General features: G+C 42.6%; 48 protein-coding genes, 9 tRNA genes and 2 rRNA genes (2 of these 59 only partly in view). 50 read left to right on the top strand and 9 right to left on the bottom strand.

All coding sequences use genetic code 11. The features are described 5' to 3' along the window. The 26 genes from RN80_RS00945 to pepC form a co-directional block, all read left to right on the top strand. Positions 1 to 1,631: ribosomal RNA gene (locus tag RN80_RS00945) — 23S ribosomal RNA — on the top strand (it extends 1,271 nt beyond the left edge of the window). A 76-nt stretch (positions 1,632 to 1,707) separates the two neighbouring features. After that, a 5S ribosomal RNA gene (gene rrf, locus RN80_RS00940) occupies positions 1,708 to 1,823 on the top strand. Between the two features lie 4 nt (positions 1,824 to 1,827). Further along, positions 1,828 to 1,900: transfer RNA gene (locus tag RN80_RS00935), tRNA-Val, on the top strand. A gap of 2 nt (positions 1,901 to 1,902) precedes the next feature. Continuing rightward, positions 1,903 to 1,975, top strand: a tRNA-Asp gene (locus tag RN80_RS00930). A 24-nt stretch (positions 1,976 to 1,999) separates the two neighbouring features. Beyond that, positions 2,000 to 2,072: transfer RNA gene (locus RN80_RS00925), tRNA-Lys, on the top strand. A gap of 5 nt (positions 2,073 to 2,077) precedes the next feature. Then, positions 2,078 to 2,159 (top strand) — tRNA-Leu (locus tag RN80_RS00920). An 18-nt stretch (positions 2,160 to 2,177) separates the two neighbouring features. Further along, a tRNA-Thr gene (locus tag RN80_RS00915) sits at positions 2,178 to 2,250 on the top strand. A 22-nt stretch (positions 2,251 to 2,272) separates the two neighbouring features. Next, a tRNA-Gly gene (locus tag RN80_RS00910) sits at positions 2,273 to 2,344 on the top strand. A gap of 7 nt (positions 2,345 to 2,351) precedes the next feature. After that, positions 2,352 to 2,437 (top strand) — tRNA-Leu (locus tag RN80_RS00905). A gap of 11 nt (positions 2,438 to 2,448) precedes the next feature. Continuing rightward, positions 2,449 to 2,522: transfer RNA gene (locus tag RN80_RS00900), tRNA-Arg, on the top strand. Between the two features lie 15 nt (positions 2,523 to 2,537). Beyond that, positions 2,538 to 2,611: transfer RNA gene (locus RN80_RS00895), tRNA-Pro, on the top strand. A 545-nt stretch (positions 2,612 to 3,156) separates the two neighbouring features. Then, positions 3,157 to 3,348 (top strand): hypothetical protein, encoded by a 192-nt coding sequence (locus tag RN80_RS00890; protein ID WP_049543646.1) that lies wholly within the window; start codon positions 3,157 to 3,159, stop codon positions 3,346 to 3,348. After that, entirely contained in the window at positions 3,345 to 3,539 is a 195-nt protein-coding gene (locus tag RN80_RS00885) for a hypothetical protein (RefSeq protein WP_049543649.1), read from the top strand. The genes RN80_RS00890 and RN80_RS00885 overlap by 4 nt, the downstream gene beginning before the upstream one ends. After that, the gene (locus RN80_RS00880) at positions 3,526 to 4,410 is read left to right on the top strand and encodes an ABC transporter ATP-binding protein (protein WP_060627197.1); all 885 of its coding nucleotides are present in this window, start codon (positions 3,526 to 3,528) and stop codon (positions 4,408 to 4,410) included. The genes RN80_RS00885 and RN80_RS00880 overlap by 14 nt, the downstream gene beginning before the upstream one ends. A gap of 1 nt (position 4,411) precedes the next feature. After that, the gene (locus RN80_RS00875) at positions 4,412 to 5,149 is read left to right on the top strand and encodes an ABC transporter permease (RefSeq protein WP_060627196.1); all 738 of its coding nucleotides are present in this window, start codon (positions 4,412 to 4,414) and stop codon (positions 5,147 to 5,149) included. After that, positions 5,149 to 6,246, top strand: a complete 1,098-nt coding sequence (locus RN80_RS00870) for a sensor histidine kinase (RefSeq protein WP_060627195.1) — start codon at positions 5,149 to 5,151, stop codon at positions 6,244 to 6,246. Before RN80_RS00875 ends, RN80_RS00870 begins: the two co-directional genes overlap by 1 nt. 1 nt (position 6,247) lies before the next feature. Beyond that, positions 6,248 to 6,847, top strand: coding sequence for a response regulator transcription factor (locus RN80_RS00865; protein ID WP_060627194.1), 600 nt, complete (start codon positions 6,248 to 6,250; stop codon positions 6,845 to 6,847). Between the two features lie 314 nt (positions 6,848 to 7,161). After that, complete coding sequence (gene rpsL, locus RN80_RS00860; protein ID WP_001142332.1) at positions 7,162 to 7,575, top strand: 30S ribosomal protein S12; 414 nt, start codon at positions 7,162 to 7,164, stop codon at positions 7,573 to 7,575. Between the two features lie 19 nt (positions 7,576 to 7,594). Continuing rightward, positions 7,595 to 8,065, top strand: coding sequence for a 30S ribosomal protein S7 (gene rpsG, locus RN80_RS00855; RefSeq protein ID WP_000087873.1), 471 nt, complete (start codon positions 7,595 to 7,597; stop codon positions 8,063 to 8,065). A 249-nt stretch (positions 8,066 to 8,314) separates the two neighbouring features. After that, positions 8,315 to 10,396, top strand: coding sequence for an elongation factor G (gene fusA, locus RN80_RS00850; RefSeq protein ID WP_000090345.1), 2,082 nt, complete (start codon positions 8,315 to 8,317; stop codon positions 10,394 to 10,396). A 103-nt stretch (positions 10,397 to 10,499) separates the two neighbouring features. Continuing rightward, complete coding sequence (locus RN80_RS00845; RefSeq protein WP_060627193.1) at positions 10,500 to 14,891, top strand: PolC-type DNA polymerase III; 4,392 nt, start codon at positions 10,500 to 10,502, stop codon at positions 14,889 to 14,891. A 23-nt stretch (positions 14,892 to 14,914) separates the two neighbouring features. Further along, the gene (locus RN80_RS00840; protein WP_060627192.1) at positions 14,915 to 15,067 is read left to right on the top strand and encodes a hypothetical protein; all 153 of its coding nucleotides are present in this window, start codon (positions 14,915 to 14,917) and stop codon (positions 15,065 to 15,067) included. Between the two features lie 23 nt (positions 15,068 to 15,090). Next, on the top strand, positions 15,091 to 16,332 hold the full coding sequence (locus RN80_RS00835) for an aminopeptidase (protein WP_060627191.1): 1,242 nt from the start codon (positions 15,091 to 15,093) through the stop codon (positions 16,330 to 16,332). 9 nt (positions 16,333 to 16,341) lie between these two features. Next, positions 16,342 to 16,572: a GlsB/YeaQ/YmgE family stress response membrane protein gene (locus tag RN80_RS00830; RefSeq protein ID WP_000901574.1), complete on the top strand. Its 231-nt coding sequence runs from the start codon at positions 16,342 to 16,344 to the stop codon at positions 16,570 to 16,572. Positions 16,573 to 16,840: 268 nt separating this feature from the next. Then, positions 16,841 to 17,563, top strand: coding sequence for a pseudouridine synthase (locus RN80_RS00825; RefSeq protein ID WP_049547113.1), 723 nt, complete (start codon positions 16,841 to 16,843; stop codon positions 17,561 to 17,563). A 111-nt stretch (positions 17,564 to 17,674) separates the two neighbouring features. After that, positions 17,675 to 19,009, top strand: coding sequence for an aminopeptidase C (pepC, locus tag RN80_RS00815; RefSeq protein ID WP_060627190.1), 1,335 nt, complete (start codon positions 17,675 to 17,677; stop codon positions 19,007 to 19,009). Positions 19,010 to 19,064: 55 nt separating this feature from the next. On the opposite strand, the gene RN80_RS00810 is transcribed toward pepC, so the two are convergent. The 5 genes from RN80_RS00810 to RN80_RS00790 form a co-directional block, all read right to left on the bottom strand. Continuing rightward, complete coding sequence (locus RN80_RS00810) at positions 19,065 to 19,976, bottom strand: PTS system mannose/fructose/sorbose family transporter subunit IID (protein WP_033676082.1); 912 nt, start codon at positions 19,974 to 19,976, stop codon at positions 19,065 to 19,067. Between the two features lie 23 nt (positions 19,977 to 19,999). Further along, on the bottom strand, positions 20,000 to 20,803 hold the full coding sequence (locus RN80_RS00805) for a PTS mannose/fructose/sorbose transporter subunit IIC (protein ID WP_049543673.1): 804 nt from the start codon (positions 20,801 to 20,803) through the stop codon (positions 20,000 to 20,002). A 25-nt stretch (positions 20,804 to 20,828) separates the two neighbouring features. Then, positions 20,829 to 21,818, bottom strand: a complete 990-nt coding sequence (locus RN80_RS00800) for a PTS sugar transporter subunit IIB (RefSeq protein WP_000021970.1) — start codon at positions 21,816 to 21,818, stop codon at positions 20,829 to 20,831. Between the two features lie 236 nt (positions 21,819 to 22,054). Beyond that, on the bottom strand, positions 22,055 to 23,074 hold the full coding sequence (adhP, locus tag RN80_RS00795) for an alcohol dehydrogenase AdhP (RefSeq protein WP_000649185.1): 1,020 nt from the start codon (positions 23,072 to 23,074) through the stop codon (positions 22,055 to 22,057). Between the two features lie 224 nt (positions 23,075 to 23,298). Further along, positions 23,299 to 24,111 (bottom strand): Cof-type HAD-IIB family hydrolase, encoded by an 813-nt coding sequence (locus RN80_RS00790; protein WP_060627189.1) that lies wholly within the window; start codon positions 24,109 to 24,111, stop codon positions 23,299 to 23,301. Positions 24,112 to 24,300: 189 nt separating this feature from the next. On the opposite strand from RN80_RS00790, the gene RN80_RS00785 reads away from it, so the two are divergent. From RN80_RS00785 to folK, 6 genes are all read left to right on the top strand, one after another. Then, positions 24,301 to 25,719 carry an NCS2 family permease gene (locus RN80_RS00785; RefSeq protein ID WP_060627188.1) on the top strand — a complete coding sequence of 473 codons (1,419 nt, stop codon included), beginning with the start codon at positions 24,301 to 24,303 and terminating at the stop codon, positions 25,717 to 25,719. A 104-nt stretch (positions 25,720 to 25,823) separates the two neighbouring features. Further along, positions 25,824 to 26,531, top strand: coding sequence for a CPBP family intramembrane glutamic endopeptidase (locus tag RN80_RS00780; RefSeq protein WP_060627187.1), 708 nt, complete (start codon positions 25,824 to 25,826; stop codon positions 26,529 to 26,531). A 93-nt stretch (positions 26,532 to 26,624) separates the two neighbouring features. After that, positions 26,625 to 27,599, top strand: coding sequence for a dihydropteroate synthase (gene folP / locus RN80_RS00775; protein WP_060627186.1), 975 nt, complete (start codon positions 26,625 to 26,627; stop codon positions 27,597 to 27,599). Between the two features lies 1 nt (position 27,600). Then, on the top strand, positions 27,601 to 28,923 hold the full coding sequence (locus RN80_RS00770) for a bifunctional folylpolyglutamate synthase/dihydrofolate synthase (RefSeq protein WP_060627185.1): 1,323 nt from the start codon (positions 27,601 to 27,603) through the stop codon (positions 28,921 to 28,923). After that, a complete protein-coding gene (folE, locus tag RN80_RS00765) occupies positions 28,904 to 29,458 on the top strand; it encodes a GTP cyclohydrolase I FolE (RefSeq protein WP_000380916.1) in 555 nt (184 codons plus the stop codon). The genes RN80_RS00770 and folE overlap by 20 nt, the downstream gene beginning before the upstream one ends. Positions 29,459 to 29,616: 158 nt before the next feature. Beyond that, positions 29,617 to 30,429, top strand: coding sequence for a 2-amino-4-hydroxy-6-hydroxymethyldihydropteridine diphosphokinase (folK, locus tag RN80_RS00760; RefSeq protein WP_049492759.1), 813 nt, complete (start codon positions 29,617 to 29,619; stop codon positions 30,427 to 30,429). Between the two features lie 45 nt (positions 30,430 to 30,474). Here the strand turns inward: folK and RN80_RS00755 are convergent, their stop codons facing one another. Beyond that, on the bottom strand, positions 30,475 to 30,792 hold the full coding sequence (locus tag RN80_RS00755) for a DUF960 domain-containing protein (protein ID WP_000886035.1): 318 nt from the start codon (positions 30,790 to 30,792) through the stop codon (positions 30,475 to 30,477). Positions 30,793 to 31,030: 238 nt separating this feature from the next. Between RN80_RS00755 and ccpA the strand changes: the two genes are divergently transcribed. After that, the gene (gene ccpA / locus RN80_RS00750) at positions 31,031 to 32,041 is read left to right on the top strand and encodes a catabolite control protein A (protein ID WP_001090628.1); all 1,011 of its coding nucleotides are present in this window, start codon (positions 31,031 to 31,033) and stop codon (positions 32,039 to 32,041) included. 236 nt (positions 32,042 to 32,277) lie between these two features. Here ccpA and RN80_RS00740 read toward each other — a convergent pair whose 3' ends face one another. After that, positions 32,278 to 33,240, bottom strand: coding sequence for an asparaginase (locus tag RN80_RS00740; RefSeq protein ID WP_060627184.1), 963 nt, complete (start codon positions 33,238 to 33,240; stop codon positions 32,278 to 32,280). Positions 33,241 to 33,305: 65 nt separating this feature from the next. Here RN80_RS00740 and RN80_RS00735 point away from each other — a divergent pair, with 65 nt between their 5' ends. Further along, positions 33,306 to 34,697, top strand: coding sequence for a Cof-type HAD-IIB family hydrolase (locus tag RN80_RS00735; protein ID WP_060627183.1), 1,392 nt, complete (start codon positions 33,306 to 33,308; stop codon positions 34,695 to 34,697). Positions 34,698 to 34,833: 136 nt separating this feature from the next. Here RN80_RS00735 and RN80_RS00725 read toward each other — a convergent pair whose 3' ends face one another. Continuing rightward, positions 34,834 to 35,286: a universal stress protein gene (locus RN80_RS00725; protein WP_000079148.1), complete on the bottom strand. Its 453-nt coding sequence runs from the start codon at positions 35,284 to 35,286 to the stop codon at positions 34,834 to 34,836. A gap of 161 nt (positions 35,287 to 35,447) precedes the next feature. On the opposite strand from RN80_RS00725, the gene RN80_RS00720 reads away from it, so the two are divergent. From RN80_RS00720 to RN80_RS00705, 4 genes are all read left to right on the top strand, one after another. Next, a complete protein-coding gene (locus RN80_RS00720) occupies positions 35,448 to 35,750 on the top strand; it encodes a hypothetical protein (RefSeq protein WP_060627182.1) in 303 nt (100 codons plus the stop codon). A gap of 156 nt (positions 35,751 to 35,906) precedes the next feature. Continuing rightward, entirely contained in the window at positions 35,907 to 37,121 is a 1,215-nt protein-coding gene (locus tag RN80_RS00715; protein WP_060627181.1) for a pyridoxal phosphate-dependent aminotransferase, read from the top strand. A gap of 144 nt (positions 37,122 to 37,265) precedes the next feature. Then, positions 37,266 to 37,400, top strand: a complete 135-nt coding sequence (gene rpmH / locus RN80_RS00710; protein ID WP_000831905.1) for a 50S ribosomal protein L34 — start codon at positions 37,266 to 37,268, stop codon at positions 37,398 to 37,400. Positions 37,401 to 37,536: 136 nt separating this feature from the next. Then, entirely contained in the window at positions 37,537 to 39,501 is a 1,965-nt protein-coding gene (locus RN80_RS00705) for a peptide ABC transporter substrate-binding protein (RefSeq protein ID WP_060627180.1), read from the top strand. A gap of 331 nt (positions 39,502 to 39,832) precedes the next feature. On the opposite strand, the gene RN80_RS00695 is transcribed toward RN80_RS00705, so the two are convergent. Then, positions 39,833 to 41,677 carry an APC family permease gene (locus RN80_RS00695; protein ID WP_060627178.1) on the bottom strand — a complete coding sequence of 615 codons (1,845 nt, stop codon included), beginning with the start codon at positions 41,675 to 41,677 and terminating at the stop codon, positions 39,833 to 39,835. Positions 41,678 to 41,834: 157 nt separating this feature from the next. On the opposite strand from RN80_RS00695, the gene RN80_RS00690 reads away from it, so the two are divergent. The 12 genes from RN80_RS00690 to RN80_RS00635 form a co-directional block, all read left to right on the top strand. Further along, positions 41,835 to 42,608 carry a TatD family hydrolase gene (locus RN80_RS00690; protein WP_060627177.1) on the top strand — a complete coding sequence of 258 codons (774 nt, stop codon included), beginning with the start codon at positions 41,835 to 41,837 and terminating at the stop codon, positions 42,606 to 42,608. Further along, positions 42,608 to 43,168: a ribonuclease M5 gene (gene rnmV, locus RN80_RS00685; RefSeq protein ID WP_060627176.1), complete on the top strand. Its 561-nt coding sequence runs from the start codon at positions 42,608 to 42,610 to the stop codon at positions 43,166 to 43,168. Before RN80_RS00690 ends, rnmV begins: the two co-directional genes overlap by 1 nt. 71 nt (positions 43,169 to 43,239) lie before the next feature. Continuing rightward, entirely contained in the window at positions 43,240 to 44,151 is a 912-nt protein-coding gene (locus RN80_RS00680) for a helix-turn-helix domain-containing protein (protein ID WP_060627175.1), read from the top strand. A 446-nt stretch (positions 44,152 to 44,597) separates the two neighbouring features. Further along, positions 44,598 to 44,894, top strand: a complete 297-nt coding sequence (locus tag RN80_RS00675; protein ID WP_000815396.1) for a lactococcin 972 family bacteriocin — start codon at positions 44,598 to 44,600, stop codon at positions 44,892 to 44,894. Between the two features lie 76 nt (positions 44,895 to 44,970). Further along, entirely contained in the window at positions 44,971 to 47,001 is a 2,031-nt protein-coding gene (locus RN80_RS00670) for a bacteriocin-associated integral membrane family protein (protein WP_000825283.1), read from the top strand. 1 nt (position 47,002) lies between these two features. After that, positions 47,003 to 47,644 carry an ABC transporter ATP-binding protein gene (locus tag RN80_RS00665; protein ID WP_000565528.1) on the top strand — a complete coding sequence of 214 codons (642 nt, stop codon included), beginning with the start codon at positions 47,003 to 47,005 and terminating at the stop codon, positions 47,642 to 47,644. Next, a complete protein-coding gene (locus RN80_RS00660) occupies positions 47,637 to 47,945 on the top strand; it encodes a hypothetical protein (RefSeq protein WP_000333261.1) in 309 nt (102 codons plus the stop codon). The genes RN80_RS00665 and RN80_RS00660 overlap by 8 nt, the downstream gene beginning before the upstream one ends. Positions 47,946 to 48,075: 130 nt before the next feature. Beyond that, positions 48,076 to 48,948 (top strand): 16S rRNA (adenine(1518)-N(6)/adenine(1519)-N(6))-dimethyltransferase RsmA, encoded by an 873-nt coding sequence (rsmA, locus tag RN80_RS00655; protein ID WP_060627174.1) that lies wholly within the window; start codon positions 48,076 to 48,078, stop codon positions 48,946 to 48,948. A 1-nt stretch (position 48,949) separates the two neighbouring features. After that, positions 48,950 to 49,828 (top strand): ribosome small subunit-dependent GTPase A, encoded by an 879-nt coding sequence (rsgA, locus tag RN80_RS00650; protein WP_060627173.1) that lies wholly within the window; start codon positions 48,950 to 48,952, stop codon positions 49,826 to 49,828. A gap of 10 nt (positions 49,829 to 49,838) precedes the next feature. Beyond that, positions 49,839 to 50,486, top strand: a complete 648-nt coding sequence (gene rpe, locus RN80_RS00645; RefSeq protein WP_060627172.1) for a ribulose-phosphate 3-epimerase — start codon at positions 49,839 to 49,841, stop codon at positions 50,484 to 50,486. After that, positions 50,458 to 51,120, top strand: a complete 663-nt coding sequence (locus RN80_RS00640; RefSeq protein WP_060627171.1) for a thiamine diphosphokinase — start codon at positions 50,458 to 50,460, stop codon at positions 51,118 to 51,120. Before rpe ends, RN80_RS00640 begins: the two co-directional genes overlap by 29 nt. A 1-nt stretch (position 51,121) precedes the next feature. Next, positions 51,122 to 52,158 carry the 5' portion of a DNA recombination protein RmuC gene (locus RN80_RS00635; protein WP_060627170.1) on the top strand. It continues 220 nt past the right edge of the window, so the window shows 1,037 of its 1,257 coding nt (coding positions 1–1,037); the start codon lies at positions 51,122 to 51,124; its stop codon lies beyond the right edge, outside the window.

Here is a 52,158-nt window from a genome sequence, read left to right as displayed (position 1 = left end):
AGAAGTGAGAATGCCGGTATGAGTAGCGAAAGACAGGTGAGAATCCTGTCCACCGTAAGACTAAGGTTTCCAGGGGAAGGCTCGTCCGCCCTGGGTTAGTCGGGACCTAAGGAGAGACCGAAAGGTGTATCCGATGGACAACAGGTTGATATTCCTGTACTAGAGTATGTAGTGATGGAGGGACGCAGTAGGCTAACTAAAGCAGACGATTGGAAGAGTCTGTCTAAGCAGTGAGGTGTGATATGAGTCAAATGCTTATATCTGTAACATTGAGCTGTGATGGGGAGCGAAGTTTAGTAGCGAAGTTAGTGACGTCACACTGCCAAGAAAAGCTTCTAGCGTTTAAACATACTCTACCCGTACCGCAAACCGACACAGGTAGTCGAGGCGAGTAGCCTCAGGTGAGCGAGAGAACTCTCGTTAAGGAACTCGGCAAAATGACCCCGTAACTTCGGGAGAAGGGGTGCTGACTTTAAGTCAGCCGCAGTGAATAGGCCCAAGCAACTGTTTATCAAAAACACAGCTCTCTGCTAAATCGTAAGATGATGTATAGGGGGTGACGCCTGCCCGGTGCTGGAAGGTTAAGAGGAGTGCTTAGCGCAAGCGAAGGTATGAATTGAAGCCCCAGTAAACGGCGGCCGTAACTATAACGGTCCTAAGGTAGCGAAATTCCTTGTCGGGTAAGTTCCGACCCGCACGAAAGGCGTAATGATTTGGGCACTGTCTCAACGAGAGACTCGGTGAAATTTTAGTACCTGTGAAGATGCAGGTTACCCGCGACAGGACGGAAAGACCCCATGGAGCTTTACTGCAGTTTGATATTGAGTGTCTGTACCACATGTACAGGATAGGTAGGAGTCTATGAGATCGGGACGCCAGTTTCGAAGGAGACGATGTTGGGATACTACCCTTGTGTTATGGCCACTCTAACCCAGATAGGTGATCCCTATCGGAGACAGTGTCTGACGGGCAGTTTGACTGGGGCGGTCGCCTCCTAAAAGGTAACGGAGGCGCCCAAAGGTTCCCTCAGAATGGTTGGAAATCATTCGCAGAGTGTAAAGGTATAAGGGAGCTTGACTGCGAGAGCTACAACTCGAGCAGGGACGAAAGTCGGGCTTAGTGATCCGGTGGTTCCGTATGGAAGGGCCATCGCTCAACGGATAAAAGCTACCCTGGGGATAACAGGCTTATCTCCCCCAAGAGTTCACATCGACGGGGAGGTTTGGCACCTCGATGTCGGCTCGTCGCATCCTGGGGCTGTAGTCGGTCCCAAGGGTTGGGCTGTTCGCCCATTAAAGCGGCACGCGAGCTGGGTTCAGAACGTCGTGAGACAGTTCGGTCCCTATCCGTCGCGGGCGTAGGAAATTTGAGAGGATCTGCTCCTAGTACGAGAGGACCAGAGTGGACTTACCGCTGGTGTACCAGTTGTCTTGCCAAAGGCATCGCTGGGTAGCTATGTAGGGAAGGGATAAACGCTGAAAGCATCTAAGTGTGAAACCCACCTCAAGATGAGATTTCCCATGATTTTATATCAGTAAGAGCCCTGAGAGATGATCAGGTAGATAGGTTAGAAGTGGAAGTGTGGCGACACATGTAGCGGACTAATACTAATAGCTCGAGGACTTATCCAAAGTAACTGAGAATATGAAAGCGAATGGTTTTCTTGATTTGAATAGATATTCAATTTTGAGTAGGTATTACTCAGAGTTAAGTGACGATAGCCTAGGAGATACACCTGTACCCATGCCGAACACAGAAGTTAAGCCCTAGAACGCCGGAAGTAGTTGGGGGTTGCCCCCTGTGAGATATGGAAGTCGCTTAGCTCTAGGGAGTTTAGCTCAGCTGGGAGAGCATCTGCCTTACAAGCAGAGGGTCAGCGGTTCGATCCCGTTAACTCCCATAGGTCCCGTAGTGTAGCGGTTATCACGTCGCCCTGTCACGGCGAAGATCGCGGGTTCGATTCCCGTCGGGACCGTTTAAGATAACGGAAGTTATTTTAGACTCGTTAGCTCAGTTGGTAGAGCAATTGACTTTTAATCAATGGGTCACTGGTTCGAGCCCAGTACGGGTCATATATGCGGGTTTGGCGGAATTGGCAGACGCACCAGATTTAGGATCTGGCGCTTAACGGCGTGGGGGTTCAAGTCCCTTAACCCGCATTAAGATATAATAAATGAGCCGGCTTAGCTCAGTTGGTAGAGCATCTGATTTGTAATCAGAGGGTCGCGTGTTCAAGTCATGTAGCCGGCATTTTTAGATAGAAGAAAACAGTGCGAACGTAGTTCAGTGGTAGAACACCACCTTGCCAAGGTGGGGGTCGCGGGTTCGAATCCCGTCGTTCGCTTAGAGAGGCCGGGGTGGCGGAACTGGCAGACGCACAGGACTTAAAATCCTGCGATTGGTAACGATCGTACCGGTTCGATTCCGGTCCTCGGCATAATATAATGAGCACCCTTAGCTCAACTGGATAGAGTACCTGACTACGAATCAGGCGGTTAGAGGTTCGACTCCTCTAGGGTGCATTTTTCTATTTAACTCGGGAAGTAGCTCAGCTTGGTAGAGTACTTGGTTTGGGACCAAGGTGTCGCAGGTTCGAATCCTGTCTTCCCGATACATTACAGAGATACGTAAATGTATCTTTTTTATTTAGCTCTTTGCCAACTGTAGTGGGTTGAAGAAAAGCTAAGCTCGAGAAAGTACAAAATTAAGAGAGAATCAGTTTGCTTCTCTCTTTTTTTGAATTCCAGTAATTCATTTTGATCGCGTATATTTTTTTGTTTCCTGATTTGTTCAATGAATACTGTAGTTTAGGTACATAAATTAAAATTTAACAGATTGTATAATTCTTACAAACTTTTAAGAAAGTAATTGAAGAGTTTTTTGCTCTGCCTATAATATATATGTTTTTGAGATGGAAATTTCCGATCTTTTGATTTTAAATAAGTATTAGTGTTCAATATAGTGTGAATTGGGTTTGATATTTCTTTTGAGGAAGCTGCCTTAGATTTTTTCTACTTGTGTTTTATTGTATAGTGTATCTTGCTTGTTTTGAACAGAATCTTTTATGACATTTGTCATATCTCCTCATGACAGAAGCTTCTAGTGGCAGTAGATTCAAAGAATTATACTAGATGTATCAAATGGAGGAAGAAAAAAATGAAACATAAAGTAATTGTCGCAGTGAGTCTAGTAGCAGCAGGAGTCGTGACTTATCTCATGTTCTCAGGATTGGATGAAGATTTCTATCATTTTCCTTGGGAGCTATTTGCAGGATTTGGAATGATGTCCTGGCTTATCCGAGAAGGTTTGAAATTAGTCTCAGATGTGAAAAAGGAGTTTGAAAAATGAAAAAAGCGTTTCTCTATCTTTTTATTGGACTATCACTAGTGGTATGGTTTGTAGAAATGTTTACAGGTTGGTTTGATCAAGCCTTCCTTCACCAATTCATCCGTGGTGCCTGGGGACTAGGATTTATGATTTTTATCGCCTTTCCTATGGGAAAGGAGTGGCTGAAAGGAGAATATCATGAATATGATTAAGGTAGAAAGCCTAAATAAAAACATCAAGGGCAAGGCTATTTTGAAGGATATTTCCTTTGAGGTAGCTGAAGGTGAATGTGTTGCCATGATTGGGCCAAACGGAGCAGGAAAGACGACACTCTTGGACTGTTTGCTTGGAGATAAACTGGTCACCAGTGGGCAAGTATCTATCCAAGATTTGCCGGTAACGAGCTCTAAGTTAGACTACACAAGATCCTATCTCCCTCAAGAAAATGTAATTGTTCAAAAATTAAAGGTTAAAGAGTTGATTGTTTTCTTTCAACGTATCTATCCAAATCCCTTGAGCGAGCAGGAAATTGATCAACTATTGCAGTTTGACCAGCAACAAAAAGAGCAATTCGCAGAAAAATTATCAGGTGGACAAAAGCGTCTTTTCTCTTTTGTCTTGGCCTTAATTGGGCGACCAAAGCTTGTCTTTTTAGATGAGCCTACATCGGCTATGGATACCTCAACTCGTCAACGTTTTTGGGAAATTGTCGATCAGTTAAAGAAAAATGGTGTGACCATTGTCTATTCTTCTCACTATATCGAAGAGGTAGAGCATACAGCTGACCGGATTTTGGTTTTAAATAAGGGAGAGTTGATTCGTGATACGACGCCTCTAGCTATGCGTAGTGAGGAGATTGAAAAGCATTTTATCCTTCCTCTAGCTTACAAGGAAGTCGTTGAGAAGTCAAACTTGGTTGAAAACTGGTCACAAAAACAGGATGCTCTACAAGTAGTCACACGCGAAGCAGATGCTTTCTGGGAACTATTAGTCCGAGCAGGATGTAGGATTCAAGAAATTGAAGTCAATAATCGTAGCTTACTGGATACAATCTTTGAAGAAACACAAAAGGGAGATGACTAAGATGAAACAATGGATAGCATTAAATAAGATAGAATTTCTATTGACCAAACGACAATTAGTCTACTATCTATTATCCGTAGGGATGCCGACAGCCTTCTATTTATTCTTTTCAGGCATGTACCAGGACACACCAGGTGGACCAGCTAATTTTATGCGTGACTACCTCATCTCCATGACAGCCTTTTCCATGATGTCGACAGCCATGTTTTCATTTCCAGCTGTCTTACATACCGATAAAATCAACAACTGGCAGAAAACATTGCGCCATACCCCTGTAAATATGGTAGAATATTATCTATCAAAGATAACAAGTATGATGGTTGATTATTTGGTCTCAATCCTGGTTGTTTTCTCAGTTGGGCACTTGGTCAGAGGTGTGGATATGCCTCTAGGAAGCTGGATTGGGGCTGCGTTCTTGCTGATAGTAGGAAGTGTTGCCTTTGTAGCGCTTGGATTGACCTTGACACTCTTGCCTTCTAGTCAGCTGATGTCTGTCGTGGGCAATCTTCTCTATCTAGGCTTGGCTGTTTTAGGTGGACTCTGGATGCCCATCTCTTTATTTCCAGACTGGATGCAAGCAATCGGGAAGTGCCTACCAACTTATCAGTTGATGGAGTTGCTCAAGACCTTCTTAAACGAGGGTAGCATCAATCTATCAGCCACAGTTTATCTACTTGTTTTTTCAGCAGTTTTGTTTGGTTTGACTATTTACCTTCAAGGTCATAAGGAGAATGCTTAATGCTTGAAAGAATGAAAAGCATACACTATATGTTTTGGGCCAGTTTAATTTTTATGATTTTCCCCATCCTACCTGTAGTGACTGGGTGGCTTTCTGTCTGGCATTTATTGATTGATATTCTATTTGTAGTGGCATATTTGGGTGTTTTAACAACTAAGAGCCAGCGCCTATCTTGGCTATATTGGGGTCTCATGCTGACTTATGTAGTTGGGAATACTGCCTTTGTTGCTGTTAATTATATCTGGTTCTTCTTTTTCCTTTCTAACCTCTTAAGTTATCATTTTGGCGTACGTAGTTTAAAGTCTTTACATGTCTGGACTTTTCTTCTTGCTCAAGTCCTTGTTGTGGGCCAACTGTTGATTTTTCAGAGAATCGAAGTTGAGTTTCTATTCTATCTACTTGTAATTCTTACTTTTGTCGATTTAATGACTTTTGGCTTGGTTCGGATTCGGATTGTGGAGGATTTGAAAGAAGCACAGGCTAAGCAAAATGCCCAGATAAATCTATTGCTAGCTGAAAATGAACGCAGTCGTATTGGTCAAGATTTGCATGATAGTCTGGGGCATACCTTTGCTATGCTTAGTGTTAAAACTGATCTAGCCTTGCAGTTATTTCAAATACAGGCTTATCCACAGGTGGAAAAGGAATTAAGAGAAATACAGCAAATTAGCAAAGAATCAATGCGTGAAGTGCGAACCATTGTGGAAAATCTTAAGTCTAGAACTTTGACATCCGAACTAGAGACTGTGAAAAAGATGTTAGAAATTGCTGGAATTGAGGTGGAAATAGCTAATCAACTAGATACAGCTAGCTTAACTCAGGAATTGGAGTCAACGGCTTCCATGATTTTGCTTGAATTGGTGACTAATATCATCAAACATGCCAAAGCTTCTAAAGTCTACTTAAAATTAGAACGGACAGAGAAAGAACTCATTCTAACAGTGGGAGATGATGGCTGTGGCTTTGCTTCTATAAAGGGGGATGACCTCCATACAGTTCGAGATCGTGTTCTTCCATTTTCGGGAGAAGTAAAGGTAATTAGTTGGAAACAACCGACAGAAGTTCAGGTTCGACTACCTTATAAGGAGAGAAACTAAGATGAAACTACTTGTTGCAGAAGATCAAAGTATGTTGCGAGATGCCATGTGCCAGTTGCTCACGCTTCAACCGGATGTAGAGTCTGTCTTTCAAGCCAAGAATGGGCAAGAAGCAATCCAACTATTAGAAAAGGAGTCTGTAGATATCGCCATCCTTGACGTAGAAATGCCTGTTAAGACGGGCCTCGAAGTCTTGGAGTGGATACGAGCAGAAAATCTAGAAACAAAGGTGGTTGTAGTGACGACCTTCAAGCGTCCTGGGTATTTTGAACGTGCAGTCAAGGCTGGAGTAGATGCTTATGTATTAAAAGAAAGAAATATTGCAGACCTCATGCAAACCTTGCACACTGTCCTTGAAGGGCGCAAGGAGTATTCGCCTGAATTGATGGAAGTGGTGATGACGCATCCCAATCCATTAACAGAGCAAGAAATCGCAGTTTTAAAGGGAATCGCTCAGGGTTTCTCTAACCAAGAAATTGCAGACAAACTTTATCTATCCAACGGAACCGTCCGAAACTATGTTACCAATATTCTTTCGAAACTAGATGCTGGTAATCGAACAGAAGCTGCTAATATTGCGAAAGAATCTGGTTGGTTGTGATACTATCATATCTCGAAAACCATTATGTGCTAAAATTGATGGGATTGAATGGAACAATACTAACTTTAGGAGGGTGGGATTCCTCCTTTTTCTTTTTTGGGGGAGCACTACAAAAGAGCTAAAATTAACAATAAAAAAGAAAAATATCTTGACAACCAATGGAAAATTTTGTTACAATAATAGACGGTACTTTTTACTTTTGGTCTCTCAAGAGTGTACAGGGACGTGCTGACAAATGTTGCAAAAGTACACACAGATGATAGCTGTCACCAAGTGTATCATCACCAAAAATAAAAAAACACAGGAGAATGTAGATGCCTACAATTAACCAATTGGTTCGCAAACCGCGTAAATCAAAAGTAGAAAAATCTAAATCACCAGCTTTGAACGTTGGTTACAACAGTCATAAAAAAGTTCAAACAAACGTTTCTTCACCACAAAAACGTGGTGTTGCAACTCGTGTTGGAACAATGACACCTAAAAAACCTAACTCAGCCCTTCGTAAATTTGCTCGTGTACGTTTGAGCAACCTTATCGAAGTTACTGCCTACATCCCAGGTATCGGACACAACTTGCAAGAGCACAGTGTGGTGCTTCTTCGTGGTGGACGTGTAAAAGACCTTCCAGGGGTACGTTACCATATCGTCCGTGGTGCACTTGATACTGCAGGTGTTAACGATCGTAAACAAGGCCGTTCTAAATACGGTACTAAACGTCCAAAAGCATAAGGAAAGGGGATAAAGAGAAATGAGTCGTAAAAATAGAGCTCCAAAACGTGACGTATTGCCAGATCCGCTTTACAATTCACAACTAGTTACTCGTCTTATCAACCGCGTTATGCTTGATGGTAAACGTGGTACAGCTGCTTCAATCGTTTACGGTGCCTTTGAGCAAATCAAAGAGGCTACTGGAAACGATGCACTTGAAGTATTTGAAACAGCTATGGAAAACATCATGCCTGTACTTGAAGTACGTGCACGTCGTGTTGGTGGTTCTAACTACCAAGTCCCAGTTGAAGTTCGTCCAGAACGTCGTACAACACTTGGACTTCGTTGGTTGGTAACAATCGCTCGTCTTCGTGGTGAACACACAATGCAAGACCGTCTTGCAAAAGAAATCTTGGATGCTGCTAACAACACTGGTGCAGCTGTTAAGAAACGTGAAGACACTCACCGTATGGCTGAAGCTAACCGTGCATTCGCACACTTCCGTTGGTAAGATTAAGATACTAAGGACGTTAAAAAAGCGACTGAAAATTAGGAAGCTTGATGAAGAATCGAAGATTCTAGGAGAGCTTATCTATTTTTCCGAGCTTTTAGCCCGAGTTCAATTCAACTTGTAAATCTACAAGTTGAAACCAACAATAGCATGAAAACATTGAGAACGGGTAGGTCCTGCCTATCCGTTTTTATTAAAATCGTGTTATAATAGAATAGAAATCAAAAATAAATAGGAGAAACAAACCTCATGGCACGCGAATTTTCACTTGAAAAAACTCGTAATATCGGTATCATGGCTCACGTCGATGCTGGTAAAACAACAACTACTGAGCGTATTCTTTACTACACTGGTAAAATCCACAAAATCGGTGAAACTCACGAAGGTGCGTCACAAATGGACTGGATGGAGCAAGAGCAAGAACGTGGTATCACTATTACATCTGCTGCGACAACAGCTCAATGGAACAACCACCGCGTAAACATCATCGACACACCAGGACACGTGGACTTCACAATCGAAGTACAACGTTCTCTTCGTGTATTGGATGGTGCGGTTACCGTTCTTGACTCACAATCAGGTGTTGAGCCTCAAACTGAAACAGTTTGGCGTCAAGCAACTGAGTATGGAGTTCCACGTATCGTATTTGCCAACAAAATGGACAAAATCGGTGCTGACTTCCTTTACTCTGTAAGCACACTTCACGATCGTCTTCAAGCAAATGCACACCCAATCCAATTGCCAATCGGTTCTGAAGATGACTTCCGTGGTATCATCGACTTGATCAAGATGAAAGCTGAAATCTATACTAACGACCTTGGTACAGATATCCTTGAAGAAGATATTCCAGCTGAATACCTTGACCAAGCTCAAGAATACCGTGAAAAATTGATCGAAGCAGTTGCTGAAACTGACGAAGAATTGATGATGAAATACCTCGAAGGTGAAGAAATCACTAACGAAGAATTGAAAGCTGGTATCCGTAAAGCGACTATCAACGTTGAATTCTTCCCAGTATTGTGTGGTTCTGCCTTCAAGAACAAAGGTGTTCAATTGATGCTTGATGCGGTTATTGACTACCTTCCAAGCCCACTTGATATCCCAGCAATCAAAGGTATTAACCCAGATACAGACGCTGAAGAAACTCGTCCAGCCTCTGACGAAGAGCCATTTGCAGCTCTTGCCTTCAAGATCATGACTGACCCATTCGTAGGTCGTTTGACATTCTTCCGTGTTTACTCAGGTGTTCTTCAATCAGGTTCATACGTATTGAATACTTCTAAAGGTAAACGTGAACGTATCGGACGTATCCTTCAAATGCACGCTAACAGCCGTCAAGAAATTGACACTGTTTACTCAGGTGATATCGCTGCTGCCGTTGGTTTGAAAGATACTACAACTGGTGACTCATTGACAGATGAAAAAGCTAAAATCATCCTTGAGTCAATCAACGTTCCAGAACCAGTTATCCAATTGATGGTTGAGCCAAAATCTAAAGCTGACCAAGATAAGATGGGTATTGCCCTTCAAAAATTGGCTGAAGAAGATCCAACATTCCGCGTTGAAACAAACGTTGAAACTGGTGAAACAGTTATCTCAGGTATGGGTGAGCTTCACCTTGACGTCCTTGTTGACCGTATGCGTCGTGAGTTCAAAGTGGAAGCGAACGTAGGTGCTCCTCAAGTATCTTACCGTGAAACATTCCGCGCTTCTACTCAAGCACGTGGATTCTTCAAACGTCAGTCTGGTGGTAAAGGTCAATTCGGTGATGTATGGATTGAATTTACTCCAAACGAAGAAGGTAAAGGATTCGAATTCGAAAACGCAATCGTCGGTGGTGTGGTTCCTCGTGAATTTATCCCAGCGGTTGAAAAAGGTTTGGTAGAATCTATGGCTAACGGTGTTCTTGCAGGTTACCCAATGGTTGACGTTAAAGCTAAACTTTACGATGGTTCATACCACGATGTCGACTCTTCTGAAACTGCCTTCAAGATCGCAGCTTCACTTGCTCTTAAAGAAGCTGCTAAATCAGCACAACCAGCTATCCTTGAGCCAATGATGCTTGTAACAATCACTGTTCCAGAAGAAAACCTTGGTGATGTTATGGGTCACGTAACTGCTCGTCGTGGACGTGTAGATGGTATGGAAGCACATGGTAACAGCCAAATCGTTCGTGCTTACGTTCCACTTGCTGAAATGTTCGGTTACGCCACAGTTCTTCGTTCTGCATCTCAAGGACGTGGTACATTCATGATGGTATTTGACCACTACGAAGATGTACCTAAGTCTGTACAAGAAGAAATTATTAAGAAAAACAAAGGTGAAGACTAATCTGTCCTCGCTCTAGAAGGAAGTCACTTAGTGGCTTCCTTTTGTCTTTAGAAAACACCTCTAAGTATGGTAAAATAGTAGAAGAATAATGTGAGGAAAATGAATGTCAAATAGTTTTGAAATTTTGATGAATCAATTGGGGATACCTGCTGAAATGAGACGGGCTCCTGCTTTAGCACAGGCCGATATTGAGCGAGTTGTGGTTCATAAAATTAGTAAGGTATGGGAGTTTCATTTCGTATTTTCTAATATTTTACCGATTGAAATCTTTTTAGAAATAAAGAAAGGTTTGAGCGAAGAATTTTCTAAGACAGGCAATAAAGCTATTTTCGAAATCAAGGCTCTGTCTCAAGAATTCTCAAATCAACTCTTGCAGTCCTACTATAGGGAGGCTTTCTCTGAGGGGTCATGTGCTAGCCAAGGTTTTAAGTCCCTTTATCAGAATTTGCGAGTTCGTGCGGAGGGCAATCAACTCTTTATCGAAGGCTCTGAGGCGATTGATAAGGAACACTTTAAGAAGAATCATCTTCCTAATTTAGCGAAACAACTTGAAAAGTTTGGTTTTCCAACTTTTAATTGTCAAGTCGAGAAGAATGATGTCCTGACCCAAGAGCAGGAAGAGGCCTTTCATGCTGAAAATGAGCAGATTGTTCAAGCTGCCAATGAGGAAGCGCTCCGTGCTATGGAACAACTAGAACAGATGGCACCTCCTCCAGCGGAAGAGAAACCAGCCTTTGATTTTCAAACGAAAAAAGCTGCAGCTAAACCCAAGCTAGATAAGGCAGAGATTACTCCTATGATCGAAGTGACGACGGAGGAAAATCGTCTGGTCTTTGAAGGGGTTGTGTTTGATGTGGAGCAAAAAGTGACCAGAACAGGGCGTGTTTTGATCAACTTTAAAATGACGGACTACACTTCAAGTTTTTCTATGCAAAAGTGGGTTAAGAACGAGGAAGAGGCCCAGAAGTTTGATCTAATTAAGAAAAATTCTTGGCTCCGAGTGCGTGGGAATGTGGAGATGAATAACTTCACACGCGATTTGACTATGAACGTGCAAGATGTGCAGGAAGTTGTTCACTATGAGCGGAAGGATTTAATGCCAGAAGGAGAACGGCGGGTTGAGTTTCATGCTCATACTAACATGTCGACCATGGATGCTCTGCCAGAGGTTGAAGAAATCGTTGCGACAGCTGCTAAGTGGGGACACAAGGCTGTTGCCATCACGGACCACGGGAATGTCCAGTCCTTCCCACACGGCTATAAGGCGGCCAAAAAAGCGGGAATTCAGCTGATTTATGGAATGGAAGCCAATATCGTTGAGGATCGTGTTCCTATCGTTTATAACGAAGTGGAAATGGACTTATCAGAAGCGACCTATGTGGTTTTTGACGTGGAAACGACGGGACTTTCAGCTATCTATAATGATTTGATTCAGGTTGCGGCCTCTAAGATGTACAAGGGGAATGTTATTGCTGAATTTGATGAATTTATCAATCCTGGGCATCCCTTGTCAGCTTTTACTACTGAATTGACCGGAATTACAGATGATCATGTCAAAAATGCCAAATCACTGGAACAAGTTTTGCAAGAATTCCAAGAATTCTGCAAGGATACAGTCTTAGTTGCCCATAATGCTACCTTTGACGTTGGCTTTATGAATGCCAATTATGAGCGTCATGGTCTGCCAAAGATTAGTCAGCCAGTTATTGATACGCTGGAGTTTGCTAGAAACCTCTATCCTGAGTACAAACGTCATGGTTTGGGACCTTTGACCAAGCGTTTTGGTGTGGCCTTAGAACATCACCACATGGCCAACTACGATGCGGAAGCTACTGGTCGTCTGCTCTTTATTTTTATCAAAGAAGTAGCAGAAAAACATGGTGTGACCGATCTAGCTAGACTCAACATTGATTTGATTAGTTCAGATTCTTATAAAAAAGCTCGGATCAAGCATGCGACCATCTATGTCAAGAATCAGGTGGGTCTAAAAAATATCTTTAAGCTGGTTTCCTTGTCTAATACCAAGTACTTTGAAGGGGTGCCACGGATTCCGAGAACAGTTCTAGATGCTCATCGGGAAGGTTTGATTTTAGGTTCAGCTTGCTCTGAAGGTGAAGTTTTTGATGCAGTCGTTTCTCAAGGTGTGGATGCGGCGATTGAGGTGGCCAAGTATTATGACTTTATCGAGGTTATGCCACCAGCTATCTATGCTCCCTTGATTGCCAAGGAGCAGGTCAAGGATATGGAAGAACTCCAGACCATTATCAAGAGTTTGATAGAGGTGGGAGACCGTCTTGGTAAGCCTGTTCTGGCTACGGGGAATGTCCACTATATCGAACCAGAAGAAGAAATTTACCGTGAAATTATTGTCCGTAGTTTGGGACAGGGGGCGATGATTAACCGTACCATTGGTCACGGTGAGCATGCTCAACCAGCTCCTCTTCCAAAAGCCCATTTTAGAACGACAAATGAGATGTTGGATGAATTTGCCTTCTTGGGAGAGGATTTGGCTCATAAACTGGTTATTGAAAATACCAATGCCTTGGCAGATATCTTTGAACCCGTTGAGGTTGTAAAAGGTGACTTGTACACACCTTTCATCGACAAGGCTGAAGAAACAGTTGCTGAGTTGACCTATAAGAAAGCTTTTGAGATTTATGGAAATCCGCTACCAGATATCGTTGATTTGCGGATTGAAAAAGAATTAACTTCTATTCTGGGGAATGGATTTGCTGTGATTTATCTGGCATCACAGATGCTGGTGCAACGCTCCAATGAACGGGGTTACTTGGTTGGTTCTCGTGGGTCTGTAGGATCTAGTTTCGTTGCGACCATGATTGGGATTACGGAGGTTAATCCTCTCTCTCCTCACTATGTCTGTGGTCAGTGTCAATACAGCGAGTTTATCACCGATGGTTCTTATGGTTCAGGATTTGATATGCCCAATAAGGATTGTCCAAACTGTGGTCACAAACTCAGTAAAAACGGACAGGATATTCCGTTTGAAACCTTCCTTGGTTTTGATGGAGACAAGGTTCCTGATATTGACTTGAACTTCTCGGGAGAGGATCAGCCTAGCGCCCACTTGGATGTGCGTGATATCTTTGGTGAGGAATATGCCTTCCGTGCGGGAACGGTTGGTACGGTAGCTGCTAAGACTGCCTATGGATTTGTAAAGGGCTACGAGAGAGACTACGGGAAGTTTTATCGTGATGCAGAGGTGGAACGCCTTGCTCAAGGTGCAGCTGGTGTCAAGCGGACAACAGGACAACACCCGGGGGGAATCGTTGTTATTCCTAACTATATGGATGTTTACGACTTTACACCTGTCCAGTATCCAGCAGATGACGTGACGGCTGAATGGCAGACCACTCACTTTAACTTCCATGATATCGATGAGAACGTCCTCAAACTTGATGTACTGGGACATGATGATCCGACCATGATTCGAAAACTCCAGGACTTGTCTGGGATTGATCCTAATGAAATTCCTATGGATGACGAAGGCGTAATGGCCCTCTTTTCTGGGACTGATGTGCTAGGAGTGACACCTGAGCAAATCGGAACGCCTACGGGCATGCTGGGGATTCCTGAGTTTGGAACCAACTTTGTACGTGGAATGGTGGACGAGACGCACCCAACGACTTTTGCGGAGTTGCTGCAGTTGTCTGGACTGTCCCACGGTACTGACGTTTGGTTGGGAAATGCCCAGGATTTGATTAAACAAGGGATTGCGGATCTATCAACCGTTATCGGTTGTCGAGACGACATCATGGTTTACCTCATGCATGCTGGTCTCGAACCTAAGATGGCCTTTACCATCATGGAACGGGTACGTAAGGGCTTGTGGCTCAAGATTTCCGAAGAGGAACGCAATGGCTACATTGAAGCCATGAAGGCTAATAAGGTGCCAGAGTGGTATATCGAGTCCTGTGGGAAAATTAAGTATATGTTCCCTAAGGCCCATGCGGCAGCCTACGTTATGATGGCCTTGCGTGTAGCTTACTTCAAGGTTCATCATCCCATTTATTACTACTGTGCTTATTTCTCAATCCGTGCTAAGGCTTTTGATATCAAGACCATGGGGGCGGGCTTGGAGGCTATCAAGCGCAGAATGGAAGAAATCTCTGAAAAACGGAAGAACAATGAAGCCTCTAATGTGGAGATCGATCTCTATACAACTCTTGAGATTGTCAATGAGATGTGGGAGCGTGGCTTCAAGTTTGGGAAGTTAGACCTTTACCGTAGTGATGCGACTGAATTCATCATTGACGGAGATACACTGATTCCACCATTTGTCGCTATGGATGGTCTGGGAGAGAACGTTGCTAAGCAGTTGGTGCGAGCGCGTGAAGAGGGAGAATTCCTCTCTAAAACAGAACTACGCAAGCGTGGTGGACTTTCCTCAACTTTGGTTGAAAAGATGGATGAAATGGGTATTCTTGGAAATATGCCAGAGGATAATCAGTTGAGTTTGTTTGATGAGTTGTTTTAAGTGCTAGTAACGGAGGGCTTTTGATGAAACTAAGAATATTTGCAGAAGACAAACCAGCTCAAAAAGTTTTTGACTATCAGCTAGAGCTGGCAGATGAAATAATTCTTCTATCAACAGCACTCTTGTCAGGTGCCATTACTTTAGCAGGATTATTCTCTGCTTTGAAAGAAAAATAAACAAAAAGAAAAGGAAGAATAAAATGGTTTTACCAAATTTTAAAGAAAATCTAGAAAAATATGCGAAATTATTGGTTGCGAACGGAATCAATGTGCAACCTGGTCACACTTTGGCTCTCTCTATCGATGTGGAGCAACGCGAGTTGGCTCACTTAATCGTCAAAGAAGCTTATGCTTTGGGTGCGCACGAGGTTATTGTTCAGTGGACAGATGATGTGATTAACCGTGAGAAATTCCTCCATGCGCCGATGGAGCGTTTGGACAATGTGCCAGAATATAAGATTGCTGAGATGAACTATCTTTTGGAAAACAAGGCTAGCCGTCTTGGAGTTCGTTCATCTGATCCAGGTGCTTTGAACGGTGTGGATGCTGACAAGCTTTCAGCTTCTGCTAAAGCTATGGGACTTGCCATGAAGCCAATGCGAATCGCAACTCAATCTAACAAGGTTAGCTGGACGGTAGCAGCCGCTGCTGGACTTGAGTGGGCTAAGAAAGTCTTTCCAAATGCTGCGAACGATGAAGAAGCAGTCGATCTCCTTTGGGACCAAATCTTCAAAACTTGCCGTGTCTATGAAGAAGATCCTGTTAAGGCTTGGGAAGAGCATGCAGCTATCCTCAAGAGCAAGGCCGATATGCTTAATAAAGAGCAATTTTCAGCCCTTCACTACACAGCGCCAGGAACAGATTTGACACTTGGTTTGCCGAAAAACCATGTTTGGGAATCAGCTGGTGCTATCAATGCACAGGGCGAAGGATTCTTGCCAAATATGCCGACAGAAGAAGTCTTCACAGCACCTGACTTCCGTCGTGCAGATGGTTATGTCACTTCTACAAAACCGCTTAGTTATAACGGAAACATTATTGAAGGTATTAAGGTGACCTTTAAGGATGGACAAATCGTTGATATCACTGCTGAGAAGGGTGATCAGGTCATGAAAGACCTTGTCTTTGAAAATGCGGGTGCGCGTGCCTTGGGTGAATGTGCCTTGGTACCAGATCCAAGCCCAATTTCTCAGTCAGGCATTACCTTCTTTAATACCCTTTTCGATGAGAATGCATCAAATCATTTGGCTATCGGTGCAGCCTATGCGACTAGTGTTGTTGGTGGAGCGGAGATGAGCGAAGAGGAGCTTGCAGCTGCGGGGCTTAACCGTTCAGATGTTCACGTAGACTTTATGATTGGTTCTAACCAAATGGATATCGATGGTATCCGTGAGGATGGGACACGTGTACCACTCTTCCGTAACGGTGATTGGGCAAATTAAGGAGATAATATGTTAGGAAGTATGTTCGTTGGTCTCCTAGTGGGATTTTTAGCAGGTACTCTGACCAATCGTGGAGAGCGAATGGGATGTTTTGGAAAAATGTTTCTAGGCTGGATTGGTGCCTTTATAGGGAACTTGCTTTTTGGGACTTGGGGGCCGATAATAGCAGGAACTGCCATTATTCCGGCAGTACTAGGTTCCATGATTGTCTTAGCGATTTTCTGGAGACGAGGAAGTTAATTTCTTAAATCTGATACTCAATGAAAATCAAAGAGCAAACTAGGAAACTAGCCGCAGGTTGCTCAAAGCACTGCTTTGAGGTTGTAGATAGAACTGACGAAGTCAGCTCAAAACACTGTTTTGAGGTTGCAGATAGAACTGACGAAGTCAGTAACATATATACGGCAAGGTGACGTTGACGCGGTTTGAAGAGATTTTTGAAGAGTATGAAACGAAAAGGAGGTTGGTCATTGTACCAGCCTCCTTTTGAGTATGATATAATAGTTCTATGAGATTAGATAAATTTTTAGTTGCCTGTGCTGTGGGGAGTCGGACTGAGGTCAAAAACTTGCTCAAGTCTGGGCGCGTGATGGTAAATGGTAAAAAAGAAAAGTCAGCGAAACTGCAGATTGATGAAGAAAGAGATGAGATTCGCTTTGACGGGCAAGTGTTGGAGTATGAAGAGTTTGTCTACTACATGATGAACAAGCCCAAAGGAGTTATCTCAGCGACTGAGGATCCTAAGCACAGAACGGTTCTGGACTTGCTGGATGATATTGCTCGGAGCAAGGAAGTTTTTCCAGTAGGACGCTTGGATATTGACACGCATGGTCTTTTGCTCTTGACCAATGATGGCCAGCTGGCTCATGCTCTTCTTTCACCCAAGCGTCATGTTGACAAGACTTATCAGGCACAGGTCAAGGGAATTATGACCCAAGAAGACGTAGAGACATTTGCCAAGGGCATTCCGCTCAAAGACTTTACCTGTCAGCCCGCTAGACTGGAGATTCTTTACACAGATGCAGAAAAGAATCAGAGCCAAATCTGTGTGACTATTGCAGAAGGGAAGTTTCATCAGGTCAAGCGTATGGTAGCCTACTGTGGCAAGGAAGTAGTAGACCTACAGCGTTTGGCTATGGGAACTCTGATTTTAGATGAGAACTTACAAAGAGGAGAATGGCGTCGCTTGACCGAGGAGGAATTAGAAGCTCTCCTTGCAAGTATTGCTTAGTTTGGTTTATATTAGAAAAAGGTGAGGAAGAATGTCCTTGCCTTTTATGTTTTTCAGTTGCTTCCTTTGTGAAAAGAGTTATAATAGACTGTAGAATAAAAGGAGGAATCTATGGACGCGATTCAAGAATCATTTACTGATAAACTATTTGCCAATTATGAAGCAAATGTAAAATACCAAGCGATTGAAAATGCTGCCAGCCACAACGGAATTTTTGCAGCTCTAGAACGTCGCCAAAGCCATGTAGATAACACACCTGTTTTCTCATTGGATTTGACCAAGGACAAGGTAACCAACCAGAAAGCATCTGGTCGTTGCTGGATGTTTGCAGCTCTTAACACCTTCCGCCACAAACTCATCTCACAATACAAACTAGAAAATTTTGAGTTATCACAGGCCCACACCTTCTTCTGGGACAAGTATGAGAAATCAAACTGGTTCTTGGAGCAAGTGATTGCGACTGCAGACCAAGACTTGACGAGTCGTAAGGTTAGCTTCCTACTCCAAACTCCACAACAAGATGGTGGACAATGGGATATGGTGGTGTCTCTCTTTGAGAAATACGGTGTCGTGCCTAAGTCAGTTTACCCTGAGTCAGTTTCATCTAGTAGCAGCCGTGAGCTAAATGCAATCCTTAACAAATTGCTTCGCCAAGATGCTCAAATCTTGCGTGACTTGCTTGCTTCTGGCGCAGACCAAGCGACTGTTCAAGCTAAGAAAGAAGACCTCTTGCAAGAAATCTTTAACTTCCTTGCTATGTCATTGGGTCTTCCACCACGTAAATTTGACTTTGCTTATCGCGATAAGGATAACAACTACCAAAGCGAAAAGGGCATTACACCACAGGAATTTTACAAGAAATATGTCAATCTTCCTCTAGAAGATTACGTTTCTGTTATCAACGCCCCAACTGCTGACAAGCCTTACGGCAAATCTTACACAGTTGAGATGTTAGGAAATGTAGTTGGTAGCCGTGCAGTTCGCTACATCAACGTGCCGATGGAGCGCTTAAAAGAATTGGCGATTGCTCAAATGCAAGCAGGTGAGACTGTTTGGTTTGGTTCTGATGTCGGTCAGCTCAGCAACCGCAAAGCTGGAATCCTTGCGACAGATGTTTATGACTTTGAATCAAGCATGGACATTAAACTCACTCAAGACAAGGCTGGACGTTTGGACTACAGCGAGAGCTTGATGACCCACGCCATGGTCTTGACAGGTGTGGACTTGGATGAAAATGGGAAATCAACTAAGTGGAAGGTTGAAAACTCATGGGGAGACAAGGTCGGTACAGATGGTTACTTCGTTGCCTCAGATGCTTGGATGGACGAATACACTTACCAGATTGTTGTCCGCAAAGAATTGTTAACAGCCGAAGAACAAGCTGCCTATGAAGCAGAACCAATTGTTCTTGCACCATGGGATCCAATGGGAGCCTTGGCTGAATAAAAGTATAGAAAAAAGGAATCAGATTTTAGAACCTGATTCCTTTTAAGTTGCTTGATTACATGATGTGAAGAACATGTGCCACAATACCCACTGCGAAGAGTGCAAGGATAATAGTGATTGGAGATACTTTTTTCTTAAGTAAGTACATGCAAAGGAAAGTAAGGAGTAGTCCTGATAGTCCAGGGATCAACATATCCAAGTTTTGTTGGAAAGTAGTAACTTTTTCAGGTGTTTGAGACAATCCTTGTCCTACTTGTGCGAATGCTTCTTGGATACCTTTAGATCCTTCTGGCAATTTATCCCAATGGATATAAGCTTTTTCATCTAGTTGAACTTTGGCAACATCGAAAGCAAATTTAATATTTACCCAACGTTGAACAAGGACAGCAAGAATGAACATACCAAGGATAGAAGCTCCTTTAGTGATGTCTTGAAGGATACCGCCAGACATATCTTTAGTGATTTCTGATCCAGCCTTGTATCCAATCTCTTGTGTATACCACAAGAATGACATACGAATCAAGTTCCAAAGAACGAAGAAGAGGATTGGACCTAAGATATTACCAGTAAGGGCAAGTGAAGCACCGAGTGATCCAAGGATTGGGCGTACTGTAAACCAGAATACTGGGTCACCGATACCAGCAAGAGGTCCCATCATACCGATTTTAACCCCTTGGATAGCAGCGTCATCAATTTCAACACCGTTAGCACGTTCTTCTTCAAGTGCAAGAGTAACCCCCATGATTGGAGCGGCTACGTATGGGTGAGTGTTGAAGAACTCAAGATGGCGTTCAAGAGCAGCGATTTGATCTTCTTTTTTAGTGTAGAGTTTTTTAAGAGCTGGAATTAATGAGTAAGCCCAACCCAAGTTTTGCATACGTTCATAGTTCCAAGAACCTTGTAAGAAAGTTGAACGCCACCAAACTTTTTTGCGATCTGATTTAGTTAATTGAAGTTTTTCAGTCATGATGTTTTCAGTCCTTTCTTATTTTAGTAGTCTTCTAGGATATCGCCGATTGGGTCGTTAGAAGTTGCGGCTCCTCCGCCACCATTTCCACCAGTTTTAGAAAGGTGAAGGTAGATAAGAGCGATAGCAACACCGATAGCACCAAATCCGATTAGAGTAATATCTGACACGGCAGCAAGCACGAAACCAATAGCGAAGAATGGCCATACTTCACGAGTTGCCATCATGTTGATAACCATAGCGTAACCAACGGCAACGACCATACCACCACCGATAGCCATACCATCTTTGAGCCAATCAGGCATAGTATTTAGAATGCTTTGTACTGTTTCAGTTGGTACCATTAGAAGGAGTGCTGCAGGGACTGCAATACGAAGACCTTGAAGAAGAAGTGCGACAAAGTGAGCACGTTCAACTGCTTTGAAGTCACCTTTTTTAGCAGAAGCATCAGCAGTGTGAACCAATCCGACAGAGAGTGTACGGACAATCATAGTCAAGAATAGACCAGCAACTGCAAGAGGGATAGCAACCGCTTGGGCAACACCGATACCTGTCTTAGTAAAGTCGCCACCAAGAACCATGATAATGGCAGCAGCAACAGAAGCAAGAGCAGCGTCAGGAGCTACGGCAGCTCCGATGTTAGCCCAACCAAGGGCGATCATTTGAAGAGAACCACCAAGGATAATCCCTGCTTCAAGGTTACCAGTAACAAGACCGATAAGGGTACAAGCTACGATTGGTTGATGGAATTGGAACTGGTCGAGGATACCTTCAAGACCTGCTAGGAAGGCTACAACGACTACTAAAACCATAGAAATAATAGACATCTTTAAAATCCTTTCATAAAATCGATTATTGCACGTTTGCTTTGTTGATCAAGTCAAACAAATCTTTTTTCGTGTCGTTTGGTACTTTACGTACGTCAAATTCAACACCGAGGTCACGCATTTTTTCAAATGTAGCAACGTCTTCTTTATCCATAGACAAAACGTTGTTAACCATTGTTTTACCAGTTGAGTGAGCCATTGATCCAACATTAAGAGTTTTGATTGGCACGCCACCTTCGATAGCACGAAGAGCATCTTGAGGTGTTTCAAACAAGATAAGGGCATGTGTTTCTCCGAAGCGAGGATCTTTTGCAACGTCGATTAGTTTTTGGATAGGAACAACGTTTGCTTTCACTTTACCTGGAGCTGCTTGTTTAATCAATTCTTTACGTAATTCGTCTTTAGCTACGTTATCTGAAGCAACGATGATACGGTCTGCTTTTGAATCTGGAGTCCAAGCAGTTGCAACCTGACCGTGAAGTAAACGAGTGTCTAGACGGGCAAGGTTGATTTTGAGTTTACCGTCTCCGATGACAGTTCCTTCTGGGATAGCAGCTTGGGCAACTGGAGCAGCTGCAGCGCTTGCTACTTCCTCAACTGGGTTTAGCTCTTCTGGAAGAGCTTTGATGCCATCTTTGGCTTCTTTAATAATATTCGCAGCGACTTTTTCTACACCTGCAGCAGCGTCCATGAGGCGCTCTGTGTAGGCTTGAATTAACATCGGTAAGTTCAGTCCTGTGATGATGGCAAACTTACGCTCAGGATTTTCTCCCATCACGCGGCTAGCTTGGTTAAATGGAGATCCACTCCAAAGGTCAGCCAAAACTAGAACCTCATCTTCTGCGTCAAATGCAGCAACAGCGTTATTAAACTTAGCGTATAGATCGTCAGGACCTTCGTTTGGCATAAAGGTTACAACTTGAACCTTTTCTTGTTCACCAAAGATCATAGATCCTGACTGATGAATACCCGCAGCAAATTCGCCGTGGCTCGCAATAATGATTCCGATACTCATTATTGTCATTCCTCCTTTTTGTTGTTTCAGTTTTCTTTTAAGAAAACTTTAAGACTTTTTAAGTATAAACCGTTTTCATCTAAAAATCAACTATTTATCATAAAATAATTAAAAAGATTACATCTGAAAATATTGATATATTGAGTTTTAGAGAAGTTTTTTTGAATCCTTATTAAAAAATTTAATATAAAAAAGTTGGAAGCGCATTCCAACTTTTAAAATAGGTTTCTAATAGATTAGTGGGTGAAGTCGAGTACCATACGTCCTTGGATTTGACCTTTTTCCATTTCGTCGAAAATGGCTACGGCATCTTCTATTGGACGTTTTTGGACAACTGGAACTACTAAACCTTCTGCACCGAATTGGAAGGCTTCTTCCAAGTCTTTACGAGTTCCAACAAGAGAACCGATGACTTGGATTCCATCTAGAACGGTTTTGACGATGCTGAGTTCCATCATTTCAGAAGGAAGACCAACAGCGACTACGCGACCACCGGCACGAACTGAGTCAACAGCCTGGTTGAAGGCAACTTTAGACACAGCAGTTACGACAGCTGAATGAGCTCCACCATCAGTTTTTTCCTTGATGAGTCCAGGTACATCTTCAACTTCGAGGCCGTTAATAACAATGTCCGCACCCACTTCTTTTGCAAGGGCAAGTTTGTCGTTATTGATATCAACTGCGATGACATGAGCATTGAATACTTTTTTAGCGTATTGAACAGCTAGGTTACCAAGTCCACCAGCACCGTAAAGAACAACCCATTGACCTGGTTCAACTTTGGCTTCTTTAATGGCTTTATAGGTCGTTACACCAGCACATGTGATAGAAGAAGCTTGGGCTGGATCAAGTCCGTCAGGAACTTTAACAGCATAGTCTGCAGTTACGATACATTGTTCGGCCATACCACCGTCTACTGAGTAGCCAGCATTTTTTACAGTACGGCAAAGAGTTTCACGGCCAGTTGTACAGTATTCGCAAGTACCACATCCTTCAAAGAACCAAGCAACGCTGACGCGGTCACCGACTTTAAGGCTTTTCACATCTGGGGCAATTTCTTTAACGATACCAACACCTTCATGTCCTAAAACACGTCCTGGTACTTGACCAAAGTCACCATGGGCAACGTGGAGGTCAGTGTGGCAAACACCACAGTATTCAATTTCTACAAGTGCTTCTCCAGTTTCAAGTGGACGGAGTACTTTTTCTTCAACAGCAACACCAGTGCTTTCTGGATTTACAACAACAGCTTTCATAGCTATCCTCCTTGATATTAACTGAGAGCAGGAGAAACAGGACTGGATTGATTTTGTGTCAACAGAGTCGAGTATGACGAGCTCTCTTGTATTTATATGTGAAGTATATCACAAAAGAAAGCCTTTTCCAAGGTTTTGGAGGTGAAAAATAGAACAATCGATTAACCGGTTGATGAGACTGTGAAAAGAGCACAAAGAACAGCTCGCAAGCTGGTCAGTATGGACTATAAGAATAAGTCTTGCAGGGTTTTGGCAACTCCGTCTTGGTCATTTGTCAAGGAAATTTGTTCATCTGCATAGGGGAGTAGCTCTGGGTTGGCATTTTTCATGGCATAGCCCTTCCCAGCAAAAGCTAGCATTTCGGTATCATTGTGCTCATCTCCAAAGGCAATCAAATCCTTTTTGTCACGATTCATTACCTTGAGCAAGTAGTCTAAGGCGAAGGCCTTATTGACACCTTTTGGGGTACACTCAAGGATATTGAGCGGACCACCCCAAGTATTAATAGAAAGTTGATGCTGGTAGAAGGCGTTCATTTCTTTTGCAAGGGCATACTTGTCACTGGCTCTGGTCTGCAACAGGATACAGTTAGGGTCCTTGGTCACCAATTCAGGCTGGAATTGATCTTCAGGCTGGAAAGCTTCTACGCCAAATAGTTTGGGATTGGCAATTTCTTCATTAGGATTGGTAATGTAGAATTTTTTACGGTATTCTCCAGCGATAAAATCGGCTTGAATGTCCTCTGAACGTTGAACCATATCTAGCAGATATTTTTTGTCTACGGTTAAACACTTTTCAAAGTTCCAAACTTGGTCTGGTAAATGAGTGAGGGAGCCGTTGAAATTAATCATAGGAGTGTCTAAGCCTAGTTCACGGTAGAAATCTTTTGACATGCGGTAAGGGCGACCCGTTGTAATAATAACCTGATGCCCTTTTTCGGCAACTTTTTTTATGGTTTCTTTGGTAAAGTCAGAAATCTGACTGTCTGAGTTGAGTAGGGTTCCATCCAGGTCAACTGCAATAATTTTTTTCGTCATAGGGACCTTTCTAGTGTCTTTTCGGATAAGATGTCTACTATTATAACAGAAAGCAGGCAGAAAAGCAGATTCGAAACCAAAAAAGAAATTTCATCAAATTCTTAAATAAATCAAACAAAGATATTGAAAAAGTGAATGATAAATGATATAATTCTATTATTGTTCGTAAAAATTAAAAGGAGATTAATAATGGACAAATTATTTAAACTAAAAGAGAACGGTACAGACGTTCGTACAGAGGTTCTCGCTGGTTTAACAACTTTCTTTGCAATGAGTTATATTCTCTTTGTAAACCCACAAATTCTTTCGCAAACAGGAATGCCTGCTCAGGGTGTATTCCTCGCAACGATTATCGGTGCAGTTGCTGGTACCCTGATGATGGCCTTCTATGCTAACTTACCATATGCTCAAGCGCCAGGTATGGGACTCAATGCCTTCTTTACCTTTACAGTTGTATTTGGACTCGGTTATTCTTGGCAAGAAGCCCTAGCTATGGTCTTCATCTGTGGAATTATCTCATTGATTATCACTTTGACAAATGTTCGTAAAATGATCATTGAATCGATTCCAAATGCCCTTCGCTCAGCTATTTCAGCTGGTATCGGTGTCTTCCTTGCCTATGTAGGGATTAAGAATGCTGGACTTTTGAAATTTACGATTGATCCAGGTAACTATACTGTTGTAGGAGAAGGGGCTGACAAGGCTCAAGCAACGATTGCAGCAAACTCTTCAGCAGTTCCAGGCTTGGTTAGCTTTAATAATCCAGCTGTTTTGGTGGCTCTTGCAGGACTTGCTATCACAATCTTCTTTGTCATTAAAGGGATTAAAGGGGGAATTATCCTTTCTATCTTGACAACAACTATTCTTGCTATTGCAGTTGGTTTGGTAGATTTGTCTAGTATCGATTTTGCTAATAACCATGTTGGTGCAGCCTTTGAGGACTTGAAGACAGTCTTTGGTGCAGCTCTTGGTTCAGAAGGTTTGGGAGCTTTGATTTCAGATACAGCTCGCTTGCCTGAAACTCTGATGGCTATTCTTGCCTTCTCATTGACAGATATTTTTGATACAATTGGTACCTTGATCGGTACAGGTGAAAAAGTTGGTATCGTAGCGACAAATGGTGAAAATCACCAATCAGCTAAGTTGGATAAGGCTCTTTACTCTGACTTGATTGGTACTTCAATTGGTGCCATCGCTGGTACTTCGAACGTAACGACTTATGTTGAGTCTGCTGCTGGTATCGGTGCGGGTGGACGTACTGGTTTGACAGCCTTGGTCGTGGCAATCTGTTTTGCTATCTCAAGCTTCTTTAGCCCACTTCTAGCGATTGTACCAACAGCCGCTACAGCTCCAATCTTGATTATCGTTGGGATTATGATGTTGGCTAGTTTGAAAAATATCCATTGGGATGATATGGCTGAAGCGGTTCCTGCCTTCTTCACATCTATCTTTATGGGATTCAGCTACTCTATCACTCAAGGGATTGCAGTTGGTTTCTTGACTTACACTTTGACTAAGCTTGTCAAAGGTCAAGCTAAAGATGTTCATGTAATGATTTGGATTTTGGATGCCTTGTTTATCCTTAACTACATCAGTATGGCACTATAAATGCTATAATATAAAAAGGGGTTCTCCCCTTTTTATATTATAGTTACTTGAAAATTGCTTCAAACTAGGTAGGTGATTTTGATTGAATGGTAGGAGTATGATTGATGATAAAAAAGAATATTTGGGATGAAGTATTAAACAGGGGGAAGTGGTTAATAATCTTTCTAGTAGGGCTTTTGTTTTCTCAGTTTCCTTTAGCCCTAGCAACTTTTTTAACTAGCAGAAAATTTCCACTGCTTCAAACGGGACTATTAGTAGGGGCCTTATCTCTTGTGGTTTTAACTGTATTTATAATAGGTGCTAGGAAAACACAGTTGGCTAGTTTTGGTTTATCGTTTTTCAAGGCTAAGGATTTGGCTAGATTGGCCTTAAGCTATCTAGTGATTCTTGCCTTTAATATTCTTGGTGTAGTCTTACTGCGTTTGATGAATGAAACAACAACCAGCAATCAATCAAATATTAATGATTTGGTCCAGAATAGTTCCTTAATTTCCAGTTTTTTCTTACTGGTTCTAATAGCTCCTATTTGTGAGGAGATTTTATGTCGAGGAGTGATTCCTAAAAAACTCTTTCGTGGTAAAGAAAATGTGGGTTATATAGTCGGTGCTATTATCTTTGCCTTGCTTCATTTACCGACAAATCTACCTTCTCTTCTTATCTATGGAGGAATGTCAACTGTGCTAACTTGGACAGTTTATAAAACCCAACGTTTGGAAATGTCTATCTTACTTCACATGATTGTTAATGGAGTTTTTTTCTGTTTGTTGGCTCTCGTGGTGATTTTGAGTCGGACATTAGGGATCTCTGTTTAAGATTTTTGACAATTGCTTACTTGTTTCTACTGGGAAAAAGATGAATGCAATCGTGTCCATCTTTTTCTTTTTATGGTAAAATAGAGAAATAATATGATGAAAAGCCTTGAGGGAGTGACCGATATGTCAAGTAAAGCCAATCATGCAAAGACAGCTATTTGCGGAATTATCAATGTAACCCCAGACTCCTTTTCGGACGGTGGTCAATTTTTTGCTCTTGAGCAGGCACTCCAGCAGGCTCGTAAATTGATAGCAGAAGGGGCTAGTATGCTAGATATCGGCGGAGAATCGACTCGGCCGGGAAGTAGCTATGTTGAGATAGAAGAGGAAATCCAGCGTGTTGTTCCAGTGATCAAAGCGATTCGCAAGGAAAGTGATGTCCTCATTTCTATTGATACTTGGAAAAGTCAGGTGGCAGAGGCTGCTTTGGCTGCTGGTGCTAATCTAGTCAATGATATCACTGGTCTCATGGGTGATGAAAAAATGGCCCATGTGATAGCTAAAGATGGAGCGAAAGTGGTCATCATGTTTAATCCAGTTATGGCTCGACCTCAGCACCCTAGTTCGCTTATCTTTCCTCATTTTGGTTTTGGACAAGCTTTTACAGAGGAAGAGTTAGCTGACTTTGAAACATTGCCAATCGAAGAATTGATGGAGGCTTTCTTTGACAGAGCCTTAGCGAGAGCGAATCAAGCTGGAATCGCACAAGAAAATATCCTGCTGGATCCAGGAATCGGCTTTGGTCTGACCAAGAAAGAAAATCTGCTCCTTTTACGGGACTTGGATAAACTCCATCAGAAAGGCTATCCAGTCTTTCTTGGAGTTTCGCGCAAGCGGTTTGTCATCAATATCCTTGAAGAAAGTGGGTTTGAGGTCAATCCTGAGACAGAGCTTGGTTTCCGAAATCGGGACACAGCTTCGGCTCATGTAACTAGTATCGCTGCGAGACAGGGTGTAGAAGTGGTGCGCGTGCATGATGTAGCTAGTCACAGGATGGCAGTTGAAATTGCCTCCGCCATTCGTCTGGCTGATGAAGCGGAAAATCTAGATTTAAAACAATATAAATAAGATGAAAGAAATCGAAAACAATCAGTGGATTGCCCACTATCGGACGGACCAACCGCATTTTGGCTTGGAACGAATGGAGGAACTGTTAGCCTTGCGTGGCAATCCCCATCTCACACTCAAGGTCATCCATATCGGAGGAACCAATGGCAAGGGTTCGACCATTGCTTTTTTGAAAAATATGCTAGAAAAGCTAGGGCTGAGAGTTGGTGTTTTCAGCTCGCCCTATCTCATTCATTACACAGACCAGATTAGTATCAATGGGGTATCCATTCTAGAGGCTAGACTCGAAACCCTCATGGCAGACTATCAGTCTTTGCTGGAGGGAGAAGCGGCCGCTAATTTACAGGGCACAACCGAGTTTGAGATTATCACAGCCATAGCCTATGACTACTTTGCCTCAGAGCAAGTAGATGTGGCCATCATGGAAGTTGGTATGGGGGGACTCTTGGATAGTACCAATGTTTGCCAGCCAATTTTAACAGGAATTACGACTATTGGATTGGACCATGTAGCCCTACTTGGTGACACCTTGGAAGCTATAACAGAGCAGAAGGCTGGTATTATCAAACAAGGGATTCCTTTGGTAACAGGGCGTATTGCTCCAGAAGCGCTGGCTGTGATTGACCGCATTGCGGAAGGGAAAGATGCGCCGAGATTTGCCTACGGGACAGATTATCAGGTCAGCCATCAAAAGATTGTGGTTACAGGCGAAGTCTTTGACTATACAAGTGTTGTCAGACAAGGTCGCTTCCAGACTGGCCTGCTTGGTTTGCACCAGATAGAGAATGCTGGGATGGCCATAGCTTTACTTGATAATTTTTGTCAAGAAGATGGTCGAGAGCTAGCAAGCAATCACTTGCTTGCTCAAGCCTTGGAAGAAACAAGTTGGCCAGGACGTTTGGAAATTGTGTCAAGAGATTCCTTGATGATTTTGGATGGAGCCCACAATCCCCATGCTATCAAGGCTTTATTAGCAACCTTGCAAGAACGCTTTGCGGATTATCGTAAGGAAATCCTCTTTACTTGCATCAAAACCAAGGCCTTGGAGGATATGTTGGATTTGTTGGAGCAAATCCCAGATACCGAACTTACCCTGACACATTTTGACGATAGTCGGGCGACTGATGAAAGCGTGCTGAAAGAGGCAGCTAAGTCTAGAAATCTCAACTACCAAGGTTGGCAGGATTTTCTAGAGCAGAAATTGACAGATAAAAAAGAAGAGAAACAAACAGTTAGGATTGTCACAGGTTCCTTGTATTTCTTGAGCCAAGTGAGAGCCTATCTGATGGAGAGGAAGAACGAAAATGGATACACAAAAGATTGAAGCAGCTGTAAAAATGATTATCGAGGCTGTGGGAGAGGACGCTAATCGCGAGGGCTTGCAGGAAACACCTGCTCGTGTCGCTCGTATGTACCAAGAGATTTTTTCAGGTCTTGGTCAAACAGCGGAGGAACATTTGTCAAAATCTTTTGAGATTATTGACGATAATATGGTGGTAGAAAAGGATATCTTTTTCCATACCATGTGTGAACACCACTTTCTACCATTTTATGGGAGAGCGCATATTGCCTATATTCCAGATGGTCGTGTGGCAGGTTTGTCTAAGCTAGCCCGTACGGTTGAAGTTTATTCTAAAAAGCCACAAATTCAAGAACGATTGAATATCGAAGTGGCCGATGCCTTGATGGACTATCTAGGTGCTAAAGGAGCCTTTGTTGTCATTGAGGCGGAACATATGTGTATGAGCATGCGTGGTGTTAGAAAACCAGGCACTGCAACCTTGACGACAGTAGCTCGTGGTCTATTTGAAACAGATAAGGACCTTCGAGATCAGGCTTATCGTTTAATGGGACTATAATACTCTTCGAAAATCAAATTCAAACCACGTCAGCTTCCATCTGCAACCTCAAAACAGTGTTTTGAGCAGCCTGCGGCTAGCTTCTTAGTTTGCTCTTTGATTTTCATTGAGTATAAAAAGAATCCGCTTTAGGCGGATTTTTCTAGAAAGGAATCATTATGGATCAACTGCAGATTAAGGATTTGGAAATTTTTGCCTATCATGGTCTTTTTCCTAGTGAGAAAGAATTGGGGCAGAAGTTTGTTATTTCCGCAATCCTATCCTATGATATGACCAAGGCGGCTACAGACTTGGATTTAACGGCCTCTGTCCATTACGGAGAACTGTGTCAGCAGTGGACGACTTGGTTTCAGGAAACAACTGAGGACTTGATTGAAACGGTAGCCTACAAACTGGTAGAACGTACCTTTGAGGCCCATCCTCTTGTCCACGAAATAAAGCTGGAACTGAAAAAACCTTGGGCGCCAGTGCATTTGCCACTAGATACTTGCTCGGTAACCATTCATCGCCGCAAGCAACGAGCCTTTATCGCCCTAGGAAGCAATATGGGAGATAAACAAGCAAACTTGAAACAAGCCATTGAGAACATGCGAAATCAAGGTATCCATATTCTCAAAGAGTCCAGTGTATTGACGACGGAGCCTTGGGGTGGTGTTGAGCAGGATAGCTTTGCTAATCAAGTGGTTGAGGTTGAAACCTGGTTGCCTGCCCCAGTTCTATTAGAGACCTTGTTAGCCATTGAGTCAGAGATGGGACGGGTGAGAGAAGTACATTGGGGGCCTCGTTTGATTGATTTGGACTTGCTCTTTGTGGAGGATCAGATTCTTTATACAGACGACCTCATCTTGCCTCATCCTTACATAGCGGAACGCCTTTTTGTCCTTGAGTCCTTACAGGAAATTGCGCCTCATTTTATCCATCCAACATTAAAGCAACCGATCCGCAACTTGTATAATGCTTTGAAACAATAGAAAAAACTCTAGTTTTCAGTCGCTTGTAACTGAAGGCTAGAGTTTTTAAAATAGGTCATTTTCTTCTGGGAGGAGGATAGTCTCTCTACCATCCATGTCTAAAACCAGAACTCTCGGGGGATAAAGAGGGTCAAAGGGATGGTTAAAGTCAAAATCAATGGCTGTAGGGAGGTGTTGACTTGAAAAGTGGAAGGTAATTTTTCCTTGGTTATTGAGCAATTGAAACTCGAGTTCTTCCTCCAATTCAAAGACATTTTTTAAGAAGTGGTCGATGATATACCAAAAAGAGTCAATAACGTCATCAGGCAAGCTGGTAACAATGCCAAAACTAGCCGATCGCATGTGGGTATTGGTAAAAGCCATATCTCTGCCCCCTTTCTTTTCCCTTATCATACAGCAAATAGGATTAAAAATCAAGAAAAGGTGATTTTTTCTTCATAAACATAGTTTTCTATGAAATTTTTTTCAAACAATCTTCAAAAAATACTTGAAAGTGTTTACAAATAGTGATAAAATGGAATAAGTGGAATCATGAAAACGAAATTTTCATACCGTCTCTTTTTTTAGAGTCTCGTGAGGTATGATATAGAAAGGAAATGGAATGAATACAGACGATACAGTAACGATTTATGATGTCGCCCGTGAAGCAGGAGTTTCAATGGCGACAGTTAGCCGTGTAGTCAATGGCAATAAGAATGTAAAAGAGAACACCCGTAAAAAAGTGCTTGAGGTGATTGACCGTTTGGATTACCGTCCAAATGCAGTGGCGCGTGGTCTTGCAAGTAAAAAGACAACCACTGTCGGTGTTGTGATCCCCAATATCACTAATGGTTATTTCTCAACGCTTGCCAAAGGGATTGATGATATCGCTGAAATGTACAAGTATAACATCGTCCTTGCTAATAGTGATGAGGATGATGACAAGGAAGTTTCAGTTGTCAATACCCTGTTTTCTAAGCAAGTGGATGGTATCATCTTTATGGGGTACCACTTGACTGAAAAAATTCGTTCAGAGTTTTCTCGTTCTCGAACACCAGTTGTTCTTGCGGGAACAGTAGATGTGGAACACCAGCTTCCAAGTGTCAATATTGACTACAAACAAGCTACGATTGATGCAGTGACCTACCTTGCTAAAGAAAATGAGCGCATTGCTTTTGTTAGCGGTCCACTAGTGGATGATATCAATGGTAAGGTTCGTTTGGTTGGTTACAAGGAAGCCTTGAAAAAAGCAGGGATTTCTTATAGCGAAGGATTGGTATTTGAGTCTAAATACACTTATGAAGACGGTTATGCCTTGGCAGAACGCTTAATTTCATCAAATGCAACTGCAGCAGTTGTAACAGGTGATGAACTGGCAGCAGGTGTCTTGAACGGCCTTGCTGATAAGGGCGTATCAGTACCAGAAGAGTTTGAAATTATTACTAGTGATGATTCGCAAGTCTCACGCTTTACCCGTCCAAACTTGACAACTATCGCCCAACCTCTTTATGACCTTGGCGCTATTAGCATGCGTATGTTGACTAAGATTATGCACAAGGAAGAGTTGGAAGAACGTGAAGTTCTCTTACCTCATGGTTTGACAGAACGTCGTTCAACACGAAAACGGAAATAGAAAAAAATCAGGGAATCGTGAAGATTTCCTGATTTGTTTTTAGAGGAGGGAATTATACTCAATGAAAATCAAAGAGCAAACTAGGAAGCTAGCCGCAGCCTGCTCAAAGCACTGCTTTGAGGTTGTAGATAGAACTGACGAAGTCAGCTCAAAACATGGTTTTGAGGTTGTAGATGAAACTGACGAAGTCAGTAACATATGTACGGTAAGGCGACGCTGACGTGGTTCGAAGAGTATTAGCCTTCCATATAGTCTTTCAAAGCTTGCCCTTTTAGTCCGGCATTGAGGGCGATGAGGAGTTTCAAGCGGGCTTTTTGGGCGTTAAGTTCTTTGACAAAGAAAACACCAGATTTTTGCAACTGCACGCCCCCACCTTGGTAGGCATAAACAGGTTCCGCTATACCGTTAAAGCATCGTGATACCAGGGCGACTGGGATTCCTTTTTGCAGAAGGTTTTCTAATTTTTGAGCCGTTTCTTTGGGAATATTACCAGCTCCGAAGGCTTGGATAATCAAGCCGTCCAATTGTTCCAAATCCAGCATATCAATCAGCTCATCTGTCATACCTGCATAAGCCGAGATGATAGGGACTAAGCCTTGTATGTGATCAAGGTCAAAGCGAACACGAGGTTCAGCTGTTTTGAAGTAGAGGATTTCCCGCTTCGTAATCAGACCAAGTGGCCCATGTGTTGGGGTCTGGAAGGTGCCGACGTTGGTCGTATGCGTTTTGGTAACATACTTGGCAGCATGAATTTCATCGTTCATAACAACCAAAACCCCTTTGTCAGCAGCCCTGTCATCGCTAGCCACCCGTAAAGCACTCAGATAGTTATAAACACCGTCGCTGCCGAGTTCGTTAGAGCTACGCATGGCCCCTGTTAGAACGATAGGCATATGGGGAACTTCCATGGTATCAAGGAAATAGGCTGTTTCCTCTAAAGTATCGGTCCCGTGTGTGATTACCACTCCATCGTAGTTAGCAGCTTCCTCTTTAATTTTCTGGTAGAGGGCTAGCATATGCTTGGGTTTGATATGGGGGCTTGGCAGGTTAAAAAAGTCTAAGGCGTGGACTTGGATTCCTTCAAGTGGGTTGGACACATGGTTCATGGGATTATCTGAACTCGTCACAACAGCGCCAGAAGCATCGGCCTGCATGGAAATAGTTCCACCCGTATGTAAAACAAGGATTTTCTTAGGCATGATTTACTCACTCTTTCTGAAATGTGGTATAATCATTGTATCACAAAAGGGGAGATTGGGATAGGATGGAAGTCAAAGCTGTTTTTTTTGATATCGATGGAACCTTGGTCAACGATCACAAGAGTGTTTTGAAATCCACTAAGGACGCGATTAAGATTGTCAAAGAACAAGGGGTGCTTGTCGGTGTAGCGACAGGACGAGGACCTTTTTTTGTTAAGGAATTGATGGACGATTTGGATCTGGACTTTGCGGTAACCTACAATGGCCAGTATATCTTTACTAAAGACAGAGTCTTGTTCACGAGCCCAATTTCCAAGTTACATTTGCGCCAGTTAATCAGTTATGCTAAAAAAGAGGGCAAGGAGATTGCTCTAGGGACCAAGGATGCCATGTTGGGTTCCAAAATCATGTCTTTTGGTCTGGGTTCTTTTTCCCAACGAATCAGTCGCTTCGTTCCCTCAGTTTTAACTCGGACAGTGAGTCATTCCTTTAATCGTATGGTCAGCAAGGTTGTTCCCCAAAAGGAAGAAGACCTGCTTGATCTGATGAATCAGCCTATCTACCAAGTTTTGATGCTGATGACGCCAGAAGAATCTGAGAAGGCAGCAGCTGATTTTGAAGACTTGAAATTGACACGTAGCAATCCTTTTGCAGCGGATGTTATCAATCAAGGAAACTCTAAGTTGGAAGGCATACGCCGAGTCGGGAAAGAATATGGTTTTGATCTCAACCAAGTCATGGCCTTTGGTGATTCAGATAACGACCTTGAAATGCTTGCAGGTGTTGGTATGTCGGTCGCTATGGGAAATGGTAGTAGCAGTGTCAAGGAAGTTGCTAAGCACATTACCACTAGTAATCAGCAAGACGGAATCCACAAGGCCCTGGAACATTTTGGTGTTCTAGCTTCAGAAAAAGTTTTTGTCAGCCGTGACTATCATTTCAATAAGGTCAAGACCTTCCACCACATGATGGATGAACGAACCCAAGAAGAACCACGAGCTTGGGATTTAAAAGGTGCAACCCACAGGGCTGGTTTTAAAATAGAAGAATTGGTTGAGTTTGTTCGAGCAGCCAGTCCTTCTGAAGAGGACTTTGGTCAAGCTCTATCACAACTTCATCAAGCTCTTGATAAGGCAGCAGAGAAAGTAGCTAAGAAGACGCCTGCTCAGCAAGATTTGATAGGGCAAGTGGATGCCTTGATTGACACGCTTTACTTTACCTACGGTAGTTTTGTCTTGATGGGGGTGGATCCAGAACGTATTTTTGATATTGTTCATCAGGCCAATATGGGGAAAATTTTTCCAGATGGCAAGGCTCACTTTGATCCAGTGACCCATAAAATCTTAAAACCAGATGATTGGGAAGAAAAATATGCTCCAGAACCTGCTATTAAAAAGGAACTGCAGCGCCAGCTCAAGGCTTATGAGCGCCATAAAGAGAGAAATAATACTCAATGAAAATCAAAGAGCAAACTAGGAAACTAGCCGCAGGCTGTACCTGAGTACGGCAAGGCGACGTTGACGTGGTTTGAAGAGATTTTCGAAGAGTATAAACAGTAAACAAAAAGGAGCTTCTAGCTCCTTTTCTTCGTTATTACAAAGTTTTCTCTTGTTCTCTCACAACCAGCAAATCGACCTTAGCATGGCGGAGAATGTATTCAGATGAAGATCCGACCAAGAGGCGTTCAAAGGCGTTGAGACCAGTTGCGCCAACGAGGATGAGGTCCACTTCTTCAGCATCGGGAATAGTACGTGCCAGTAGGGTCTTTGGATTTCCCATTTCAATGACGATATGAACATCTGCCACACCAGCATCTTTAGCACGTTTTTCGTACTCTTTCATCAGACTTTCAGCGTCGACTTGGAGTTCTTCGTAAACTTCAGCATCAAAGGTGGATACGCTTTGGAGTGCGCGTGTGTCAATGACATGTGCGATGGTGAGTTTAGCGTCGTTTCGTAGAGCAGAATGAACTCCCTTGACAAAAGCCAAGTCTGCTTCTTTAGAACCATCGATTGCGACCATGATATTTTGGTAACGTTGTGCCATAATGAAACCTCCTGAAATTTTCTTACTATAATTGTAAACCTTTTCACTATAGAAGTAAAGCAAAAAAAGTATTTTTCAAAAGAATGTTAGCGATTAAAATCTATATAAATATATGATAAAATAAAAGAAAGGATAGCAGGAAAGAAGTGAAGGGAGGAAGAATGATGAAGCACTCTTTTCAAGAAACAAAAAATTCAAATTTCCTTTATTATGGAATCATCCTAGTTTCAGTCTTGCTAGAAGTTTTCATGATCTGGCAATTAGAGAAGCTAATTCCGCTTCTCTATCCAGGTTTTGTTGGCTTTTTAGTCTTTCACCTACTCTACCATTTTCTATTATTCCTGGTTGCAAAACGAAGTGGGCGTTGGGATTACTTGATGATATGGGGACTTTTCCTCATGTTCAATCTTCTTTATGACTCCTTTTTAGGCTTGCTTTTTCTAGGTTTATCTTTTGGTATGTGATGTGACTTTCGCAAATTACCTGCTATCTCCCCTGTCTTGGCCTCGCTTTTAGCGAGGCTTTTCTCCTATACGAAACTAGTAACACATTTCAGTAAACTTGTCGCATTTTCTTTCTAGTGGTATAATGTTACTATCCTGATGAATTGAGGAAACAAGATGAAAGAATATAACAAGTCTAGTAAGTTAGAGCATGTTGCTTATGATATCCGTGGTCCTGTTTTGGAAGAAGCCATGCGGATGCGAGCAAATGGAGAAAAGATTTTACGTCTGAATACAGGAAATCCAGCAGAATTTGGCTTTACAGCGCCAGACGAGGTCATTCATGACTTGATTATGAATGCGCGTGATAGTGAAGGTTATTCTGACTCAAAAGGGATTTTCTCAGCCCGTAAGGCTATCATGCAGTATTGCCAATTGAAAAAATTTCCAAACGTAGATATTGATGATATCTACCTTGGAAATGGTGTCAGTGAGTTGATTGTCATGTCTATGCAGGGGCTTTTGGACAATGGGGATGAGGTCTTGGTGCCTATGCCAGACTATCCTCTCTGGACAGCGGCTGTCAGCCTAGCTGGAGGAAATGCCGTTCACTATATCTGTGATGAGGCTGCAGAATGGTACCCAGATATTGACGATATCAAGTCAAAAATCACTTCCAATACCAAGGCAATCGTCCTTATCAATCCAAACAATCCAACTGGAGCCCTTTATCCTAAGGAACTTTTGTTGGAGATTATTGAGATTGCCCGTCAAAATGATTTGATTATCTTTGCGGATGAAATCTACGACCGCATGGTAATGGATGGGCATGTGCATACGCCTGTGGCGAGCCTGGCGCCAGATGTTTTCTGTGTTAGCATGAATGGTCTATCAAAATCCCACCGTATCGCTGGTTTCCGTGTGGGTTGGATGGTCTTGTCTGGACCTAAGACACATGTTAAAGGCTATATCGAAGGTCTCAATATGCTGTCCAATATGCGCCTTTGCTCTAATGTTTTGGCTCAACAAGTCGTACAAACTTCCTTGGGCGGTCACCAATCAGTCGATGAATTGCTCCTTCCTGGTGGACGAATTTACGAGCAAAGAAATTTCATCTATAATGCCATTCAGGATATCCCAGGTTTGTCTGCGGTTAAACCCAAGGCTGGACTCTATATCTTCCCTAAAATCGACCGCAATATCTACCGTATCGATGATGATGAGCAGTTTGTTCTTGATTTCTTGAAGCAGGAAAAGGTTCTCTTGGTTCATGGTCGAGGCTTTAACTGGCAGGAACCAGACCACTTCCGTATCGTTTACCTTCCTCGTGTTGATGAACTAGCCCAAATCCAAGAAAAGATGACTCGTTTCTTGAAACAGTATCGTAGATAGGGCTTACATTCGAAAAAGCTGGAAACATTTGCCTAGAGCTATTGACAAAAGTAAAAGAATCAGATAGAATAGTAAAGTATGTTTAGTAACTGATCACTTTATAGCCGGCTAAACGAATACAAAATCTATGAGGAGGTATTCATCGTGAAACGTACTTATCAACCAAGTAAACTTCGTCGTGCGCGCAAACACGGATTCCGTAACCGTATGTCAACTAAAAACGGTCGTCGCGTATTGGCAGCTCGTCGTCGTAAAGGACGCAAAGTTTTGGCTGCATAATCCAAACGAATTATATCAAAAATCAGTAGGAACTCGAGTCTACTGATTTTTATTTTTGTAAAAAAGTTCAAAATACTTTATATTTTTGCTCAAATGGTGTATAATATTTCACATACTGTAAAAATGGAGAATAATCATGAAGAAATCAAAAGTTATGCTTTTTGGAGCTATGGCTTTGACAGCAGGTCTAGCTCTAGCGGCATGTGGGTCTTCCCAATCAACTAATGCAGACAAGACTTACTCTTATATCTTTGTTAGCAACCCAGATACCTTGGATTATATTACCTCTACACGAGACTCAACATCTAGTATCACAACCAACTTGATTGATGGGTTGTTGGAAAATGACCAGTATGGTAATCTCATCCCATCTATGGCTGAGTCATGGACAGTGTCAAAAGATGGTTTGACCTACACTTATAAAATCCGTCAGGGGGCTAAATGGTACACTTCTGAAGGAGAAGAGTATGCAGATGTAACGGCTCATGACTTTGTGACTGGTCTCAAGTATGCGGCTGATAAAAAGGCTGAAAACTTGTACTTGGTACAAGACTCTATCAAGGGTCTAGCAGACTATGTTGAAGGGAGAACATCTGATTTTGGAACTGTTGGTGTTAAGGCAGTGGATGATTACACACTACAATACACCCTCATCCAACCTGAAACTTATTGGAACTCTAAAACAACAGCAAGTATCCTTAATCCTGTAAATGAAGCCTTCTTGAAGTCTAAGGGAGATGACTTTGGAAGTGTAACACCATCAAGTATCTTGTCAAATGGTCCTTACTTGTTTAAATCTTTCTCATCAAAATCTTTGATTGAGTTTGATAAAAACCCTAATTACTGGGATAAGGACAAGGTCAAAATTGAGAAAGTGAAACTTTCTTTCTTTGACGGTTCTGACCAAGACAGCATTGCTAGAGGTTTCTTGGATGGTAACTATACTGATGGCAGTATCTTCCCAACAAGCTCAGTATTTGCTGAACTCAAGAAGGGAAATGAGGACAAGATTACCTATACACCGCAAAACTCAGTTACTTTCTACTATCTTTTCAATGTAAACCGCCAAAGCTACAAGCAGACTATGAAACAGTCTGATAAGGAAAAGACAGATTCACGCGCGGCTATGCAAAATAAAGATTTCCGTCAGGCTATCAACTTTGCCTTTGATCGTCATGCTTATGCAGCACAGACAAATGGTGAAGATGGAGCAGACCGTATCTTGCGTAACACAGTTACACCAAGTAACTTTGTCCAAGTTGGCGATAAGAACTTTGGTGACATTGTCAATGAAAAAATTGTCAACTACGGTAAAGATTGGGCAAATATTAACCTAAACGATGGTAAGCAAGCCTTCTTGAACCCTGACAAGGCCAAAGAGAAATTTGCGAAGGCCAAAGAAAGCCTGCAAGCACAGGGAGTAACCTTCCCAATTCATTTGGATATGCCAGTTGACCAGACTGCTAAGTTGGATGTGCAACAGGCTGGATCTTTTAAACAAACAGTGGAAGAAACCCTTGGTAAGGAGAATGTGGTTATCGATGTTATCCAACTTTCTCCGGATGAAAAAGACCAGGCAACTTACTTTGCAGATACAGCAGAACAAAAAGACTACGATATCGACATCTCAGGATGGGGAGGAGACTACTCAGATCCTAAGACTTACCTAGCGATCCTTGATTCAGAGACAGGTTCTCAGTTGAAAAATATGGGCTTGTCTGAAGGAAAAGACAAGGAAGTCAAGGACAAGATTGGTCTTGCTGACTACAAGAAACTCTTGGATCAGGCTGATGCGGAAATCACAGATACTCAAGCTCGCTACGAAAAATATGCTGAAGCCCAAGCTTGGTTGACAGATAGCGCCTTGTTCCTACCAGTTCAAAGTGGTGGAGCCAACCCAATCTTCCGTAAGACTATACCGTTTACAGGACCATTCTCATTCGTTGGACACAAAGGAGATGCAGACAACTATAAATATGTTGAATTGCAAAAAGAGCCAGTAACTGCTAAACAGTACCAAGAACTCTATGAAAAATGGCTAAAAGAAAAAGCTGAGTCAAATAAAAAAGCTCAGGAAGATTTAGCTAACCATATTCAATAGTATTCCTAGTCATGCTTTTCAGTTAATACTCTTCGAAAATCTCTTCAAACCACGTCAGCGTTGCCTTGCCGTAGGTATGTTACTGACTTCGTCAGTTCTATCCACAACCTCAAAACAGTGTTTTGAGCTGACTTCGTCAGTTCTATCTGCAACCTCAAAACAGTGTTTTGAGCTGACTTCGTCAGTTTCATCTACAACCTCAAAGCAGTGCTTTGAGCAGCCTGCGGCTAGCTTCCTAGTTTGCTCTTTGATTTTCATTGAGTATAAGCATAGTGACTGGATTCAGAAAAAGGCCTTGCCAGAGCTTCTTGCTTCTGGTAGGGCCTTTTATTTATTCTTTTAAGTGATAAGAGTAGCTAGCGACAACGACGTCTTGGTGCCAACGAAGGGCGTATTTGAGTTTAAGACTCATCTGATTGTGCAGGATATTTTGCCAAGGTTTATTAGGGATAAACTGGGGGACGAGGACAGTGACTGTATAGTTCTTTTTCTGAGCTTCCTCGGAAATCCGTTTGACATACTTGACAGTAGGGGTGATGATGTCACGATAGCTGGTCTTGATATTTTTCAGAGTAATGGTTGGGAAGTAATCGGCAAATTCTTGGAGAATTTCTTGGTCTTTTTCTGCGGTTTCCTTTGTAGAAATGTGCATGGCTAAGACTTCGTCACCGATACTTTGGGCATAGTTAATGGCTCCGACGCTGACTCTGGTAACATTTCCTACTAGGACGAGGACAAGATTGCCATCGTAGGTACGTTTTTCGATTCCTTCATAGAGTCGCAGTTGTTGGGCTACTTTTTGGTAATGACTGTGAATTGCTAAGAAGAGTAGGGTGAGTACGAGAATAATCGGGAAGAAGGGCCAGATATCACTGAGACGGAAAAAGAGCAAGATTAGTACAATCGCGTAGCAAATGATTGCCCCAAGGATATTGGCAAGAGCAGGTTTTAAGAAATTTGCTCCTTTTTCTTTTTTCCAATGGCGAATCATCCCAGTCTGAGAAAGGGCAAAGGGCACGAATACACCGATAGTATAGAGAGGAATCAAACGTTCGGTATTGCCATTAAAAATGAGAAGAAGAATCATAGCCCCAAAAGCCAGAGTTAAAATTCCATTGGAGTAGCCTAGGCGGTCTCCTTTTTCCATAAAGAGATGGGGCATGTATTTGTTTTTAGCCATATTGTAAGCCAGCATAGGGAAAGCCGAAAAGCCAGTATTTGCAGCTACGGCCAAAATCAAGGCTGTGGAGAATTGGAAGATATAATAGCCAAGGTGGCCTAAGAAGGAAGTGCCAAGGATGCCTTGAGCCATCTGTGAAAGAATAGTTTCTCCGTGTTGAGGCAGAATCCCCATCCAGTAGTTTAGGAAGGTGATACCAGCAAAAAGAAAACCTAAAATCAGTGACATAATGGTCAAGGTTTGAGCAGCATTCTTTTCTTTTGGAGCCTTGAAAAAGGGAACGGCATTTGAAATAGCTTCAACCCCTGTCAGAGAGGCAGATCCGCTGGTAAAAGCTCTTAGAATGAGAACGATAGACATGCTCGGAACAGCATGCCCAATAGGTGAAGTAGCCTGATAGCTGAGAGAACCTGTCACTAGTTGAAAGATTCCATAGAGCAAGAGAAAGACAGTGCTGATGATAAAGAGATAGACAGGAATCATCAGTGAGCTGGCAGATTCTTTTAAGCCCCGTAAGTTCAGGAGCATGAGCAAGCAAACCAGAAAAATGGAGATGTGGAGGTTGTAAGGGTGGAGAGCAGGGAGAGCTGCTGTGATAGCGTCAGCTCCAGATGAAACAGATACCGCTACGGTCAACATATAGTCAACCAGAAGACTACCTCCAGCGATTAAGCCAAGTTCGGGAGATAGATTTTCTCGAGTAACCATATATGCCCCTCCACCTTGAGGGTAGGCATGGATGATTTGACGGTAGGAAACGGTCAGGCTAGTTAGGAGCAGGAGGACAAAGAGACCGATAGGAAGGCTCCACCATATAGCTAGAGGAGAGAGGCTAGCCAAGACGAGGACTACTTGCTCAGGTCCATAGGCAATGGAGGACAGAGCGTCGCTTGACAACATGGCTAGTGCCTGCATTTTTCCCAGTAGTCCCCCTTCGCCTTCTGTTAAGGATTTAAGAGGCCGACCGATAAATGTATGTTTTAATTTTGTAAACATGGTCATTTCCTTTTCTGAAAATTTCAATAAGTGCTATTATACTGCTTTGGGAAAATAGCGTCAAGAGATGATAATGGGTTTTAGAATATTTTTTTCAGATGAGGAGAGAGGTCAGTTTTTTTGCTATAATAGTAGATAGAAAACGAGGTTAGAAGAGATGATTTTTGATACACATACACACTTGAATGTAGAAGAATTTGCAGGTCGTGAGGCAGAAGAAATTACCTTGGCTGCTGAGATGGGTGTGACACAGATGAATATTGTTGGTTTTGATAAACCGACGATTGAGCGTGCTTTGGAGTTGGTGGATGAGTACGACCAACTCTACGCGACTATTGGTTGGCATCCTACAGAAGCGGGGACTTACACGGAGGAGATTGAAGCCTACTTGCTTGATAAGCTCAAGCATCCAAAGGTAGTTGCCTTGGGTGAGATTGGTTTGGATTACCATTGGATGACAGCGCCAAAAGAGGTGCAGGAGCAGGTTTTTCGGCGTCAGATTCAGCTATCTAAGGACTTGGATTTGCCTTTTGTTGTCCATACCCGTGATGCGCTGGAAGACACCTATGAGATTATCAAGAGCGAGGGAGTTGGCCCTCGAGGTGGTATCATGCATTCTTTTTCGGGAACTCTTGAATGGGCAGAGAAGTTTGTCCAGCTTGGCATGACCATTTCCTTCTCAGGAGTGGTGACTTTTAAGAAAGCAACTGACATCCAAGAAGCAGCTAGAGAACTTCCTTTGGACAAGATTTTGGTGGAGACAGATGCGCCTTACTTGGCTCCTGTTCCTAAACGGGGTCGCGAAAACAAAACAGCCTATACTCGCTATGTAGTAGATTTTATCGCGGATTTGCGTGGCATGACGACCGAGGAGTTATCGGCAGCAATGACTGCAAATGCAGAACGAATTTTTGGATTGGACAGCAAGTAATGAAAGAAAAAATTTCTCAAGTCATCGTGGTTGAAGGGCGCGATGATACGGCCAATCTCAAACGTTACTTCGATGTAGAGACCTATGAGACACGAGGTTCTGCCATCAATGAGCAAGATATTGCACGTATTCAGCGTCTACATGAGCTTCATGGAGTCATTGTCTTTACAGACCCAGATTTTAATGGGGAGCGGATTCGCCGCATGATTATGACGGCCATCCCAACAGTTCAGCATGCCTTCCTCAAACGAGATGAAGCTGTTCCCAAGTCCAAGACCAAGGGGCGGTCTCTGGGAATTGAGCATGCCAGCTATAAAGATCTGAAAACGGCTCTAGCTCAGGTGACAGAACAATTTGAACATGAGAGTCAGTTTGATATCAGTCGTAGCGACTTGATTCGCCTTGGTTTTCTAGCAGGGGCAGATAGCCGTAAGCGACGAGAATATCTAGGAGAGGCTCTCCGAATTGGCTATTCCAACGGCAAGCAACTCCTCAAACGCCTAGAGTTGTTTGGGGTTACCTTGGCAGAAGTGGAAGAAGCTATGAAATCTTATGAGTAGGAAAGATGTAGCCGTTACAATTTTTTAAGTTTCACAGTATTTTTCGAAGCAGGTAGAAGAGGAGGCGTCTAATGTTAATTGGTCAAAAAATTAAAGAGATTCGGATAGAAAAAGGAATTAGTCGTCCAGATTTTTGTGGAGATGAGCAAGAACTGACAGTTCGTCAACTGTCGCGAATTGAAAGTGGAGCTTCGCAACCGAGTTTGCCCAAGTTAGACTATATTGCTCGCCGGTTAGGAGTTCCAGCTTATAGCCTTATGCCGGATTTTTCAGCTCTTCCTTCTGCTTATTTAGAATTGAAATACCAGATTTTACGTGAACCAATCTATGGTAAAGAAGAGGAGTATGATAAGAAGGAAGCGTGTTTGGAAGAGATAGAGGATTTATTTTATGAGCAACTTCCTAATGAGGAAAAAATATGGTTTGAAGCTACTAGAGCAACGATAGATGTTATTCGAAGCGGACGACCAGAATATGGGGAAACCGTACTGGACGATTATTTTAAAATAATTTATGATAAGGAATTGTTTTTGATAAATGAATTAGAAGTTATCAACTTATATTTTGCTATAGTGCTTACAAAGATAAAACAAGGTCAAAATCAGATTGAAGAAATTAACAGAATTCATTCGTTTTTAGTTCGTTTGACAAATCATGTAGAATTAATTGCACCAGAATATCTGTTTGCTTTAAGTAACACTTTGTTTTCGGGTCTAGCCTGTTTGGATAATTTGTCGTCTTATGATTCACTCGAAGCTTATATCTTTAGCCTTAATCATATAATGGAAAAAACACAAGATTTTCAGAAGAAACCAATTATATTAATGTTGGAGTGGAAATTATCTCTAATAATAAACAATGATTATGTTTCTGCCGAACAGTTCTATCAGAAATCGAAGCTATTTGCTGATATAATAGAAAATTCTTATTTAGTTACTATGTTGGAGAAACAATGGCAAGAAGATTTAAAAAAATATTTATAAACATAGTGAATCAGTGACAAAAATGTCCTTGTTCTAGTATTGAAATAGTTCTAAAGTTCGTCTTTAGGACTGTTTTTTATATATAAGCTAAAAATGACACGAAATGGTTCTATTTTAAGGACATTGATGCCCTTTGAGTTTATTTAAGAATAATTTATAATTAATAAAAATGTGAAAGGAGATTACAGTATGAACTTTTTTAGTTTATTTTATTTAGTTACTTGGTGGTTTAAATAAAATTTAGTTATGTCTACTTAGTCTCAAAAAATTTATTCATAACATATAATAAATACAACTTGATAGACTAAATTAGAAAAATAAGGAGAGGATACCATGAGGTGTTGCTTTGAAAAGGTCTATGATCCATGACTTAGTTTTACTTGAATAGAAAATGGACAATATATAATAAATATTTATGATAAAATAAAAAATAGAGGAGTATCAATATGAAACAAACAGTTAAAAAATTAGCCCTTGTAGCGAGCATTGCAGCAACATTAGGTGGAAGTGTAGCAGTAGTATCGGCCGCGGTTAAGTATCCAGATGGTGGTGTCTGGACGTATGGTTCAGGTGACGGAGGTGCTTACTCAAACTACTATCACTCTTCAGAATATCATAGCTCAACAGTTGTTAGTAGAAAAACTGGTTCATCTGATAAGGGATATGCTGGTGCTGGAGGGACTTCTCGTGCATGGATTCGTACTTCTTGGGGAGAGAAAGTTGCATTCTACTATAATGTTTAGAATGGTATAGCCCTATTGTTTAGCTTTACTTGGTCACCTTCTCACTAAGTGACCAAGTAACTTTTTGGAGGAAATGATGAAACGTTTATTTATTTTGATTTCAATGGTATTGGTATCGCTTTATATGGTGATAACTTCCGTTGACCATCGAGAAGAGATTTTATTTGGTAACTATCCTTCTGTTGATGTGACAGGAATGGTGATAAATCAACCAGTAGCTAGTCGCGAAGAGGTGACAGAGGCTTTGAGTCACTTGGCGGTAGAGCATAATAGTCTCATCGCCCGTCGGATTGTTGAGCCAAATGAAGCTGGAGAAACACGCTTTATCTATGCCACTTATGGTGAGGGAGAGCTTCCAGAAGGTCTGACCATTTCCTCCAAGGAGAGTTCAGAAACGAGTGATTTATTAGGGTCTTACTTGATTGTGTCAGGAAGTTTGGATGGAGTGAGTTTACAGACCACCTTGAAAGAACTTGGTTATCAAGGCTTTGTTTCGAATGGAGAAGATCCATTTTCGATAGTCTTATTATTGGCGGCCACCCCTATGGGGCTACTGAGTCTAGCTATTTTTCTGCTGACCTTTATGAGTCTGACCCTGATTTATCGGATCAAGTCCCTTCGTCAAGCAGGGATTCGCTTAATAGCTGGTGAGAGCTTGTTTGGGGTGGCTCTCAGACCAGTGTTAGAAGATGTGAGACAGCTTATCTGCTCAGTGCTGGTATCCAGTCTTTTGGGATTGGGGATTCTCTGGTATCAAGGTGCCTTGTTTATGGCAACGGTACAACTGGTCATCATTGGTCTTTTGCTTTATGGATTGGCCTTGGTAGGGATTTCTACCTTATTAAGTATCGTGTATCTACTTGGTTTACAAGAAAATAGTCTGGTGGATCTATTGAAAGGGAAACTCCCTCTCAAACGTATGATGACATTGATGATGGTGGGGCAACTCTTGGCCGTGCTGGTGGTCGGCTCGAGTGCGACTGCTCTCCTACCCCACTACCGTGAAATGCAGGAAATGGAGAGAGCTAGCGATAAATGGAGCCAGTCCTCAGACCGTTACCGTCTATCCTTTGGTTGGTCTAGTGCATTTGCCGATGAAGAAGGAATGCGTAAGGATAATCGTGAGTGGCAGACATTTACTGAAGAACGGTTAGCCAATACAGACTCTTTTTATATTATGAGCAATGTTGACAATTTCTCAGATGGAGCAGAAGTGGACCTAGATGGCAATCGTCTCAATGACTACACACCGTCAGGGAATGTCATCTATGTCTCACCGCGCTATCTGATAGAAGAAAAGATTACCGTTTCTTCAGAGTTTATGGATAAGATGCAAAACTTGTCTGAGGGAGAGTTTGGGCTGATCTTGCCTGAGAGCTTGCGAGAGCAGTCTGCCTACTATCAAGGATTATTTACAGATTACCTGCAAAACTTTTCATCTGAAAGTGTAGAAGTGACGAGTCAGAAACACTACCTCCCACAGGTAACGCTAGCTTTTACAGAAACAGGACAGGAACGCTTCCTCTATAACGATGGGTACAAGACGACACGCCAGTACCTAAAAGATCCGATTATTGTAGTTTTAACGCCGCAAGCGACTGGAACAAGACCTGTTGCAGGGATGTTATGGGGAACTACGGCTAATAGTGCCTTGAAATTAGATCAATATCAAGACAGCATCACAGCTCTAAAAGAGCAAGGTCTGTATCACAAGGTCTCTTATTTGGTAAAAAGCCAGCTATTTTTTGCCAAGGTACTAAATGACAAACGGATGGAGTTCTACTCTCTCCTTATTGGGACTATTTTGACTCTATCTACGGCTATCTTGTTATTTGATTCCATGAATCTTCTCTATTTTGAGCAGTTTAGACGGGAGATCATGATTAAACGTCTTTCTGGTATGACAATCTATGAGCTTCATGGCAAGTACTTACTGGCGCAAGGAGGAGTTCTCTTACTTGGGCTAATCCTATCTAGTGTTTTGACAGGAGATAGCTTGATTAGCGCTCTAGTTGTAGCTTTGTTTACGCTTAACGCTCTGTTGATTTTAGTTAGACAGGATAAAAAAGAAGAAGCTGGTAGCATGGCAGTATTGAAAGGAAAATAAGATGATTGATATTCAAGGATTGGAAAAGAAGTTTAATGACCGCGCGATTTTCTCTGGTTTAAACCTCAAGCTGGAGAAGGGCAAGGTTTATGCCTTAATCGGTAAGAGTGGAAGCGGAAAGACGACTCTGCTGAATATCTTAGGTAAACTAGAAAAGATAGATGGAGGAAGGGTTCTCTATCAGGGGAAAGATTTAAAAACCATTCCCACTCGTGAGTATTTTCGAGACCAGATGGGCTATCTCTTTCAAAATTTTGGCCTCTTAGAAAACCAATCAATCAAAGAGAATTTGGATTTGGGCTTTGTTGGTCAGAAAATCTCAAAAGTAGAACGTTTGGAAAGGCAAGTGGAGGCTTTAGAAAAAGTTAATCTAGGGTATTTGGATCTAGAACAAAAAATTTATACCTTATCTGGGGGAGAGGCTCAACGAGTTGCCCTTGCGAAGACTATTTTGAAAAATCCACCCTTGATTTTGGCAGATGAACCAACAGCAGCTCTTGATCCTGAAAATTCAGAGGAGGTTATGAATCTCTTGGTGGGCTTGAAAGATGAAAATCGAATTATCATCATTGCGACCCATAATCCCCTAGTCTGGAATAAGGCCGATGAAATCATTGATATGAGGGAGCTTGCTCATGTGTGAAAAAATCCGTATTCGCAGGGTATCTGATTATCCTAGTGCCAGAGGTGGTTTAGAAGATATTCTCATCATGGAAAATATGACCAATCATCTCCTTTTGGTTCAAATCCGAGTGAATGGCTATTTGCTTGATTTTGCTAGTATTGAAGGGCAAAGGCAAAAGCATTATCGTTTGAAAAATTTACCTCAAACGGTTGAACTGACAGTGGACGACGTGGAGGAGGATGTAGATTTGACCCTACCTGAAAATCGAAGTTATAAAGAAGCTGATTTTTTCGAACGGATGTTTCGAGAGAACCGCTAAGTCCACCTTTAAAGATTTTCAAGACTATCTTTCTTCATGAGAGAAGATAGTTTTTTGGTATGATTTTCACCCCCAAAATACAAGGGGAATGTGTTACAATAGTAGTAACAGATAATAGAAAAGAGAATAGATGAGAATTGCAGATTATAGCGTGACCAAGGCAGTGCTGGAGCGTCACGGTTTTACCTTTAAAAAGTCCTTCGGGCAAAATTTCTTGACGGATACCAATATTCTTCAAAAAATCGTGGATACGGCTGAGATTGATGACCAGGTCAATGTTATCGAAATTGGGCCAGGGATTGGTGCCTTGACGGAGTTTCTGGCTGAGCGTGCAGCTCAAGTTATGGCCTTTGAGATCGACCACCGTTTGGTACCGATTTTGGCAGATACCTTGCGTGATTTTGACAATGTGACCGTAGTCAACGAGGACATTCTCAAGATCGATTTGGCGCAACATATCCAGAATTTTAAAAATCCTGACCTGCCAATCAAGGTAGTGGCTAATTTGCCTTACTACATTACGACGCCTATTCTCATGCACTTGATTGAGAGTGGCATTTCTTTTAGTGAGTTTGTGGTCATGATGCAAAAGGAAGTAGCAGACCGCATTTCAGCCCAGCCGAATACCAAGGCCTACGGTAGCTTGTCGATTGCGGTGCAGTATTACATGACAGCCAAGGTTGCCTTTATCGTGCCTCGTACGGTATTTGTGCCAGCGCCAAATGTGGACTCAGCTATCTTGAAAATGGTGCGCCGTCCAGAACCAGCTGTAGCAGTTGAAGACGAGAACTTCTTCTTTAAGGTTTCCAAGGCAAGTTTTACTCATCGCCGCAAGACCTTGTGGAATAACTTGACAGGTTACTTTGGCAAGACTGAAGAAGTCAAGGACAAGCTGACCAAGGCTTTGGACCAAGCAGGCTTGTCACCAAGTGTGCGTGGGGAAGCTCTTAGCTTGGAAGAATTTGCCAGCCTAGCAGACGCGCTTAAAGGGCAAGGACTCTAAGATGCAGGGACAAATCATTAAAGCCTTGGCAGGCTTCTACTATGTAGAGAGTGAGGGAAAGGTTTATCAAACACGGGCGCGTGGAAATTTCCGTAAAAAAGGTCATACCCCTTACGTTGGGGACTGGGTAGATTTCTCTGCCGAGGAAAATTCAGAAGGTTATATTCTCAAGATTCATGAACGCAAAAACAGCCTAGTCCGTCCTCCCATTGTCAATATTGACCAAGCTGTAGTAATCATGTCCGTTAAAGAGCCTGATTTTAACAGCAATTTGCTGGATCGTTTCTTGGTTCTTTTGGAGCACAAGGACATCCATCCCATCGTCTATATTTCTAAAATGGATTTGTTGGAAGATAGAGGGCAACTGGATTTTCATGAACAGACTTATAGTGACATCGGCTATGACTTTGTGACCAGTAAAGAGGAACTCTTGCCTTTGTTAACAGGCAAAGTGACGGTTTTTATGGGGCAGACGGGCGTTGGAAAATCAACTCTTCTCAATAAAATCGCACCGGACCTTAATCTTGAAACGGGAGAAATCTCAGACAGTCTGGGTCGCGGGCGCCATACCACTCGAGCTGTTAGTTTTTACAACCTCAATGGGGGTAAAATCGCAGACACACCAGGTTTTTCATCCTTGGACTATGAAGTATCAACAGCAGAAGACCTTAATCAGGCCTTTCCAGAGATTGCTAGTGTCAGTCGAGACTGCAAATTCCGCACTTGTACCCATACCCATGAGCCGTCTTGTGCTGTCAAGCCAGCAGTGGAAGAGGGCACCATTGCGTCCTTCCGTTTTGACAATTACCTGCAATTCCTCAGTGAGATTGAAAATCGCAGAGAAACCTACAAAAAAGTCAGCAAAAAAATTCCAAAATAAGGAGAAACCTATGTCTCAATACAAGATTGCTCCGTCAATTCTGGCAGCAGATTATGCCAACTTTGAACGTGAAATCAAACGCCTAGAAGCAACTGGGGCAGAATATGCCCATATCGATATCATGGATGGGCACTTTGTGCCACAAATCAGTTTTGGTGCAGGTGTGGTCGAAGCTCTTCGCCCTCATAGCAAGATGGTCTTTGACTGCCACTTGATGGTAGCTAATCCTGAGCATCATTTAGAAGACTTTGCGCGTGCGGGAGCGGATATCATCAGCATCCATGTGGAAGCAACACCCCATATTCATGGTGCCCTCCAAAAAATTCGTTCACTCGGTGTCAAGCCATCAGTTGTCATCAATCCTGGTACGCCTGTTGAAGCTATCAAGCACGTCCTTCATCTAGTTGACCAAGTTTTAGTCATGACAGTTAACCCAGGCTTTGGTGGGCAAGCCTTTCTACCAGAGACCATGGATAAGGTCCGTGAGTTGGTTGCTCTTCGTGATGAAAAAGGCTTGAACTTTGAAATCGAAGTGGATGGCGGGATTGATGACCAAACTATTGCTCTAGCCAAAGAAGCTGGTGCGACCGTTTTTGTAGCAGGTTCCTATGTCTTTAAGGGAGATGTCAATGAGCGAGTACAAACTCTCAGAAAATAACTGGACTAGGGTTGGCGTTTTTGCTGGCGGAGACCGTGGTCACTACCGGACAGACTTTGATTGCTTTGTTGGTGTGGATCGAGGCTCGCTCTGGGTCTTGGAAGAAGATTTGCCTCTTGCTCTAGCAGTCGGAGATTTTGATTCTGTCACTGCAGAAGAGCGACAGGTGATTCAAAAACGTGCCCAGTATTTTGTCCAAGCCCGACCAGAAAAAGATGATACAGATTTGGAATTGGCTCTCTTGACTATTTTTGAGAAAAATCCTCAGGCTCAGGTCACTATTTTCGGTGCTTTGGGTGGCCGTATTGATCACATGCTGGCCAACGTCTTTCTACCTAGCAATCCTAAGTTGGCCCCCTATATGCGCCAGATAGCGATTGAAGACGGGCAAAATTTGATTGCCTATTGTCCAGAAGGGACCAGTCAGCTACAGCCTCGTTCAGACTACGATTATTTAGCCTTTATGCCAGTTCGGGATAGCCAGCTGACCATTCTTGGAGCCAAGTATGAGTTGACAGAGGAAAATTTTTTCTTTAAAAAAGTGTACGCTTCTAACGAATATATAGATAGGGAAGTTTCGGTGACTTGCCCAGATGGCTATGTGGTCGTGCTGCATAGCAAGGACAGGAGGTAGGATGGAAAGTTTACTTGTTCTATTATTGCTTGCCAACCTAGCTGGACTCTTTCTGATTTGGCAGAGACAGGATAAGCAGGAAAAACATCTCAGCAAGAGCTTGGAGGATCAGGCAGATCATTTGTCAGACCAGTTAGATTATCGCTTTGAGCAAGCCAGACAAGCCAGTCAGTTAGATCAAAAAGATTTGGAAGTGGCTGTCAGCGACCGTTTGCAAGAAGTGCGGATTGAATTGCACCAGGGCCTGACTCAGGTTCGTCAAGAAATGACAGATAATCTCCTCCAAACTAGAGACAAAACTGACCAACGCCTCCAAGCCTTGCAGGAATCAAATGAGCAACGCCTGGAACAAATGCGCCAAACGGTCGAAGAAAAACTAGAAAAGACCTTGCAGACACGCTTGCAGGCCTCCTTTGAGACAGTTTCCAAGCAATTGGAGTCTGTCAATCGTGGCCTTGGAGAAATGCAGACAGTTGCCCGTGATGTCGGAGCTCTTAACAAGGTTCTCTCTGGAACCAAGACGCGAGGGATTCTTGGAGAATTGCAACTGGGGCAAATCATCGAAGACATCATGACCCCTGCCCAGTATGAACGAGAATACGCAACGGTTGAAAACTCTAGTGAACGAGTGGAGTATGCCATCAAGTTGCCTGGACAGGGTGACCAGGAATATGTCTACCTACCAATTGACTCCAAGTTTCCACTAGCAGATTATTACCGCCTAGAAGAAGCCTATGAAGCAGGTGATAGGGACGAGATTGAACGCTGTCGTAAATCGCTTTTAGCCAGCGTCAAGCGCTTTGCTAAGGATATCAAGATCAAGTACATAGCACCGCCTCGGACGACCAATTTTGGAATCTTGTTTGTTCCGACAGAAGGTCTCTACTCAGAAATCGTCCGCAATCCGGTCTTCTTTGATGATTTGAGGCGGGAGGAGCAGATTATTGTCGCAGGGCCAAGTACCCTATCAGCCCTCCTCAATTCCCTATCAGTTGGCTTCAAGACTCTCAATATCCAAAAGAGTGCCGACCATATCAG

This window comes from Streptococcus mitis (assembly GCF_001281025.1).
GTDB classification, from domain to species: Bacteria; Bacillota; Bacilli; order Lactobacillales; family Streptococcaceae; genus Streptococcus; species Streptococcus mitis_AK.
The sequence above is the reverse complement of the archived record's forward strand: the minus strand, read 5'-3'. Positions and strand labels throughout refer to the sequence as shown.

Excerpts from the sequence above, each read along its gene's own strand:
- RN80_RS00715 (WP_060627181.1), top strand. The coding sequence starts at position 35,907 with ATGAAAGAATATAACAAGTCTAGTAAGTTAGAGCATGTTGCTTATGAT.
- RN80_RS00640 (WP_060627171.1), top strand. The coding sequence starts at position 50,458 with ATGAGCGAGTACAAACTCTCAGAAAATAACTGGACTAGGGTTGGCGTT.
- ccpA (WP_001090628.1), top strand. The coding sequence starts at position 31,031 with ATGAATACAGACGATACAGTAACGATTTATGATGTCGCCCGTGAAGCA.
- RN80_RS00880 (WP_060627197.1), top strand. The coding sequence starts at position 3,526 with ATGAATATGATTAAGGTAGAAAGCCTAAATAAAAACATCAAGGGCAAG.
- RN80_RS00830 (WP_000901574.1), top strand. The coding sequence starts at position 16,342 with ATGTTAGGAAGTATGTTCGTTGGTCTCCTAGTGGGATTTTTAGCAGGT.
- adhP (WP_000649185.1), bottom strand. The coding sequence starts at position 23,074 with ATGAAAGCTGTTGTTGTAAATCCAGAAAGCACTGGTGTTGCTGTTGAA.
- RN80_RS00705 (WP_060627180.1), top strand. The coding sequence starts at position 37,537 with ATGAAGAAATCAAAAGTTATGCTTTTTGGAGCTATGGCTTTGACAGCA.
- RN80_RS00840 (WP_060627192.1), top strand. The coding sequence starts at position 14,915 with ATGAAACTAAGAATATTTGCAGAAGACAAACCAGCTCAAAAAGTTTTT.
- RN80_RS00770 (WP_060627185.1), top strand. The coding sequence starts at position 27,601 with ATGAAAGAAATCGAAAACAATCAGTGGATTGCCCACTATCGGACGGAC.
- RN80_RS00825 (WP_049547113.1), top strand. The coding sequence starts at position 16,841 with ATGAGATTAGATAAATTTTTAGTTGCCTGTGCTGTGGGGAGTCGGACT.
- RN80_RS00690 (WP_060627177.1), top strand. The coding sequence starts at position 41,835 with ATGATTTTTGATACACATACACACTTGAATGTAGAAGAATTTGCAGGT.
- RN80_RS00875 (WP_060627196.1), top strand. The coding sequence starts at position 4,412 with ATGAAACAATGGATAGCATTAAATAAGATAGAATTTCTATTGACCAAA.
- RN80_RS00885 (WP_049543649.1), top strand. The coding sequence starts at position 3,345 with ATGAAAAAAGCGTTTCTCTATCTTTTTATTGGACTATCACTAGTGGTA.
- pepC (WP_060627190.1), top strand. The coding sequence starts at position 17,675 with ATGGACGCGATTCAAGAATCATTTACTGATAAACTATTTGCCAATTAT.
- rpe (WP_060627172.1), top strand. The coding sequence starts at position 49,839 with ATGTCTCAATACAAGATTGCTCCGTCAATTCTGGCAGCAGATTATGCC.
- rnmV (WP_060627176.1), top strand. The coding sequence starts at position 42,608 with ATGAAAGAAAAAATTTCTCAAGTCATCGTGGTTGAAGGGCGCGATGAT.
- RN80_RS00790 (WP_060627189.1), bottom strand. The coding sequence starts at position 24,111 with ATGACGAAAAAAATTATTGCAGTTGACCTGGATGGAACCCTACTCAAC.
- RN80_RS00735 (WP_060627183.1), top strand. The coding sequence starts at position 33,306 with ATGGAAGTCAAAGCTGTTTTTTTTGATATCGATGGAACCTTGGTCAAC.
- RN80_RS00890 (WP_049543646.1), top strand. The coding sequence starts at position 3,157 with ATGAAACATAAAGTAATTGTCGCAGTGAGTCTAGTAGCAGCAGGAGTC.
- RN80_RS00800 (WP_000021970.1), bottom strand. The coding sequence starts at position 21,818 with ATGAGTATCGGAATCATTATTGCGAGCCACGGCGAATTTGCTGCGGGT.
- RN80_RS00865 (WP_060627194.1), top strand. The coding sequence starts at position 6,248 with ATGAAACTACTTGTTGCAGAAGATCAAAGTATGTTGCGAGATGCCATG.
- RN80_RS00835 (WP_060627191.1), top strand. The coding sequence starts at position 15,091 with ATGGTTTTACCAAATTTTAAAGAAAATCTAGAAAAATATGCGAAATTA.
- RN80_RS00675 (WP_000815396.1), top strand. The coding sequence starts at position 44,598 with ATGAAACAAACAGTTAAAAAATTAGCCCTTGTAGCGAGCATTGCAGCA.
- RN80_RS00660 (WP_000333261.1), top strand. The coding sequence starts at position 47,637 with ATGTGTGAAAAAATCCGTATTCGCAGGGTATCTGATTATCCTAGTGCC.
- RN80_RS00785 (WP_060627188.1), top strand. The coding sequence starts at position 24,301 with ATGGACAAATTATTTAAACTAAAAGAGAACGGTACAGACGTTCGTACA.
- RN80_RS00725 (WP_000079148.1), bottom strand. The coding sequence starts at position 35,286 with ATGGCACAACGTTACCAAAATATCATGGTCGCAATCGATGGTTCTAAA.
- rpsG (WP_000087873.1), top strand. The coding sequence starts at position 7,595 with ATGAGTCGTAAAAATAGAGCTCCAAAACGTGACGTATTGCCAGATCCG.
- RN80_RS00805 (WP_049543673.1), bottom strand. The coding sequence starts at position 20,803 with ATGTCTATTATTTCTATGGTTTTAGTAGTCGTTGTAGCCTTCCTAGCA.
- folP (WP_060627186.1), top strand. The coding sequence starts at position 26,625 with ATGATGAAAAGCCTTGAGGGAGTGACCGATATGTCAAGTAAAGCCAAT.
- fusA (WP_000090345.1), top strand. The coding sequence starts at position 8,315 with ATGGCACGCGAATTTTCACTTGAAAAAACTCGTAATATCGGTATCATG.
- RN80_RS00870 (WP_060627195.1), top strand. The coding sequence starts at position 5,149 with ATGCTTGAAAGAATGAAAAGCATACACTATATGTTTTGGGCCAGTTTA.
- rsgA (WP_060627173.1), top strand. The coding sequence starts at position 48,950 with ATGCAGGGACAAATCATTAAAGCCTTGGCAGGCTTCTACTATGTAGAG.
- RN80_RS00755 (WP_000886035.1), bottom strand. The coding sequence starts at position 30,792 with ATGGCTTTTACCAATACCCACATGCGATCGGCTAGTTTTGGCATTGTT.
- rsmA (WP_060627174.1), top strand. The coding sequence starts at position 48,076 with ATGAGAATTGCAGATTATAGCGTGACCAAGGCAGTGCTGGAGCGTCAC.
- RN80_RS00670 (WP_000825283.1), top strand. The coding sequence starts at position 44,971 with ATGAAACGTTTATTTATTTTGATTTCAATGGTATTGGTATCGCTTTAT.
- RN80_RS00740 (WP_060627184.1), bottom strand. The coding sequence starts at position 33,240 with ATGCCTAAGAAAATCCTTGTTTTACATACGGGTGGAACTATTTCCATG.
- RN80_RS00720 (WP_060627182.1), top strand. The coding sequence starts at position 35,448 with ATGATGAAGCACTCTTTTCAAGAAACAAAAAATTCAAATTTCCTTTAT.
- RN80_RS00665 (WP_000565528.1), top strand. The coding sequence starts at position 47,003 with ATGATTGATATTCAAGGATTGGAAAAGAAGTTTAATGACCGCGCGATT.
- rpsL (WP_001142332.1), top strand. The coding sequence starts at position 7,162 with ATGCCTACAATTAACCAATTGGTTCGCAAACCGCGTAAATCAAAAGTA.
- RN80_RS00845 (WP_060627193.1), top strand. The coding sequence starts at position 10,500 with ATGTCAAATAGTTTTGAAATTTTGATGAATCAATTGGGGATACCTGCT.
- RN80_RS00695 (WP_060627178.1), bottom strand. The coding sequence starts at position 41,677 with ATGTTTACAAAATTAAAACATACATTTATCGGTCGGCCTCTTAAATCC.
- RN80_RS00780 (WP_060627187.1), top strand. The coding sequence starts at position 25,824 with ATGATAAAAAAGAATATTTGGGATGAAGTATTAAACAGGGGGAAGTGG.
- RN80_RS00810 (WP_033676082.1), bottom strand. The coding sequence starts at position 19,976 with ATGACTGAAAAACTTCAATTAACTAAATCAGATCGCAAAAAAGTTTGG.
- folK (WP_049492759.1), top strand. The coding sequence starts at position 29,617 with ATGGATCAACTGCAGATTAAGGATTTGGAAATTTTTGCCTATCATGGT.
- folE (WP_000380916.1), top strand. The coding sequence starts at position 28,904 with ATGGATACACAAAAGATTGAAGCAGCTGTAAAAATGATTATCGAGGCT.
- RN80_RS00680 (WP_060627175.1), top strand. The coding sequence starts at position 43,240 with ATGTTAATTGGTCAAAAAATTAAAGAGATTCGGATAGAAAAAGGAATT.